Raw genomic sequence first — 56,050 nt, forward strand, 5'->3', positions numbered from 1 at the left:
CGAAGCCATGCCCGACGATGAATCACGGCCAACCGCGTCGGCTCAACCCCAAGAGCCAGCCCTTTGCGCACCGAGTATGATCGCCGTTCCCCACGCACCGCCGCCCAAGCGTGCCGCGGTGCTTTTCCGCGATTGGGCGGAATGGATCGCCCGCAGCCACGGCTGCGCCGCCGACCGGTCGCTTCACCTGCCGGGGCGGGAGGGCGATCGACGCAACCTTCATGGCCACATCCAGCTGACGCCCCGGCGCAGCGACGGCCAATGCCTTCCTGCGAAGGCGGGCGCAATGGACGACCGGAAGACCAGGGGCCGACACTTCTCGGTGTGGCGCGCGGAATGGCGCGACGGTCGCGCGAGGCAGGCGTGCATCGGGATCGCCGCCGACCTCGACCCGCGCCCCTACGCCCAGCTGGCGCGGGAGACCCCTGTCTCGCCCATGCTCGGCGGCGAGCATCTCGGCCCCGCACATACCGCCCTCGTGCCGCGGGGCGTGCCGGAGGCAGCGGTGCTCTGCAACGCCACTCGCCGAGCGCTCGAGGCGAAGGGCCGGGCGTGGCGCCGCGCCTTCGACGAGACGCTGACCGCCATAATCGACGAGGCCGCATCCGCAGCGCCGCCGCAGCGGCACGGCCGGGCACCCCGAGGGCTGGACGCGATGACTTCAGGCGTATCACGCGGCCGTAGGCCGCGTTTCCAACGCTTCGAATGGCTCGGTGTAGCCTTGTGGTACCGCGCTCTCCCTTCGCCCTGATCGCCGTTTCGCTTCTCGGTTCGGCAAGACCTCTTCTCCATGGCTCGGGTCGGACCCCGAGCCCACCCCGCGCCGCCACCGTCGCTTGCGGCGACGATCGCCGGCCGGCCGGCGTCGCAGCGACTCGGAAGCCTACTCGGCTGCCTCCGGCGCCGTACGCGGCAACACCAAGCCACGGCCGCGCGGCTTCGGCTTGGCCCGGCGGCGCAGTTCCCGGATCTCCTCCATCTCGCGGGCAAGGCTCCGCACAAGCGCCTCACGCCCCGGGGCGTACTGAACCGGACCATCGAGAATCAGCCCATATTGGGCGGCACCGCGCAGCACGAAGGAGGGCTCGGCGAGATGCGGGCGACCGAAGGCGACGAGATCCGCCCGCCCCGCACCGAGGATGGTGTTGGCCTGATCGACGCTGGTGATGGAGCCGACGCACATTGTGGCAAGCCCCACCTCGTTGCGGATCATGTCCGCCCACGGCACCTGGAACATCCGCCCGTACTTCGGCCTTGCCTCCGGTACCGTCTGACCTGTCGAGACGTCGATCAGGTCGCAGCCCGCCTCGGCGAAGAGCCGCGCGATGGCGATCACGTCGTGATCGCTGATCCCTCCCTCGACCCAGTCGGTCGCCGAGATCCGTACGCTCATCGGCTTCTCCTCGGGCCAAACCGCGCGCATCGCCCGAAACACCTCGAGGGGAAAGCGGGCACGGTTCTCGATCGGTCCGCCATACTCGTCCCGCCGGCGATTGGTGAGCGGCGAGAGGAAGGAGGCGAGCAGGTAGCCGTGTGCGCAGTGCAGTTCGAGCAGGTCGAAGCCACACTCGATCGCCCGTCGTGTTGCGGCGACGAACTGATCGCGAACCCGCTCCATGTCGTCGCGCGTCATCTCGCGCGGCACTTGGCTGTCCGGATAGTACGGCAAGGGTGAGGGCGCGATGATCGGCCAACCGCCCTCGGGCAGAGGCCGGTCCATGCCCTCCCACATGAGGCGAGTCGCTCCCTTGCGGCCGGCATGCCCGAGTTGCAGCGCGACCTTCGCCGTCCCGTTCGCGTGCACGAACGCGACGATGCGCCGCCACGCCGCAACCTGCGCGTCATTCCACAATCCGGTACAGCCGGGTGTGATGCGGGCGTCCGGGGCGACGCAGGTCATCTCGGTGAACAGGAGGCCCGCCCCACCCATCCCGCGCGCGCCGTAGTGGACCAGATGCCAGTCCCCGGGCACGCCATCGACCGCCGAATATTGGCACATCGGCGACACGACCAGACGGTTGGCGAGGGTCAGCCCGCGCAGCCGGAAGGGCTGGAACGCCGGCGGAAGCGACGGGTCACCACCTGCCGCACGACCGAAATCCTCCCGCACCCGCCGTACGAAATCCGGCGCGCGCAACTCGAGATTGTCATAGGTGATCGCCTTCGACCGCGTCATCAATCCGAACGCGAACTGGATCGGGCGGAAGCCCCAGAACCGCCGCACGTGCTCGAACCAAACGAGCGACACGTCGGCTGCGTGCTGCGTCTTCTCGACCTCCTCGCGTCGCGTCTCCTCGAAACGGGCGAGGGCGGCGGCCACACCACCACCTGCCGCGAAGGCGCGATGCAGTGCGATCGCATCCTCCATGGCGAGCTTGGTCCCGCTGCCGATCGAGAAGTGCGCCGACGCCTTCGCGTCGCCGAGCAGGACCACATTGTCCTTCACCCAGCGCGCGCAGCGGATCATCGGAAAGCGGCGCCAGATCGAACGGTTCGTGCGCAGACGGTGACCAGCGAGTTCGAACGCGAAGACGCCCTCAAGGAATCTCGCGCTCTCGGCCTCGTCGCTCTCCGCCAGGCCGGCACGCGCGAAGGTCTCGGGGTCGGTCTCCAGCACCCAGGTGCTTGCGTTCGCCTCATACTGGTAGCAGTGGGCGATGAAGATCCCGTACTCGGTTTCGCGGAAGAAGAAGTGGAACGCATCCAAGCTGCGGGTCGACCCCATCCAGGCGAAACGATTCGGCCGCAGATCGACTTCCGGTTCGAAATGGTCCGCAAACCGGGTTCGGACGGCGCTGTTGATCCCGTCCGAGGCGACGATCAGATCGGCATCCGGGAAATCCTCGGGGCTTGCCTCCCGCCTGAACTCGAGCCGAACGCCGAGGCGCCTCGCACGCTGCTGCAGGATTTGCAGGAGGCGAACACGGGACAGGCCGCAGAAGCCGTTCCCCCCGATCCTGAACACCTCACCCTTGAAATGGATCGCGATGTCGTCCCACCAGGCGAATTCCTGGGCGATCGCGGCGAAAGTCTCAGGGTCGGCGTCCTCGATCGTCTCGAGCGTCTGATCCGAGAAGACGACACCGAATCCGAAGGTGTCGTCGGGCGCGTTGCGCTCGACGACCAGCACGTCAGCGTTCGGCCAATCGCGCTTGAACAGGATGGCGAAGTAGAGCCCCGCCGGGCCACCTCCGATGATCCTGACCCGCATCCTTCCCTCTCCAGCGCCGACCGACTGTTGCACGGCCGGCGAGCGCTTGGCTACAGTTTCCGTGAGTATGGGGAGATTTTCCGGGACACGCGCGTTGGTGACCGGTGGGGGAAGCGGCATCGGTCTGGCGTGTGCGCGGGCGCTCGCCGCCGACGGGGCGGAGGTGACGGTGCTCGGGCGTCGCGCTGAACCGTTGCAGCGTGCGGTGGCAGAGGGCGCGGCGCATGCGTGCCTCGTCGCCGATGCGCAGGACGAGGAGACGATCGTCGCGGCAGGGCCCTTCGGCATCGTCGTGCACGCCGCCGGTGCGGCGGAGAGCGCACCCTTCGCCGCGACGGACCGCGCTCTCGTCGAGCGGATGCTGGCGGCAAACCTCCTCACCGCGTTTGCCGTGGCACGTGCGGTCCTGCCGCCGATGCTCGCCGCGCGACAGGGCCGCATCGTGTTCGTCGCCTCGACCGCTGCGCTGAAGGGCTATCCCTACGTCTCGGCTTACGTCGCAGCCAAACACGCCGTGCTCGGGCTTGCCCGCGCCTTGGCCGTCGAAGTCGCCGGAAGCGGCGTCACCGCGAACGCGATCTGCCCGGGCTTCACCGACACGCCGCTGTTGGCGGCATCGATCGAACGGATCGTCGTCGCGACGGGGAAAACGGCGGACGAGGTGCGACGAAGCTTCGTGTCGTACAATCCGCAGAAGCGTCTCGTCCGCCCCGAGGAGGTGGCGGCGGCGGTGCTCTGGCTCTGCTCCGAGGAGGCATCGGCGGTGAACGGCAAGGCCATCGCGATCGACGGGGGAGAGACGTGATCGAAGGCGCACTCGCCGAGTATCGGGCGAGCCACTTCCGTTTCGAGGTCTCGGACGGGGTCGGCATCGTCACCCTCGATCGCGCGGAACGCAAGAATCCCCTCACCTTCGCGAGCTATCGCGAGCTCGCCCGGCTGTTCCGCCTTGCCGCGACCGACGACAGCGTCCACGCCTTCGTCATCACCGGGGCGGGGGGAAACTTCTGCTCCGGCGGCGACGTCCACGAGATCATCGGCCCTCTCCTTCGTCGCAACAGCCGCGGCCTTCTCGATTTCACGTCGATGACGGGGGAGCTCGTGAAGGCGATGCGGGGCTGCGGCCAGCCCATCGTCGCCGCGATCGACGGTGTGGCCGCCGGCGCGGGCGCGATCATCGCCATGGCCTCCGACCTCAGGCTCGCCACGCCGCGGGCGTCCGTCGCCTTCCTGTTCACGCGGGTCGGCCTCGCCGGCTGCGACATGGGCGCCTGCGCCATGCTGCCCAGGCTGATCGGACACGGCAGGGCAACGGAACTCCTGCTCACGGGTCGCGCCATGACCGCCGAAGAGGGACTCGCCTGGGGCTTCCACAATCGGCTCGTCGCGGCGGAGGAGCTTCTCGCGGAAGCGACGGCGCTGGCGCGCAGCCTCGCCCGCGGGCCGCGCTTCGCGCATGCGCTGACGAAGCGCATGCTCGGCATGGAGTGGGCCATGGGGGTGGAGGAGGCGGTCGAGGCGGAGGCGGTCGCGCAGGCCCTTTGCATGACGACGGGCGACTTTCGGCGCGCGTACGAGGCGTTCGTCGAGAAGCGCAAGCCCGTCTTCGAGGGCGAGTGATGGCCGATCGCGACGTCCTCGCCTGGCCCTTTTTCGCCCCCGAGCATCGTGTCTGGGCGGCCGAGGTGGACGCCTTCGTGCGGCAGCTTCCCGCGCACGACGAGGACGTCGATCGGGCGACCATCGAGCTCACGCGCGCCCTTGGCGAGGCGGGCCTGCTGCGGGCGGCAGTACCGGAGGACGGGCGATTGTCGGTGCGCCATCTCTGTCTCGCACGCGACATTCTCGCCCGCCACGACGGACTTGCCGACTTCGCCTTCGCCATGGCCGGTCTAGGTACGGGCGCGATCACCCTGTTCGGCACGCCGGCGCTCAAGTCGCGCTACCTGCCCGCCGTGCGCCGGGGAGAGGCGCTCGCCGCCTTCGCCCTGTCGGAACCGGAGGCGGGCTCCGATGTCGCCGCGATCACGACGGCGGCGAGCCGGGACCGCGATGGCAGCTGGCGGATCAACGGCGAGAAGACCTGGATCAGCAATGGCGGGCTCGCCGCCGTGTACGTCGTGGTCGCGCGGACCGGCGAAGGACCCGGCACTCGCGGCCTGTCGGCCTTCGTCGTTCCCGGCTCCGCTCCCGGGATGACCGTTGCCGAGCGCATCGCCGTCGCCGCCCCCCATCCGCTGGCGCGACTGCGGTTCGAGGATGTTCGCGTGCCGGGCGATCACTGCCTCGGCGCGCCCGGCGAAGGGTTCCGGATCGCGATGACGGTGCTCGACCACTTTCGGCCCACCGTCGGTGCCGCCGCCGTCGGATTCGCGCGCCGCGCGCTTGCGCTGTCGCTGGCGCGGGCGACGTCGCGCCGACTGTTCGGCAGCACGCTCTTCGACCAGCAGATGACGCAGGACGCGGTGGCCTCGATGGCGACCGAGATCGACGCCGCAGCCCTGCTTGTCTACCGCGCCGCCTGGCTCAAGGATGGCGGCGCCGAGCGCATCTCCCGCGAGGCGAGCATGGCGAAACTCTTCGCCACAGAAGCGGCGCAGCGCGCCGCCGACCGCTGCGTGCAACTCCACGGCGGTTTGGGCGTGGTGTCAGGGAGCCCGCCCGAGGTGCTGTGGCGCGAGGTGCGCGCATTGAGGGTGTACGAAGGCGCGAGCGAAATCCAGAAGCTGGTCATCGCGCGGGCGGAGCGCGATCGCGCGGCTGCTCCATCCGCCCGGGTTGCCGCCGCATGACCGGGCTCGCCGGCCAGACGGACGAGCCGTCCGCCCATCGCGACCGCTTCGCGCGCGACAATCTGCCGCCGCGCGCCGCGTGGCCGGAGCTCCTGTTCGAACTGCCCGAGCTGGCCTACCCGGCGCGACTGAACGTCGCGCGGGCGCTTCTCGATTCGGCTCTCGTCGCCGGAAAGCGCGAGCACACGGCCATCATCACCGACCGGGCTACGTTGAGCTACGGCGCGCTTGCCGAGCGGGTGAACCGCCTGGCATCCGTTCTCGTCCACCGTCTCGGCCTCGTTCCCGGCAACCGGGTCCTGTTGCGTGGCTACAACGACCCATGGATGGTCGCCGCATACCTCGCGGTCTGGCGTGCCGGCGGCATCGCCGTGGGGACCATGCCGCTCTTGCGGGCGACGGAGCTGGGCCAGATCCTACGCAAGGCCGAGATCAGCCACGCCCTGTGCGATTCCCGGCTGGCGGCGGAGCTTTTGGCCGCCGATGCCGCCTGTCTGCGGGAAGTGGCGATGTGGGGCGAGGGCCAACTCGAGACGCTCTGCGCCGAGGCCGACCCCGACATGCCCGCCTGCGACACGGCGGCTGAGGACGTCGCCCTCATCGCCTTCACCTCGGGCACGACCGGCGAACCGAAAGGCTGCGTGCACTTCCATCGCGACCTCGTCGCGATCTGCGACACTTATGCGCGTCACGTGCTGCGTGCGGATGCGGCGGACCGTTTCATCGGCACGCCTCCCCTCGCCTTCACCTTCGGGCTCGGCGGGCTGCTGTTGTTTCCCTTCCGCATCGGTGCCGCGGTCGTGCTGCAGGAGAGGCCCGGACCGGAAGAGCTGTTCGCCGCCATCGTCCGGCACGGCGCGAGTGTCTGCTTCACCGCCCCCACGGCCTATCGCGTGATGGCCCGCCTCGCTGCCGAGTGTCGACCGCACACGCTCCGACGCTGCGTCTCGGCCGGCGAACCGCTGCCGGTGCCCGTGCTCGAGGCTTGGCGTGACGCCACGGGACTGTGGCTGATGGACGGGATCGGGGCGACGGAGATGCTGCACATCTTCATCGCCACGGGCGTGGACGAGGCCCGGCCGGGCCTTCTCGGCAAGGTGGTGCCGGGATATCGCGCGGCCGTGCTGGACGACGCTGGTCGTCCCCTTCCCGACGGCACGGCGGGACTGCTCGCGGTCAAGGGGCCGACGGGGTGCCGCTACCTCGCGGATGAGCGTCAGCATCGCTACGTGCGCTGGGGCTGGAACATCACCGGCGACACCTTCGAACGGACCGAGGACGGTTGGTTCCGCTTCCGCGCCCGCAGCGACGACATGATCATTTCCGCCGGGTACAACATCGCGGGGCCGGAGGTCGAAGCGGCCCTGCTCACCCACGAGGCGGTTCGCGAGTGCGGGGTGGTCGGGGCCCCCGACCCGGAGCGCGGGCAGATCGTGACGGCTTTCGTCGTGCTGCGCGAGGGCGTCGCACCCTCCGACGCGCTCGCTGAAGCCCTGCAGGACCATGTCAAGCGCACGATCGCTCCCTACAAGTATCCGAGGCGCATCGTCTTTCTCGGCGCGCTGCCGAAGACGGCTTCCGGCAAGCTGCAACGTCATGCGCTGCGTGCGCTGGCGTCCCGGCAGGAAGCGTCCGACGCAGCCCGATGAGCCGGCCGCAGCCGATCCCGCCCGATGCCTTGCCGGCGGGCGCGTTCCGTCGCCCCTATCGCATCCGCTTTCACGACTGCGACCCGGCGGGGATCGTGTTCTTCGCCGCCTGGTTCGCCATCGCGCACGGCATCGTCGAGGAGTTCCTCGACCACATCGGCGTGCCGTTCGCCGCCCTCAACGGTCCGCGGCGCATCGGCACCGGCCTTGCCCACGCCGCCGCCGACTACTTCGCACCCGGCCGGTTCGGCGAGACCGTGGCGGTGACACCGCTGGTCGCGCGCGTGGGCGGCGGATCCTACCGTCTCGTCGTGCATGTGCATCGCGAGGCGAAGGAGCTCGTGCGGCTCGCCCTGGTCAGCGCAACCACGGATCTCGAGACCGGTCGTGCGATCCCCCTGCCCGACGACTTGCGTTCCGCCCTGTCCCGCTACCAGGAGGCGTGCGGCCAATGACCCTCGAGACCATCCTGCCCGCGGGCTGGCCGCGCCCGAAGGGCTACGCGAACGGCATGGTCGGCGCCGGGCGCGTGCTGTTCGTCGGTGGCCAGGTCGGATGGGACGAGAATGGCCGTTTCGCCGACGGGTTCATCGCCCAGACGGAGCGGGCCCTGCTGAACGTCGTCACCGTCGTGCGCAGCGCGGGCGGCTCGGTCGAGGACATCGCCCGTCTCGTCTGGTACGTGGTGGACATCGATCTCTATCGGCGATCGCTGCCGGAGCTCGGCCCTGCCTACCGTCGGGTGATGGGCAAGCACTTCCCGACCATGGCCGTGGTCGGCGTGACAGCCCTCGTCGAGCCGGCGGCGCTGGTCGAGATCGAGGCGACGGCCGTGCTCGCGTCCTGACGGGTCGGTTCGGCCGAGGCCGGGGGTTCGTGCGCGGCGAGGCGCCGGTTCGGCTCGTCCCCGTGGCACGAATGGTGGCCCCTGCGTGCGCCCCTGATCCTGCCCCTCCCCAGTTCGCCCGCCCCCTTCGCCGAGCGGCGAAATGCTTCGGCGCCCGGGAACGCATCGTGGTGCCCGCCGGCGTGACGCCGCCGCAGCGGGGGGTTCGGCGGAACATGCGGACAATCGCTGCGCATACCTGCAAGGGCACCGCCACGCGGGCTTGGACCGCCGCCGAGCCTGCGGGCCGTCTGACCGGAGCAGCCCGCCTTCATCACCGCGAAGACCATCGCCTGGTGGCAGGTGGCAAGGTCCAGGGCCAACGCCCAGCGGGGGATCGAGACGTCGCCGATTGTGCGATGGAGCGATCGGCGCTGGAATGGCGCGAGGGAGCAGGGGGATGCCGGAAGGCACCAGCAGCGCGATCCTCTTGGAAGCACGATTCGTCGGCCGCCCGCTGCGGCGGCGTGAGGACGCCGTTCTGCTCACCGGCCGCGGACGCTTCGCCGCCGATGTTCCGCCGCCGCCCGGAACCCTCTTCGCCCGCTTCCTGCGCGCCCCCGCAGGGCCGGCACGCATCCGCAGACTGGAGGTGTCGGCGGCGCGGGCCATGCCGCGGGTGGCGGCGGTGTTCACTGCCGGGGATTGTCCGCCCGCAGCGCAGCCGGCCGTGAACGCCGTCCTCGCCGGACTGCCGTCGGCGCGCTTCGCGCCGCTCGCCGGGCCGGAGGTGCCTTTTTGCGGTGCCGCGGTGGCGCTGATCGTGGCAGAGACGGAGGCGATCGCCGACGACGCCGCGGAGGCCATCGAGCTCGATCTCGAACCGCTGCAGGAGACGGCCGCCGACCCCGCCTTCGCCTGGACCTTCGGTGCCGAGGACGTGGCGGAAGCGACGCCGGTCGTCGTCACCGCAACGATCCGCCACGCGAGGCTCGCCCCGGCGGCGCTCGAACCGCGTGCCGTGCTCGCGGTCCCGGACGGCGGGCGGCTGCGCGTGCACCTCTCGTCGCAGACGCCGCATCGCGCCCGGACGGATCTCGCCGCGGTCCTCGGCCTCGATCCCGGCGCGATCCACGTGGCGGGCGGCGATGTCGGAGGCTCCTTCGGGGCCAAAGCCTCGATCACGCCGGAAGAGGCCGCGGTGGCGATGGCGGCGTGGCGTCTCGCGCGACCCGTCCGCTGGGTAGCGTCGCGCAGCGAGGAGTTCCTCTCCGCCCCGCGCGGGCGCGGGCTTTCCGTCTTCGGCCGCCTGGGCTTCGCCGCCGACGGCCGGGCCCGCTTCCTCTCGGCGACGATCTCCGCCCCGCTGGGGGCACGCCTCACCTCCTCGGCGGCCGTGCCGGCACGCAACGCGGCGCGCTGTCTGCCCGGCCCGTACGTCGTGCCACGCGTTGCGGCGCGCCTCGAGGGGCGTTTCACGCCGGAACCGGCGATCGGCATCTATCGCGGGGCCGGGCGGCCGGAGGCGGCGATCCTGCTCGAGCGGCTGATGGATCGCGCCGCCCGCCGCCTCGGTCTGTCCCCGGTCGAGATCCGACGCCGCAACCTGTTTCCCCCCGATGCCCTTCCGCACTCCACTCCGACCGGAGAGGTGCTGGACAGCGGCGACTATCCCGCCCTGCTCGACAGTGCCCTCAGCGTGGCGGGCGGCGCGTGGGAGGACCTCGCCGCCGAACGCGAAGCGCGGCGGGCCCGCGGCGAGTGCGTCGGTCTCGGCGTCGGCTGCTACGTCGAACCCTGCGGCCGAGGCTGGGAATCCGCCCGCGTCGCGATCACCGCAGACGGCCGGATCCGCGTCGCGACCGGCTCGACGAGTCAGGGACAGGGCCGGGCCACGGCCGTGGCGCAGATCGTGGCCGACGCCATGCGGCTCGCGGACCCTGCCGAGGTCGAGGTCCTGCTGCACGACACCGATACGACGCCGGAAGGGATCGGCGCCCTCGCCTCCCGCTCCACCGGGCTCGGCGGCGCCGCCCTGCTGCAGGCGGTGGCGTTCCTCGAGGACGAGGCCCGTTCGGTGGCGGCCCGGCTGCTGAACGCCGCCCGCGAGGAGGTCCTGCCTGCTCCCGGCGGCTTCCGGCACGCCGTCGATGCGGAGCGCCGGATCGGTTGGGAGAGGCTGGGTCCGCTCGAGGCGGAGGCGCGCCACACGGCGACGGCGGAGTCCTGGTCGGCCGGCTGCGTCATCGCCCGCGTCGCGATCGACCGGGAGACCGGCGTCGTGACCATCGAGGAGCTCGCCTGGGCGGAGGATGCGGGTACCATCGTCAATCCGCTGCTGGCGGAAGGCCAGATGTGGGGCGGGCTCGCGCAGGGCATCGGCGAGGTTCTCGGCGAGCGCATCGTCACCGACGGGGCGGGCACGCTGCTGACGGGCAGTCTCCTCGACTACTTTCTGCCGAGGGCGCTCGATATGCCCGAGAGGGCGGGTTTCGCGCGCCCGAGCCAACCCTGCCGCGCGGCGAACACACCGCTCGGCGCCAAGGGTATCGGCGAAGCCGGCACCATCGGCGTGCCGGCCGCGCTGCTGAACGCCATCGCCGATGCCCTGGGCGACTTGCCGGAGGAGATCGTCCTCCCCCTGACGCCGGAGACGATCTGGCGCCTCGCACGGGAGGGACCGCGCGCATGACGCTTCCCTACACGCCCGCCACGGCCAAGGACTACGCGCGCGAACACCTGCGCGGCATCTGGGCGGCGGCAATGACCCCCTTCCGTGCCGACCTGTCGATCGACGAGGAGGGGTTCCGGCGCAATCTCCGCCACTGGTTCCGCGATCTCGGCATCGACGGCGTGTTCGTCGCCGGCAAGCAGGGCGAGTACTACGCCCTTTCGCTCGCGGAACGGAAGCGCCTGTGCGACATCGCGGTCGCGGAGGCCCGGCGGGCGGGCACGCGGGTGATCTTTTCCGCCTCCGACCAGAACATGGACACGGTGATCGAGCTTGCGCGCCATGCCGAGGCGGCGGGAGCGGACTGGGTGGTGGTTCACGCTCCCGTCCTGCACTTCGTGCAGGACCAGGACGAGACGCTGCGCGCCTATTATCGCCGCATCGCGGATGCCACGGGTATCGGCATCGCCCTGTGGTCCCACCCGGACTCGGGCTACCTCATGAAACCGGAGCTCTGCGCCCGCCTCGCGCGCGAGATCCCGTCGGTGGTGGCGATCAAGTACTCCGTGCCGCGGGCGATGTACGTCGAACTCACTCGGCTGGCCGGCGATGCGTTGATCGTCTCGACCGCGAGCGAGGAGGAGTGGCTCGACAACATCATCGAGCTCGGCTGGCGGCTCTACCTCTGCTCGGCTCCGCCCTTCCTGCTGCAGACGGCCGAGGATCGGCGCATGCGCGACTACACCGATGCCGCCTTCGCCGGCCGGATCGACGAGGCGCAGCGGATCTCGGCGAGCCTCGAGCCCGTGCGGCGGGCGCTGAAGTCCTCTCGCCCTCCCGGCAAGCCCCATGCCCACCAGAAATGCTGGATGGAGCTGCTGGGCCAGGTGGGCGGTCCGGTTCGCCCGCCCATGCTTGATCTCACGGCAGCGGAACGGGACTCGGTGCGTCGCGCCTTCGACGCCTCCGGCCTGAAACCGGCCGTCCACGTCGCCGCATCATGAGGAGGACCGCCATGATCCCGCCGTTCAACTTCGCCCGCTGGATCGAGGAGAACCGCGAGTTGCTGAAGCCGCCCGTCGGCAACAGGCAGCTCTTTCCGGGATCGGGCATGGTGATCCAGGTCGTTGGCGGTCCGAACCGACGCGTCGATTTCCATGACGATCCGGCGGAGGAGTTCTTCTACCAGCTCAAGGGCGACATGGTGCTGAAGGTGCACGATCGCGGAAGGATCGAGGACATCCGCATCCGCGAAGGCGACGTCTTCCTGCTGCCGCCGCATGTGCGCCACTCGCCGCAACGGCCGGTTCCCGGTTCCGTCGGACTGGTGGTGGAAGGCGCGCGTCGCCCGGGCGACAAGGACGGTTTCGAATGGTTCTGCTTCAACTGCGGCGCCCTCGTGCATCGCGTCGAGGTCGAACTGAAGGACATCGTCGCCGACCTGCCACCGCTCTACGAAGCGTTCTACGCCAGCGTCGAGGCGCGGACCTGTCGCCGTTGCGGCACCGTGCACCCGGGCAAGGAACCACCTCAGGGCTGGGTCACGCTGTGAGGCCGACGCGCTGGGTTCGCGAGAAGCGAGCGGGTCCAAGCCGACCTGGTCGGCGGCACCGGCGCGATGGTCTCGCCGCGCGATCGCCCGGCGCCGCCGTGGCGGCGCTCCGTTCGGCCAACCAAGGCGCGGCCGGGCTTTTCACCAAGCGCCGAGGTGCGCTACGCACTATGGACGGGCCGGTGGCGAGCCCGACGGGGAGAAGGGAGACGGACCGATGAGAATATCTGCCAGTCGTCGTGCGGTTCTGGCCGCAGGGCTCGCCCTGGCGGCCTCGCCCTTGCCGAAGCCGGCCATCGCGCAGGGTGCGCCGCTGCGGATTGGCGTGATCACCACCCTGTCGGGGCCGGGCGGCTATCTCGGCGCCGATGCGCGCGACGCGCTGCAACTGGCGGCGGAAATGAACGGCGGACGGCTCGGTGACGTGCCGGTGCAGTTCGTGGTCGAGGACGATGCGCTGCGACCGGCCCAGGGCAAGCAGATCGCCGAGCGCTTCCTCCGCAACGAGCGGATCCGCCTCTTCACCGGCGTGATCTTCTCGAACGTTCTGGGGGCGGTGGTGCCTGACATCCTCGATGCCGACGGCATCTATGTCTCCTGCAACGCCGGCCCCTCCAACTTCGCCGGGCGCGAGTGCCGACGCAACTACTTCGTCGTCTCCTGGCAGAACGACAACCTCCACGAGTCGGCCGGCGCGCTGGCCAACATCATGGGCTATCAGCGGGTGTTCATCCTGGCGCCGAACTACCAGGCCGGGCGCGACGCCCTCACCGGATTCAAGCGCCTGTTCCGAGGCACGATCACCAACGAGGTGTACACGCGCCTGGATCAGACCGACTACGCCGCAGAGATGGCGCAGATTCGCGCCGCGCGACCCGATGCGGTGTACCATTTCCACCCGGGGGGCCTCGGCATCGCCTTCATCCGGCAATACGCTCAGGCCGGGCTTCTCGGCACGATCCCGCAGGTTCTGCCCGCCCCGTCGATGGACGTCGTGACCTTGGCGGCGGTCGGTGATGCGGCGGAAGGTGTCGACGTTTCGAGCCATTGGAACAGCGACTTCGACAATGCCGAGAGCCGCCGCTTCGTCGATGCGTTCCGGCGTCGATACAATCGCATGCCGACCTACTATGCCCAGCAGGCCTACGACACGGCGCTCGCCATCGGTGCCGCCTTGCGCGGTACCGGCGGCTCCGTGAGCGACCCCGAGGCCTTTCGCACGGCCATGCTGCGAGCCGATTTCCCCTCCACGCGCGGCAATTTCCGCTTCGGCCCGAACCAGCACCCGATCCAGGACTGGTACGCGCTGAAGGTGGAGCGCGTCGGGGGCCAGCTCGCCCTCGTCACCAAGCGCAAGATCCTCGAGAACCACAGCGACGCGTACGCGGCCCAGTGCCGCATCTGAGCCGGTTGCCGGAGGGGACGGCGTGGCGCTGCTGGTCGAGCAGCTGCTGAACGGCATCCAACTCGGCGTCACCCTCTTCCTTCTGGCGGCCGGGCTGACGCTCGTCTTCGGCATCATGGGCGTGATCAATCTCGCCCATGGCTCGCTGTACATGATCGGTGCCTTCGCGGCCGCGTTCGTCGCGGCCGAGACCGGCAGCGTGCTGCTCGCCCTGCTCGGCGGCCTGGTCGCAGCCGGGCTCACCGGCATGGCGATCGAGTTCGTGGTCCTGCGGCGGCTCTACGCCCGCGACCATCTCGACCAGGTGCTGGCGACCTTCGGCCTTATCCTTTTCTTCAACCAGGGCATGGTGATCCTGTTCGGCCGTCAGCCGATCTTCGTCGCCCTGCCGCCGTTCCTCGCCGGCGCCGTCGAGATCCTCCCTGGCGTTCCCTATCCGGTGTATCGCCTGCTGATCATCGTGCTCGGGCTCCTGGTTGCGCTCGGCCTGTGGTTCCTGATCCAGAAGACGCGCATCGGCGCGCTGGTGCGGGCGGGAGCGACGCATCGTGAGATGGTGCGCGCGCTCGGGGTCGACATTCGCCTGCTGTACACGCTCGTCTTCGGCCTCGGTGCACTGCTTGCCGGCTTCGCCGGCGTCATGGCGGGGCCGGTCTACTCCGTGAACGTCGGCATGGGCGAGCAGATCCTCATCCTCACCTTCGTCGTGGTGGTGATCGGCGGGGTGGGCTCGATCCGGGGAGCGATGTTCGGAGCGCTGCTGGTCGGCATCGTGGACACCATGCTCCGCGCTTACGTGCCGGGCCTTTTGCGGACGATGATGGACGCCTCGCAGGCGGACATGCTCGGCGCGGGCCTCGCGTCGATGGGCGTCTATCTGCTGATGGCGCTGGTGCTGCTTCTGAAGCCGCGCGGCCTCTTCCCCGCACATGCGTGACCGCCTGCTCCTGCCGCTCCTGCTCGCGGTGGCAGTGGCGGTGCCCTGGGTCGCCGAGGCGTTCGGCACGCCGGCTACCGTCGGCCTTGCCACGCGCATCGCGATCTATGCGATCGCCGCCGCCTCGCTGAACCTCGTTCTCGGGTTCGGCGGTCTCGTCTCCTTCGGGCATGCCGCATATTTCGGGCTTGGCGGCTACACCGTCGGCATCCTGTGGGAGCATTTTCGCCTCGGCGAGCCCTTCCTCGGGATCATTCCGGGCAGTGCGGATCTCCTCGTCACCTTTCCCTCCGCACTCCTCGTCGGAGGGCTTGCCGCAGCCGCCATCGGCGCGCTCTCCCTGCGAACCTCCGGCGTGCAGTTCATCATGATCACGCTGGCCTTCGCACAGATGGTGTACTTCCTGTTCGTCTCGCTCGCGGTCTACGGCGGCGACGACGGGTTGATGATCCGTCGCACCAACGCCTTCCTCGGGCTCAACCTGCGCGACCCGGCGACGATGTACTGGCTGTCGCTCGGCGTCCTGGTGGTCTGGCTCTGGCTGCTCGGGCGCATCGTCCGCTCCCGCTTCGGCAGGGTGGTCGAAGGGGTGCGACAGAGTGAACGGCGCATGGCGGCGATCGGCATCTCGACCTATCCCTACAAGCTCGCCGCCTTCACCATCTCGGGCATGGGCTGCGCCGCGGCCGGAGCGTTGTGGGCCAACTACGCGCGCTTCGTCAGCCCCGACATGATGCATTGGACGAAATCGGGCGAACTGATGATCATGGTGATCCTCGGCGGCATGGGCACGCTCCTCGGGCCCGTGCTCGGCTCGGCCGCCCTGGTCGGGCTCGAGTACCTGCTCTCGGGCCTGACCGAACACTGGCAGTTCGTGCTCGGGCCGATCCTGGTGCTGATCGTGCTCTTCGCACGCAAGGGGCTGATCAGCCTGCTGCCCGCCCGGGGTCGGCTCCGTCATGGCTGAGCCGGTGCTGGCACTGCAGGGGCTGCACAAGCGATTCGGCGGCGTTGTTGCCACGGACGATCTCAACCTCGAGGTGCGGCCGGGCGAAATCCACGCCCTGATCGGCCCGAACGGTGCCGGCAAGACCACGGTGATCGGCCAGATCTGCGGCGAGATCACCCCGGATTCCGGACGGATCCTCTTCGCCGGCGCCGACATCACGGCGCTGAGCTTCGCCGAGCGCGTCCGCCGCGGCCTGGCGCGCACCTTCCAGATCGTCCAGCTCCTCGACGACGACACGACCCTGGAGAACGTCGCGCTCGCCGTGCAGGCGGCGCAGGGGCATTCGTTCCGGTTCTGGACCGATGCGCGGCTCGACCGGCGGCGCACCGACCGGGCGCGGGCCCTGCTGGGCGAGGTCGGCTTGCCGCAGGAGCGTTGGCGCGTGCGCGCTTCCGACCTCAGCCATGGCGAGCGGAAGCAGCTGGAACTCGCGATCGCGCTCGCGCGCAACCCCAAGCTGCTGCTGCTCGACGAGCCGATGGCCGGTCTCGGCGCGGCGGAGTCCCTGCGCATGACGGAGGTGCTCCGCGGGCTGAAGGGCCGCATTCCCATGCTGCTCGTCGAACACGACATGGACGCGGTGTTCGCGCTGGCTGATCGGGTATCGGTGCTGGTGTCCGGCCGCTGCATCGCTTCGGGGCTGCCGGAGGCGATCCGCGCCGATCCCGTCGTGCGTGAGGCCTATCTGGCCGAGGAGGAGGCCTGATGCTCGAGGTATCCTCGCTGCACGCGGGTTACGGGCGAAGCGAGGTGCTGTTCGACGTGAACCTCGCCGTCGCCGAGGGTGAGGTGGTCACGTTGCTTGGTCGCAACGGTATGGGCAAGACCACCACCGTCAGGGCGATCATGGGCCTCAACCCACCGCGCGGTGGCAGGGTGCGGTTCCTCGGTCGCGATGTCGCAGGCCTCCCACCGGAAGCCATCGCACGCCTTGGCGTCGGTCTCGTTCCCGAGGGACGGCAGGTGTTTCCCACCCTGACCGTGCGGGAGAACCTCGAGGCGACCGCAGCCAATCGCTCGGGCAGCGCCCGACCGTGGCGCCTGGCCGATGTCTTCGCGCTGTTTCCGCGCCTGCGCGAGCGCGCCGATCAGCTCGCCCGCACCCTCTCGGGAGGCGAACAGCAGATGCTCGCGATCGGTCGGGCGCTGATGACCAATCCGCGTCTCCTCATCCTCGACGAGGCGACGGAAGGTCTCGCCCCGGTCGTCCGCGCCGAGATCTGGGCGACGCTCAGGACTCTGAAGGAGCGCGGGCAGGCCATCCTGGTGATCGACAAGAATCTTCCGGCGCTGATGAAATTGGCCGACCGCCACTTCGTGCTCGAGAAGGGGCGCACGGTGTGGTCAGGCACTGCCGCAGAGCTGAAGGCGGAGTCCGAACGCGTGAAGGGCTGGATCGGCGTTTGAGCCGCCGCACGCTGGCGCACCAGCCGTCTCCCCCGCGCATGCGCGGAAGCACCCCATGACCCACGTCTCCATGGCTTGCGTCGCAAGTCGAGCAAAGGAATGGTGAACCCGACGCGCAGTCCGATCAGGGCGAGCCTTGCGCGGCGCAGAGAGCTTTCGCTTCCGACCGTTTCAACCGGCGTCTCCGGCAGTGGCATCGGGTGAAGTGAGGCGAAGGGGTCTCTCGGTCGGACGGGTCTTCGGCTCTGCGCGGTCGTCCCGCTGATCCGCTGCAGGGGATGGGGTGTCGAACGATCCCGCGTCCTGACCTGCGACCGCACGCGGTGATCGAAGGGAAAATTGTCGTTCGCGAACGTTTCGGAAGCAGGAGGCCGGCCCCGCATCGGCTCGGTCGAGCCGCGCAGTCCGAAGCGGTCGAAGGGCACGTCCTCCGCTGCCGGCCCGGAGCAGCGGCGGATCATCGAATATGCGCTCCTCGCGGTGGTCTTGGAGGCCGAAATCCGTTCGGACCGTCCTGCATGTCGTTTCCGATCGGGCATGTTGTCGCAAGGCCAGGGCCCCTGTGAAGCGTTCGACGATGAGGTTGGCGAACCGGTCTCCGCGCGTGGCCCCCTCCTGTGGCCCCGTGGTCGCCGCCCTGGCCAGGAACAGGCGCCTGGTTGCGGTCCTGCCGTTGCGTACCGGGCCGCGGGCCGCGACGCCGCAGCGCAGCTTGGCGCTCCGGTTCTCAGTGGCATGGGTGGGGTGACAAGGCGCCGAGGGTCGCGCTCGGCAAGTCAGCGTCCGGGCGGATCATCATGCTCAAGGTCGATGAACAGGAGCGGTTCAAACCCAAGCCTCCTTGTCGACCTTCGACCGACGCGCGAGGTGCGGACCGCGAACCTGGCGACGCGCCCGCTCATGCCCGACGGGACGACGGCCCCGCCTGACCCCAAAGCACGGTGAGGGGTGGCCAGCCCCATCATGCAGGCGAAGAGCTTTCCTTCCGCTCATCTTCAGGAGAGGTGATTTTGCGCTGACCACTCCGGGTCGGACAGGATCGGCGAAGCGGAGACCAGCGGTTGCAAGCACACGTGTCTCGTCCCGTGCCGACAGCACTGGCAGACCGCCTCGCCGACCACCCCGTCGGTCGGGGCCGGACTCGTTTCACGCTGCCTTCGCCCGCACGCCCATCGCCGCGAGCGCCCCCAGCACCTCGCGGGCAAGCCGGACCCGGGCAGAAACGTCCGTCAGGTCGCGCGCGACGAACAGCCGATGATCGGGGCGTAGCTTGGCGAGGCCGGCTTGCTTCTGGATCCAGCCGACGAGGCCCACGGGGTCGCGGAACGTGTTGCCGCGGAACTGGATCACCAGGCCCTTCGGCCCGGCATCCAGCTTCTCAACGCCCGCCTCGCGGCAGAGGCGCTTGATGCCCATCACGGCCAGAAGGTTCTCCACTTCGACCGGCAGCGGGCCGAAACGATCGACGAGTTCGGCCGCGAGCGCCTCGCTCTCCGCATCGGAGGCGAGCGCGCCGATGCGGCGGTAGAGCCCAAGGCGGACGGGCAGGTCGCGCACATAGCTCTCGGGGATCAGCACCGGCAGGCCGAGGTTGATCTGCGGCGTCCAGTCGCGGTCGCTCTCGGCCGCCCTGCCCTCGCCCGACTTCAGCTCGGCCACCGCCTCCTCCAGCATCTGCTGGTAGAGCTCGATGCCGACCTCGCGGATGTGGCCCGACTGCTCCTCACCGAGCAGATTGCCCGCCCCGCGCAGGTCGAGATCATGCGAGGCGAGCGTGAAACCAGCCCCCAGCGTGTCGAGCGCCTGCATCACCTCGAGCCGCTTCTGCGCGGTGGGGGTGAGCTTGCGGTCGGCCGGGATGGTGAGATAGGCATAGCCGCGCAACTTTCCGCGCCCGACACGACCGCGCAGCTGATAGAGTTGGGCGAGGCCGAACATGTCGGCACGATGAATGACGATCGTGTTCACCGCCGGCAGATCAAGCCCCGATTCGATGATGTTGGTGGAGAGGAGCACGTCATACTGCCCGTCCTGGAACGCGGTCATGACGCGTTCGAGCTCGGAGGCCGCAAGCCGGCCGTGTGCCTCCACCACCTTCAGTTCGGGTGCCAATTCGGCGATGCGCTCGCGCACCTTCGGCAGGTCCTCGATGCGCGGCACCACCCAGAACACCTGCCCACCACGGAACCGCTCGCGCATCAAAGCCTCGCGCAGCACCACCGGGTCGAAGGGGAGGATGAAGGTGCGTACGGCAAGGCGATCGACGGGCGGGGTGGCGATCAGGCTCATCTCGCGCACGCCCGTCAGCGCGAGTTGGAGCGTGCGCGGGATCGGGGTCGCGGTGAGGGTGAGCACGTGCACCTCGGCGCGCAGCTGCTTCAGCCGCTCCTTGTGCGCCACACCGAAGTGCTGCTCCTCGTCGATGATCAACAGGCCGAGGTCGGCGAATTCGATCCCCTTGGCGAGCAGGGCGTGCGTGCCGACGACGATGTTCACCGACCCGTCCGCCAGGCCGCGCTTCACCTCCGACGCCTCCTTGGCGGAGACGAGACGCGAGAGTTGCGCGACCCGCACGGGGAAGCCGCGGAAGCGGTCGGCGAAGGTGCGGTAGTGCTGGCGCGCGAGCAGCGTGGTGGGAACGACGACGGCGACCTGCACGCCCGACATCGCGGCGACGAAGGCGGCGCGCAGCGCGACCTCCGTCTTGCCGAAGCCGACATCGCCGCAAATCAGGCGATCCATCGGCCGGCCGGAGGCGAAGTCCTCCAGCACGTCGGCGATGGCGCGCGCCTGGTCTTCGGTCTCGGCATACGGGAAGCGGGCGCAGAACTCGTCCCACAGCCCCTCGGGCGGAAGCAGCGTGGGTGCATCCTTCAGGCGGCGCGCGGCGGCCACTTTCAGCAGCTCCGCCGCCATGTCGCGGATGCGCGCCTTCATCCGCGCCTTGCGGTTCTGCCACGACGTGCTGCCGAGCTTGTCGAGCGCGACCCCCTCGCCCTCGCCGTAGCGCGACAGCACTTCGATGTTCTCGACGGGAACGAACAGTTTGTCGCCGCCGTCGTAGACGATCTTCAGGCAGTCGTGCGCCGCGCCCTGCACCTCGAGCGTCACGAGGCCCTCGTAGCGACCGATGCCGTGATCGGCGTGCACGACGAGATCGCCCTCCGCGAGCTCGGTCGCTTCGGCGATGAACTGATCCGCCCGCTTGCGTCGCTTCGGCGGGCGCGAGATCCGCTCGCCGAGGATGTCCTGTTCGGCGATGACGGCGAGCCCCGGCGCGAGGAAGCCGCGTTCGAGGCCGAGCACCGCGAGCGCGATCACGCCCCGCGGCAGGGCCTGCGCCTGCGCGAACGTCTCCACCGGCTCCGCCGTCGCCGCGCCGTGTTCGGCGAGCAGGGCGCGCAGCCGCTCGCGCGACCCGGGGGTCCAGGCGGCGACGATCACCCGGTGCCCCTGCCCGATCAGCGCATCGGCATGTTCGGCCAGCGCATCGAACACGTTCTCGCCCCGCGCCCGAACCTCCGCAAATTGGCGCCCCGGCCGGCCTCCGCCCTCCACCACCTCGGGCCCGGATCCTTCCGGCTTGGCGAAGGGCGCGAACTGCACCACCTGCGCCCTCTCCAGCATCGCCTCCCACCCGGCGCGATCGAGATAAAGACGCTCGGGCGGCAGCGGGTTGTAGGGAAGCTCCCCTTCGCTGAGGCGGCGCAGGTCGGGGTTTCGGCGCGCGGCGTAATGATCCGCGATCATCTCGAGCCGCGTCTCGAGCACCGCCTCCGCCTCGTGGTCGAGCCCGACCCGGCAATCGGGCAAATAATCGAGCAAGGTGGCAAGGTGCTCATGAAAGATGGGCAACCAATGCTCCATGCCCTGGAAGCGCCGCCGGGCCGAGACCGCCTCGTAGAGCGGGTCGTCCGCCGCCGCACCGAACAGCTCGCGATAGGCGGTGCGGAAGCGGGCGACCGAGGCGTCGTCGAGGAAGACTTCGGAGACGGGCTTGAGATCGACCCGGGGAAGTACGCCCGTGGAGCGTTGCGAGAGCGGGTCGAAACTGCGGATCTCCTCCACCTCGTCGCCGAAGAGGTCGATGCGAACCGGCTCCTCGCGCCCGGCGGGGAAAAGGTCGATCAGGCCGCCGCGCACGGCGTATTCGCCGGGCTCGATCACGGTGTTGGCGCGGCCATAGCCGTTCGCCTCGAGGAAGGCGACGATGCGGTCGAGCGGAAGGCGCGCGCCCTTCGTCACCGTCAGCACCGCGTCGCGGAACACTTCGGGTGCCGGCACGCGCTGCACGAGCGCGTTCACCGTGGTCAGCACGATGCGCGGCGCGGCGGGTGGAACGAGCAGCCGGGTCAGCGTATCGATCCGCCGCGCGGTGATTTCCGGGTTCGGCCCTACCCGGTCATAGGGCAGACAGTCCCAGGCCGGGAACTGCAGCACCTCCGCCTCGGGCGCGAAGAAGGCCAAGGCCTCGGCGAGCCGGCTCATCCGCGCATCGTCGCGGCACACGTGCAGCAGGCTCCCGGCGTGCTCCGCCCGTGCCCGCGCGATCAGTGCGGCGTCGAAACCATCCGGTGCGCCTGCGAGAACGATGCGTCGCTCAGCCATGCGCGCCCATCCGTCGTGCCTCCGCCCAGGCGAGCATGGCCCGCAGCACCGGGCCGTCGTGCTCGGCGGGCGGCGGGCGGCGGCCCGTCAGCCAGTCGAACAGGTCGGGGTCGGGAAGGTCGAGCACGGTCTCCAGCTCCTCGAGCGCCGCCTCGTCCATCGTCGCGATCGTCTCGGCGACGAAACCGCCGATCAGCGCATCCGTCTCGCGCGTGCCGCGGTGGCGGGCGCGAAAGAGCAGGCGTTTGCGTCTTGGATCCATCGGGCAAGCGCGCGGTCCGAGGCAACGACGAGCGGGGGAGCGGGCTTTCGGCCCCTCCCCTCGCGCTGTCATATACACCGGCCGTCGGTCCTGTCAGCCCGTGAGCCGCCCCGACACGCTCCTGCCCCTGTTCGCCGCCCTCTCGTCCCTGCCGGGGGTCGGGGCGCGGCGCGAGACCCTGCTCGCCCGGGCGGCGGGCGGGGCGCGGGTGCTCGACCTCCTCTTCCACCTCCCCGATCGGCTGATCGACCGCCGGCTGCGCCCTCCCATCGCCGCCTGCACGCCCAGCCAAGTGGCGACCCTCGAGGTGACGGTGGAGCGGCGGCGGGAGCCGCGCAGCCCGGCCGCACCTTGGGTGATCACGGTGAGCGACGGGACGGGGGAGCTCGACGTGCTCCTGTTCGGCAAAGGGGCCGCCAGGGCGGGGCTGCTGCCGCTCGGCGCGCGCCGGCTCCTTTCGGGCGAAATCCGGCTCGATCGCGGGCGACTCGTCATGCCGCACCCGGACTTCATCCTGCCGCCCGAGCGGGAAGCGGAGCTCCCCGAGGTCGAGCCGGTCTATCGCCTGACGGCGGGGCTGGCGCCGTGGGAGGTGCGACGCGCCGTCGCCGCCGCGCTGGCACGGGTGCCGGAGCTGCCGGAATGGGTCGACCCCGCACTTCTTTCCCGCCGCGGCTGGCCCTCCTGGCGGGAGGCGATCGCGGCGGCGCACGCCCCGGCAAACGAGGCCGACCTTGCCCCCCTCGCCGCCGCACGCCAGCGCCTCGCCTACGACGAACTCCTCGCCCAACAGGTGGCGCTCGCCCTGTCGCGCCGGCGGTTCCGCACCCTGCGCGGCCGCCCCCTCGGCGGAGACGATGCCTTGCGCGCCAAGGCCCTGGCCGCCTTCGGCCACCCCCTCACCCCCTCCCAGGAAAAGGCGCTGGCCGAGATCGACGCCGACCTCGCCGCGCCGAACCGGATGCTCCGCCTGCTGCAGGGCGACGTCGGCGCCGGCAAGACCATCGTCGCCACGCTCGCCATGCTGCGCGCGGTGGAGGCGGGGGCGCAGGCCTGCCTGATGGCGCCGACCGACCTGCTCGCCCGCCAACACGCGGCCACCATCGGGCGGCTCGCCGCCGCCGCCGGGGTGACGACCGTCCTGCTGACAGGCCGCGAGACCGGCAAGGCGCGACAGGCCGCCCTCGCCGCCCTCGCCTCCGGCACGGCGGGGATCGCCATCGGTACCCATGCGCTGTTCCAGGAGGACGTGCGCTTCCGCGACCTCGCGCTCGCGGTGATCGACGAGCAGCATCGCTTCGGCGTCCATCAGCGCCTCCTGCTGCAGGCCAAAGGGGGCGAGGTCGACGTGCTGGTGATGACCGCGACCCCGATCCCGCGCACCCTGCTGCTCACCGCCTGGGGCGACATGGACGTGAGCCGCCTCGCCGGTCGCCCGCCCGGCCGCCGCCCCGTCACCACGCTGGCCAAGCCCGCCTCCAAGCTGGACGAGGTGGTGGCGGCGGTCGGCCGCAAGCTCGCCGCCGGGGCGCGCGTCTATTGGGTCTGCCCCCTCGTGTCGGAGAGCGAGTCGGCCGACCTCGCCGCCGCCGAAGCCCGCGCCGCGGCGCTGGCGAAGCGGTTTCCCGGGCGGGTCGGCCTCGTCCACGGCAAGCTGGGCGCCAAGGCGCGCGACGCCGCGATGGCCGACTTCGCCGCTGGCCGCATCGGCCTCCTCGTCGCCACCACGGTGATCGAGGTCGGCGTCGACGTGCCGGAGGCGAGCGTGATCGTCATCGAGCAGGCCGAGCGCTTCGGCCTCGCCCAGCTCCATCAGTTGCGTGGCCGGGTCGGGCGCGGGCGCGAAGCCTCCTACGCCATCCTGGTCTATGACGATGGCGCGAGCGAGATGGCGCGCCGGCGCATCGCCACACTGTGCGAGACGGACGACGGTTTCGCCATCGCCGAGGCCGACCTCGAGTTGCGCGGCGGTGGCGACCCGCTCGGTGTGCGCCAGTCGGGGCTTCCGCAATTCCGCCTGGCCGAACTCCCCGCCCATGCCGACCTGATCCCCCTCGCCCGCGACGACGCCGCGCTGCTGCTCGCGCGCGACCCCGAACTCGCCTCGCCGCGCGGGCGGGCGGTGCGGCTCCTTTTGCATCTGTTCGAACGCGAGGCGGCGATTCCCACCTTCCGCGCCGGCTGAGCCCTGGCGCAGGCGTGAGCAGCGCGGGGCAGACCTCGCGGAAGCGATGCCTTGATCGGCGAAGCATTTCCGCTACATCCCGCGCCGCACGCGCGAGGATGGCGGGACGATGGCGGCGATGATCGAGGCTCTGGGGCTCGTCAAACGCTTCGGCCCCGTCACGGCGGTGGATCAGGTGTCGCTTGCCGTCGCGCGCGGCGAGGTGCTCGGCTTCCTCGGCCCGAACGGCGCGGGCAAATCGACCACGATGAAGATGCTCGCGGGTTATCTGCTCCCCACCCGCGGCACCGCCCGGCTCTGCGGCCACGACGTGCTGGAGGAGCCGCTCGCCGTGAAGCGCGTGCTCGGCTACCTGCCGGAGGGGGCGCCGACCTACCCCGACATGACGGTCGCCGCCTTCCTCGACTGGATCGCCGCCGTGCGCGGCTTCGACGGGCGGGAACGGCGGGCCCGCGTCGAGCGCGCGGTGCGGCTCGCCACCCTGGGCGACGTGCTGTTCTATCCGATCGAGGCGCTCTCCAAGGGTTTCAAGCGCCGCGTCGGGCTCGCCCAGGCGCTGCTGCACGACCCCGAGGTGCTGATCCTGGATGAGCCGACCGACGGGCTCGACCCGAACCAGAAGGCCGAGGTTCGGCGGCTCATCACCACCATGGCGCCCGAGAAGGCGATCATCATCTCCACCCACATCCTCGAGGAGGTGGAGGCGATCTGCACGCGGGCGGTGGTGATCGCGCGCGGGCGCATCGTCGCCGACGCCACACCGGCCGAACTCGCCGCCCGCAACCGCTGGCACAACGCGACCACCGTAGTGGTGCACGAGACGGAGGCCGACGCCGCCGAGGCCGCGTTGCGCGCCGTGCCGTCCGTCGCTGCGGTGGAACGCTCGGCGCGCGTCGGCACGGGGTTCGTCGCCCTCTCCGCCCTGCCGCGCGACGGGCACCCCATCGAGGGTGCCGTGCGCGACGCGCTGGCCGCGGCCGGTGTTGCACCGCGCGAGCTGTTCGTCGAGCGGGGGCGTCTCGATGAGGTGTTCCGCGATCTCACCCTGAAGGAGGCCGCCTGAGCGATGCGTACGCTCCTCGTCATCGCCCGGCGCGAACTCGCCGCCTACTTCGCGACCCCCGTCGCCTACGTCTTCATCGTCATCTTCCTCGTCCTGCTCGGTGCCCTCACCTTCTCGGTCGGCAACTTCTTCGACCGCGGCCAGGCCGATCTCGCCCCTCTCTTCTCCTTCCTGCCCTGGTTGTTCCTGCTGCTCATTCCCGCCATCACCATGCGGCTCTGGGCGGAGGAGAGACGGTCGGGCACGATCGAACTCCTGCTCACCCTGCCCGTGGCGCTCTGGCAGGCCGTACTGGGCAAGTTCCTCGCCGCTTGGGCCTTCGCCGCCATCGCGCTCGTGCTGACCTTCCCGATGGTGATCACGGTCAACGTGCTCGGCACGCCGGACAACGGCGTCATTCTCGCGGGATACGCGGGCGCGCTCTTGCTCGCCGGGTGCTATCTCGCGATCGGGGCGGCGATGTCGGCGCTGACGCGCAACCAGGTGATCGCCTTCGTGCTCGCGGTCGCCGCGTGCTTCGTCTTCACCGTGTTCGGCAGCCCGGTGGTGGCCGGTTTCCTCGCCGAGGCGCTGCCCTCGGGCGTGCTCGAGGCGGCGCGTCGGGTGAGCCTGATCGGTCGCTACGACGGCATCACGCGTGGCGTGGTGGCGCTGAGGGATCTCGTGTTCTTCGTCACCTTCATCGGCTTCTGGCTCTACGCCAACGCCGTCATCGTCGAGTGGAAGAAGGCCGCCTGAGCGATGGAAGGATCGGCCGCCATCCTGACGCGTTCCAGCCCGCCCGCCGAACCGGCTCCCGGGCGGCGGCCGCGGCGGCGTCTTCTCTCCGCCGCCGGGCTCGCGGCCGCCCTGGTGCTCGTCGTCGGCATCAACATCCTCTCCGAAACGTTCCTTGGCCGGTATCGTCTCGACCTGACCGAGAACCGCCTCTACACCCTCTCCGAGGGCACGAAGACCGTCCTGCGCCAGATCCCGGAGCCGATCACGCTCCGCCTGTTCTACTCGCCCAGGCTCGGGCGCGACATTCCGCTCTACGCCTCCTACCACACGCGGGTGCGCGAACTTTTGGCCGAGTACGCCGCACTCGCCGGCGGCAAGCTCCGGCTCGAGTTCTACGAACCCGAACCCTTCAGCGACCTCGAGGATCGTGCCATCGGCTACGGCCTGCAGGGTGTGCCCGTGGATCAGTCGGGCGAGCAGGTGTTCTTCGGGCTCGCCGCTTCCAACCTGCTCGATGAGGAGCGCGTCATCCCCTTCTTCCAGCCCGAGCGCGAGCGCTTCCTCGAGTTCGACCTCACGCGGCTGATCTACGAACTCTCCAACCCGAAGAAGCCGGTGGTCGGGCTCATGACGGGCCTGCCGGTGAACGGCGAGATGCGGGGGCCCTTCGGCCGGCCCACCCCGCCGTGGACGGTGGTGACCCAGATGCGCCAGTTCCTCAGCGTGCGCGAAGTGCCGCTCGATGCCGCAGAAATTCCTGCCGACATCGACGTGCTGATGCTGGCGCACCCGCAGAACCTCGCCGAACGCACGCAGTACGCACTGGATCAGTTCGTGCTGCGCGGCGGCCGGCTGCTGCTGCTGCTCGATCCCCATTCCGAGGCGCAGGCCTCCCGCCCCGGCCCCGGTGGCGTGCCGCCGCGCGACACCGCCTCCGACCTGCCGCGACTGCTCGCGGCCTGGGGCATCGCCTTCGACCGCGACAAGGTGGTGGGCGACTTGCGCGGGGCGATGCGGGTGCGCGCAGGCGAACGTGACCGGGTCCAGGCGGTGGATTACGTCGCCTGGTTCACCGCCTCCGGCCCCGGCCAGATCAACCGCGCCGACCCGGCCACGGGCGAGCTCAACCAGATCGCCTTCGCCTCTGCCGGCTTCCTCACCCCGCGCGAAGGGGCGCCCGGTTCGTTCGAGCCCCTGATTACGACCAGCCCGGAGGCCGGGGTGATCGATGCCGCGCGCGTCCGAGTCGAGCCCGATCCGACGCGGATCCTCGCCGAGTTCCGCCCCGAAGGAACCCCCCGCGTGCTCGCCGCCCGGGTCCGCGGCACCTTCGAGACCGCCTTTCCCGATGGTCCCCCGAAGGCGGAGGGCGAGGCCGAGCCCGCACGCAGCGCGCCGCATCTCGCCCGCTCGAACGGCACCTCGACCGTAGTGGTGATCGCGGATTCGGACGTGCTCGAGGACCGGTTCTGGGTGCGCGTGCAGGACTTCTTCGGCCAGCAGGTCGCCACACCTGTCGCCGACAACGGCGCGCTGATCGTCAACCTGCTCGACACGTTGTCGGGATCGGAGGCGCTGATCGGGCTGCGTTCGCGGGGCGAGAGCCGCCGGCCGTTCGAGCTCGTCGACCGCATGCGGCGGGAGGCGGAGCGCGAGTATCGCGCGCGGGAACAGGCCCTGCTCAAGCGGCTCGAGGAGCTGGAGAAGACCATCCGCGACATCCGCCGTGGTGCGGGTGAAGGGGCGCGCGCCGAGGCCATCCTGACGGCGGACCAGCGCGAGGCGATCGAGCGCGCGCGGGCCGACATTCTCGCCACGCGGCGGGAGCTGCGCGACGTGCAGCGCGACCTCCGCCGCGACATCGAGAACCTGCAGACGACGCTCCGGCTCGCCAATATCGTCGCTGTGCCGGCGGTGGTCAGTCTGGTCGCGATCGGCCTTGGGGTGTGGCGGATCAGGCGGCGCGCGCGACGCGCCGAGGAACCGCGCCAGGCGCACGCATGACGCAGATTGCGTTGCGTTCTGCAAGGCGGATTGGAGGGAAGTGATGAAGCGCGGCATCCTCGCACTGCTCGCGCTCGCGATCGTCTCCGGCGCAGGCGCCGCCCTCGTCGCGCTGCGGCAGGAGGCACCGAAGCGCGAGGCGAGCCTGCTCGACCAGCCGGTCTTCCCGGGTCTTGCCGAACGGCTGGCTGTGGCCGCCACGGTGGAACTCCGCCGGCACGACGGGGCGGTGACGCTGAGGCGCGAGGGCGACACCTGGGTGGTGGCCGAAAAGCACGGCTTTCCCGCCGTGCCGGGCCGGGTGCGCGAGCTGTTCGTCGGGCTGGCCGAGCTGCGCCTGGTCGAGGAGCGGACGGCGAACCCCGATCTCTTCTCCCGGCTCGGCGTCGAGGATCCGGATACGCCCGGGGCGACGAGCGTGCTCGTCACGGTGAAGGATCAGGCCGGGCGGGAGCTCGCGTCCCTCATCGTCGGGCGCCGGCGGGTGCGCACCGCTGCCAATCTGCCGGAGGCGGTGCACGTCCGCCGCCCGGGCGAAACGCGCGCTTGGCTTGCCGAGGGCACGCTGCGTCCGGACACCGACCCGCTGCTGTGGCTCGAGCGCGACCTCCTCGACATCCGCCGCGATCGGGTCGCGAGCGTGACGACACGGCGCGTGGGCGCGGATCCACTCACCCTCCGGCGCGCGGCTCCGGGAGAGGAGTTCACGCTGGTTGACGGCCCCGAGGGGTTCAACGCCGACCGGATCCGGCTGGACGACCTGCCGCGGGCGCTGGAGTTCCTCTCCTTCACCGACGTCATGCCCGCTGCTGCGTTGGCCGACGCGCCGGCCGCGGGCGAGGCGCACGTGGCGACGTTCGACGGGCTGACGGTCACCTTGCGCCTGGTCACGCATGAGGAGCAGCGCTGGGCGACGATCGCCGTCTCCTGGTCCGCTCCCAAATCGCCGATCGCCGAGGACGCGCCCGAGCCCTTGCTCCGCCCCGAGGCGGCGAAGGCCGAGGCCGAGGCGGTCACCGCCCGCGTGCGCGGTTGGGCCTTCCGCCTGCCGGACTGGAAGGCCGACGTGCTGACCTATCGCCTTGAGGACGTCGCCGCGCGGCAGGAGAACCCCTCCTGAGCGACGACGTGGCGTGGACGGCGCCGCGCGTCGGCGTCGGCGTGGTGCTGTTCCGCGGAGCAAGCGTGCTGCTCGTCCGTCGCGGCAAGCCGCCGCGCGCCGGCGCGTGGTCGATCCCCGGCGGCAAACAGGAACTGGGCGAGACGGTGGCGCAGGCGGCGCGGCGGGAACTGTTCGAGGAGACGGGCCTCGCACCCGCGGGGGAGCTCGTCCTCGTCGACGTCGTCGACAGCATCGAGCGCACGCCGGAAGGGCGGGTCGTGCGGCACTACACGCTGATCGACTTCGCCGCGCACGCCGCCGAGGGCGAGGCGCAAGCCGGTGGCGACACCGCCGAGGTGGCCTGGGTTCCGCTCGCCGACCTCCCGCAAGCGGGGATCTGGCCGCCGACCCGCGCGGTGATCGCCAAGGCTGCAGGCGCGCTCGGGATATTCTCGGAAAGGTGAGACCGCTCTCGCGCGCAACACAGGGATGCTAGCACGCGATTTGCAAACTCTTTCGTACGTCACCACAAAGGTTGCAATCGATCTCCCCATTCAAATGCCCCGCGACACATCGCCAAATGAGGCGGCCGAGACGCCTCGCCTGTCCGGCCTCACCGAGAGCATGGGCGAGGAGGGCACCGATGCCCTGCTCGTGATGTTCCGCAACGAGCTGCATCGTCGCCTCGCCGCCATCACCCGCGCCTCGGCGACCGGCGCCTATCAGGACCTCGCCAGCGAGGCGCATGCGCTCGCCGGTGATGCGCGCGCGATCGGTCTCGATTCGCTCGCCGAGCGTGCGCTGTCGGCCGAACAGGCGGTGAAGACGGAAGATGCGCGCATCGTCGCCGCCGCCACCGGCGCTCTGGCCGAGGCGGTGCACGAGGCGCTGTTGGCCCTGCGCCGGCGGATCTGAGGCCGGAGGGACGACTACTCGGCGACGTCCGGCAGCGATGGCGCCTCGCCCGTCCAGGCCGCGCGCTTGCGATAGATGGTGGAGGGGCTGACGCCGAGGTGGGCGGCTGCCTTGGCGATGTTGCCGCCGCAGAGCGCGATCGCTCGTTCGATCGCTTCCCGTTCGACTTCGGCGAGGGGCCTGATCAGGGTGGCGAGGTCTTCGCCGGCGGGGGCGCGGGGCGGCAGGGCCGTCGTTCGCGTCCGACCCGGCCGGATGACCTGCGCCGGCAGCATCGACGCCTCGAGCAGATCACCGTCATGCAACACCACGGCGGTGCGGATGGCGTTCTCGAGTTCGCGCACGTTGCCGGGCCACGGATAGGACAGCAGTGCCGCCTTCGCCTCGGCGCTGAAGCCGCGGAAGGCCTTCTTCTCCTCGGCGGCGAAGCGGGCGAGGAAGGCTTCCGCGATCAGCAGGATGTCCTCCGCACGCTCGCGCAACGGCGGCATGGTGATGGGGATCACGTGCAGCCGGTAGTAGAGGTCTTCGCGGAAACGCCCCGCCCGCACCTCCTCGAGCGGATCCTTGTTGGTGGCGCAGACGAAACGGACATCGACCTGCTCCGTCTTCGTCGAACCCACACGCTGGAAGGTCCCGGTCTGGATGAAGCGCAGCAGCTTGCCCTGCAGCGCGAGGTCGAGTTCGCACACCTCGTCGAGGAAGAGCGTGCCGCCGTCGGCCTGGCTCGCCGCCCCCGCCCGGTCGGCCACCGCCCCGGTGAAGGCGCCGCGCACGTGGCCGAACATCTCGGACTCCATCAGGTCGCGCGGGATCGCCGCGCAATTGATGGCGACGAAGGGCTTGTCGCGGCGTGGGCTGAGGCGGTGGATCGCCTCGGCGGCGAGCTCCTTGCCCGTGCCCGATTCGCCGGTGATGAAGACGGTGGCACGGCTCGCCGCCGCGTTCTCGATGATGCGGTAGACCGCCTGCATCGCCGGGGCGGCGCCGATGAAGCCGGCGAAGGTGGTGCGATCGGCCGCCCGCCGCAGTTCCGCGAGCTCGCGGGCGAGGCGGCGACGCTCGAGCGCATTGGCGATCGTCACCACCAGCCGTTCGCGCGGGAAGGGCTTGACCAGGAAATCGGACGCGCCGGCCTGCATGGCGGCGACGGCGGTGGCGACCGAGCCGTGCGCGGTGATGACGATCACCTCCGGCGCAGGGCGGCGGGCGCGGAGCTCGCGCAGGACGTCAAGCCCCTGCGCATCGGGGAGCTGCAGGTCGAGCAGAACCGCCTCGACGGGCTCCCTGGCCAGAAAGGCGCGCGCTTCGGCCGCCGTGCCGACATGGACGAAGCGCCACGGCGCATCCCGCAAATAGGCGCGGTAGAGCTCGGCGAGCGAGCGGGTATCCTCGATCAGCAGGACGGTGGCCTGATCGGCCGGCACGAGAGCCCTCCCCTCGGTCGACGCCGCGACCGGATCGCGGCCGGGGCGTCTTGCCCGGGTCGCCCTGCGAGATGTGGCCTCACGCCGGGCGCGCGGCAAGCAGCGGTGCGGGGGCGCGCCGAGACACGCGCCGGCGGGCGTGGTGGACGGGGCGTCCCCCCGGTTCAGGCGAAAAGCCGTTCGTGGCGCAGCCCTTCGTAAAGGCCCGCCACCCACTCGCCGTAGCCGTTCCAGATCAGGGTCGGCCGACGCTCGTCGGTGCCCAGCATCCGTTCCGTCGCCTGGCTCCAGCGCGGGTGCGGAACGGCCGGGTTCACGTTGGCCCAGAACCCGTACTCGTGCGGTTGCAACCGCTCCCAGAACCCGACCGGCCGGCGGTCGGTGAAGGTGATGCGCACCACGCTCTTCGGCTGCTTGAAGCCGTACTTCCAGGGCGTGATCACACGGATGGGCGCACCCAGCTGCGGCGGCAGCGGCCGGCCGTAGATGCCGACGACGATGAGGGAAAGCTCGTTCATCGCCTCGGCCAAGGTGAAACCCTCGAGATAGGGCCAGGGATACCAAGTCTGGCGGAAGCCGGGGGCGATGCGCGGGTTCTGGAAGCTTTCGAACACCACGTACCGGGCCGAGCCGAGCGGCTCGACCCAGCGGATGAGATCGGCGAGCGGGAAGCCCACCCAGGGCACGGCCATCGCCCAGCCCTCGACGCAGCGGAAGCGGTAGGTACGCTCCTCGAGCGGGAAGCGGCGGATGAGGTCGTCGATGTCGACCGTGCGCGGCGAGGGCACGAGCCCGTCGATGGTGACGGTCCAGGGGCGGGTTTCGAGGCGCTGCGCGGTGCGCCAGATGTCCTTCTGCGCGCCGAATTCGTAAAAGTTGTTGTAGGCGATGGCGTGGCGCGGTTCGGTCAGCGGCCGGTCCAGCGGGTAGGCGGACGAGCGCGGCGCGGGATAGAGGCCGCGCGTCGGGTCGGCGGCGAGCTGCGCTTCCCACCAAGCCATGGGGTCGCGCCCCTGGGCAAACGCGGACGGCGGTGCGGCGGCGAGGGCTCCGGCGAGGCCGGCGAGCAGGCGACGCCGGCCGAGCACCACCCGTTCCGGCGTCAACCGCTCGCCCGTGATCTCCCAGCCGCGACGCCTGATCGGCCGCATCCGAAGCCTCCTTCCGCGATCCGCCGAGAACTAGGGGTGCGATAGCGTCTGACGCTCGTGCTCGGGTTTCACAACGGGGTGACGGGCGCAGGCCGGGACGTTTCGTCGGTGTCTCGTGCGGGTGCGGGTGGCGGGTCCGGCACGGTTTCGGGCTCGGCAGGCGGCGCAGGAAGCAGACGATAGCCTTTCGAGCGGAGACAGAAGGCCGTCAGGTCCTGGATCAGTTCCAGACGGGAGAGATCGGAAAAGGCATAGGCACGCGGGCCGAAGCCCGGCCAGAAGGGATCCCGCCGCCAGGGGAAGGCCCAAGGCCCGGGCCCGTACCAGAACATCGGCCAACGCCGGTTCGCCTCCAGCACGGCGGCGTCGCGGCACTCGGCGATCTCGGCCGCCGAGGCCAAGGCACCCGTGTCCGGCCGCTGCCAGGCCAGCGGCGTGGGCGCGCACCCGGTCAACCCGGCAAGAACGACCATGGCCAAGCCGAGCCGTCGGCTCATTCTCCGGCTCTTTCTCCTGCGCAAGCGGGTACCTTTGGCGGCCAGGTCATCATCCGTCGGGCTCGCGAGACGACGGCCGAGTGCACCGTGGAATTTGGGCACGGTTGCGGCGGCAGGGGAGTTGCCGGGTCGCTTGGCCCAGCCGAGACACGTCGCACAAGCAGACACAAGATGCATCGCATTTTGCAACGCAAATCAAAAAAAGGGGCCGAGCCCTTCGGCACGACCCCAAGTTTTGGTTGAGGAAGGCTTAGCTGCTGCGACGGCCGAACCGTCGCGAGCAGTTCTTGAGAGGCATGAACCGTGCCAGCGCTGCGGCGCCCCTCACGCCACCCGCAAAGGCGTGGCGTGCCGGGGATCCAGCAGCGCTTCCAGCCGCGCAGCCGCCAAACGGGCGAACCGACCGATCAGGGCCTTTCGTCGGGCCGCCGGCAGCGGCTGCAGGATCGGCGCACGCAGCAGTGCCCCGCCCTCGCGATCGACCACCGCCACCCCGACCTGGTCGGGGATCAGCGCCAGCGGAAAGTCGGCCGGAATCGCGAACACCAAGCCGTCGCAAAAGCTCCGGTACTCCGGCCATTTGCGATCACGGCGGAAGTCGGCCACGCCCGACTTCACTTCGACGATGGTCAACCGGTCGTCCGACGACAAGGCAAGCAGGTCGGCGCGTCGCCCATTCGGCAACGGCACCTCGCGCAGCACGTGCTGGCCGAGGGCCGCGAACAGCCGCGCCGCCCCTCGCGTCAGCGCCGCCGTGCTTTCATCAAACCGGATGTGGGCTTCGCTCGCCATCTCCCTCGCGCCGCGACCGTAGCGCGACAGGAGGCGAGGCGCGACCCGAGCTCAGTTGCTGGTTTCGATGTCGAGCGCGTAGCCCGCCGCGCGCACCGTGCGGACGACATCCGCCTCGTCCGGCCCGTTCAGGCTCTTGCGCAGGCGGCGGATGTGCACGTCCACGGTCCGCGGCTCGACATGAATGTCCGGGCCCCACACCGCGTCCAGCAGCTCCTCGCGCGAGAACACGCGCCCGGGATGCTGCATGAAGAACTCAAGCAGACGGAACTCGGTGGGGCCGAGATGGACGTTGCGCCCGTTGCGCGTGACGCGGTGCGCCGCGAGGTCGAGCACGATGTCGTGGAACTTCAGCGTGCCCTTCGAGGGCGTGGCACCGGAACGGCGCAGCAGCGCCCGGATGCGCGCCACCAAGTTGTCGATGCTGAAGGGCTTGGTGATGTAGTCATCCGCACCGGTGTTGAGGGCGCGGACCGAATCCGTCTCCTCCGCCCGCGCGGTGACCATGATCACCGGCAGGTCGCGTGTGCCGGGACGGCGGCGGATCTGACGGCACACCTCGATCCCCGACATCGCCGGCAGCATCCAATCCAACAGCACCAGATCGGGCCGGGTCTCGGCGATCTTGGTGATCGCCTCCTGCCCGTCCGACGCCTCATCGACGCGGAACCCCTGCCGCTCCAGGTTGTAGCGCAGCATGGTGACGAGCGGCGCCTCGTCCTCGACGATCAGGATCAGCGGCTTCAGCATCCTCAGATGCCTCCCGGATCGCGCTCAAACTCCGGCGGGCGGCTCGACGATCGCGAACGGACTGTCGTCGCGCTTCGGCCGATCCTTCAGCATCTCCTCGCCGAGCTCAATGAAGCGGATCGTCTCCGCCAGGTTCGTGGCGTGATCGCCGATACGCTCCACGTTCTTGGCGATGAACAACAGATGCGCGCAGGGCGTGATGTTGCGCGGATCCTCCATCATGTAGGTGAGAAGGCTGCGGAAGACGGCGTTGTAGGCCTCGTCCACCTGCTCATCGCGTTCCCAGACCGACTGCGCCTTCTCCACATCGTGCGCCGCGAAGGCGTCCAGCGTGTCCTTCAGCATCTCCTGCACGATCCGGCTCATGCGCTGGATGGGGCCCACGCTGATCGCCGGCGGCAGCTGGGCAAGAACGATGGTGCGCTTGGCGATGTTGGCGGCGTAATCGCCGACTCGCTCGAGATCGAGCGCCATGCGGATCGCGCCGACCACCAGCCTGAGATCGGACGCCATCGGCTGGCGCAAGGCGAGCAGCTTGACCGCCTGGTCCTCGGCCAAACGGCACAGCCCGTCGAGCTCGGCATCGCGCTGCACGATGTGCGCTGCCATGTCGGCGTCCCGCTTGGCCAGGGCCGCGATCGCCTCGGTCAACGCTTTTTCCGCGATGCCGCCCAGCCTCAGCAGCGTGTCGCGAAGCCGCTCGAGCGCCTCGTCGAACGACCTCACCGTGTGGTCGGCCATCGTTGTTCTCCCCTCGGTCAGCCGAAGCGCCCGGTGATGTAGTCCTGGGTCCGCCTGTCCTGCGGACGCGTGAAGATCTGTTCCGTGGAGCCGACCTCGACGAGATCGCCGAGGTGAAAGAACGCCGTGCGCTGCGAGACGCGCGCAGCCTGCTGCATCGAGTGGGTGACGATGATGATGGTGTAGTCCTGGCGGAGCTCGTCCATCAGCTCCTCGATCTTGGCGGTGGCGATCGGATCGAGGGCGGAACAGGGCTCATCCATCAGGATGACGTCGGGGCTGACCGCGATCGCGCGCGCGATGCAAAGGCGCTGCTGCTGCCCGCCCGACAACGCCGTGCCCGGCTCGTCGAGCCGGTCCTTCACCTCGTCCCAAAGGGCAGCCCGGCGAAGGCTCTTCTCGACGATCTCGTCGAGCTCCTTCTTCGAGCGCGTCAGCCCGTGGATGCGCGGACCGTAGGCGACGTTATCGTAGATCGACTTCGGGAACGGATTGGGCTTCTGGAAGACCATGCCCACCCGTGCACGAAGCTGAACCACGTCCAGACGCGGGTCGTAGATGTCGTCGCCATCGAGGGTGATCTTGCCGGTCACACGGCAGCCCTCGATGATGTCGTTCATCCGATTCAGCACGCGCAGGAAGGTCGACTTGCCGCAGCCGGAGGGCCCGATGAAGGCCGTGACCTGGCGGCGATAGATGTCGATCGAGACGTTCTTGATCGCGTGCTTGTCACCGTACCAGACGTTGACGTTGCGCGCCACGATCGAAGGCGGCTCGTTGGGCAGGGGAACCGCCGGCGGCGGCGCCGTTCCGGGCTGAGCGGAAGAAAAGGGCGTTTCCATGGTCACCACCGGCGTTCGAACTTCTTGCGCAGGAAGATGGCGATCGCGTTCATCGTCAGCAGGAAGGCGAGCAGCACCAGGATGGCGGCCGAGGTCTTCTCGACGAAGCCGCGTTCCGGGTTGTCCGCCCACATGAAGATCTGCACCGGCAGCACCGTCGCGGAATCGGTCAGCCCCTTCGGAATGCCGACGATGAAGGCAACCATGCCGATCATCAGCAGCGGCGCGGTCTCGCCAAGGGCCTGCGCCATGGCGATGATCGAGCCGGTCATCATCCCCGGCAGGCCGAGCGGCAGCACGTGGTGCAGCACCACCTGCATCTTCGATGCCCCGAGCCCATAGGCGGCCTCGCGGATCGAGGGCGGCACGGCACGCAATGCGGCACGCGAAGCGATGATGATGGTGGGCAGGCTCATCAGCGCGAGCACGATGCCTCCCACCAGCGGGGCCGAGCGCGGCATGCCGAAGAAGTTGAGGAACACCGCGAGGCCCAAGAGGCCGAAGATGATCGACGGCACCGCAGCGAGATTGTTGATGTTCACCTCGATCAGGTCGGTGAACCAGTTCTTCGGCGCGAACTCCTCGAGATAGATCGCCGCCGCCACGCCGAAGGGGAAGCAGAGCACGAGGCAGACGGAGAGCGTCAGAAAGGAGCCGACCACACCACCGAGGATGCCGACCATTTCGGGTTCGCGCGAATCCGCGTTGGTGAAGAACCGCTTGTTGAAGCGAAGATCGAGATCTCCCGCCGCCTTTAACTGGTCGAACCAGGCGACCTGCTCCGCGTTGAGCCGTCCGCCTGCACCGCCATCGGGCTGGCGCTCGAAGAAACCCTTGCGGAGCATGTCGACATCGGTGGACGCGAGGACCCAGAAGGTCTGTTTGGTGCCGATCAGCGAGGGGTCGGCGAGCACCTTGTCGCGCACGTCGAACTCGGCCCCCGACGACAGCAGGCCGAAGAGGTTGCGCAGTCGCTCCCGACCCACGACATCCGGGAAGCGTTCCCGCAACGCTTGGCGGATCGCGCCGCCGAAGTCTCCGGTGCGGATGGATTCCTCGGAACGATCCCCGCGCGGGTCGACCAACGCGGGGTCGAGCGTGACCTCAAGCCGGATGTAGGTCTGCTGGAAGGCGGAGAGCCCGTTCGCGAGCAGCGTGATCAGTAGCCACAGCAGCGCGCCGACCGCAATCGCGATGGCGGTGATCCCGTAGGCCTTGAACCGACGCTGAGCGGCGTAGCGGCGACGGAGCCGCTTCTCGGCCTCGGCCGTCGTGTGGCGCGAGGCCGAACGGTTCGCCACCACCGCCTCGTCCACCGCCTCCCGCGGCAGCGCGACCGCCGCAGCCGCCGCCCCTGCGGCGTCCTGCGGTGAGCGGAGCGGAATTCCATCCTTGGCTGGCTGGTTACTCATACTGCTCCCGATACTTCTTCACCACGCGCTGCGCGATGATGTTGAGCCCCAAGGTGACGACGAACAGCAGAAGGCCCAGCGCGAAGGCGGAGAGGGTCTTTGCGCTGTCGAACTCCTGGTCGCCGACCAGCAGCATCGCAATATGCACGGTGACGGTGGTGACGGATTCCAAGGGGTTGATGGTCAGGTTGGCCGCCAGCCCGGCCGCCATGACCACGATCATCGTCTCGCCCAACGCCCGGCTGAAGGCGAGGATCACCGAGGCGACGATGCCGGGCAGGGCGGCGGGCAACAGAACGAGGCGGATCGTCTCAGCCTGCGTCGCCCCAAGGCCGTAACTTCCCTCGCGGAGGGACTGGGGCACGGCGTTGATCACGTCGTCGGAGAGCGAGGAGACGAAGGGGATGATCATGATCCCCATCACGACGCCGGCGGCGAGCGCCGATTGCGAGGCGACGTTGAGCCCAAGCGACATGCCGATCGATTGCACCAACGGCGCCACAGTGAGTGCGGCGAAGAAGCCGTAGACGACGGTCGGAATACCGGCGAGGATCTCGAGGATCGGCTTCACTACGGCACGGATGCGCCCCGGCATGAACTCGCTCATGTACACCGCCGCCATCAGTCCGACCGGCACCGCGACCAGCATGGCGATGACGCTGATCACGAGCGTGCCGACGATCAGCGGCACCGCACCGAACGCACCCGAAGCGCCCACCTGTTCGGCGCGGATCGCCGTCTGCGGGCTCCAGGTCAGGCCGAACAGGAACTCGGTGACGGGGACGCGGGCGAAGAAACGCAACGCCTCGAACACGAGTGAGAGCACGATGCCGATCGTGGTCAGCACGGCAAGAGACGAGCTGATGATCAGCACCACGTTCAGGATGCGCTCGACGGCGTTGCGGGCGCGGAACTCGGGCGCGATCATCCGACGCGCGAGCACAAAGCCTGCGATCGCCACCGCCAGGATCACCAGCCAGGACAGCACCTTCGAGAGGCCGCGCAGGCGGTTATAGTGTTCGACCGCGGAGACGATGTGCGGGCGCGACGTGTCCAGAGGCACCGCGCCGTAGGCCATGTTGCGCACATCCGTCATCAGAAGAGCGAGCTCGCCGTCCGGCAACTGCTTGAACTCGTCCGGCAGGCCGGCGATGACGAACTGCCGAATCATCCACCCTTCCGCCGAGATCCAGGCCAGAAGCAGCAAGGCGGCGGGGAGCCCGCAGACAAGCGCGACATAGGTGCCGTGGTAGCTCGGCAGGCTGTGCAGCCTCGCCCCACCGTTGCGCAAGGAGACGGCATGCTGGCGCCCGACCCAGAAACTGGCGACGGTCAGTCCCAGCAGGACGAAGAAGAGGGTGAGGCTCATTCTCGCAAGCGCTCCGCGCCGGACGCGCCTCGGCTGGCAGGGCTACCGGCGATCATGACAGCCTTCTCGGCCTGAGAGGGTATGCGGCGGGCGCTGCCGCAAGGCCACGCCCGCCGCCGCGTTTCAGGACGGGCGCTGCATCAGAGTCAGGTTCATCGTCCGCTCGCGGATCTCCTGACGGCGCTGCGGCGGATGCGTGATGAGACCCTTCGCCGGCAGATACCCGGTGTCACCCATGGCACGCTCGCTCGTGTACTCAGCCATGAATTCGCGCAGGCCCGGGATGACGTCGACATGGGCCCGCTTGACGTAGATGTACATCGACCGCGCCACCGGATACTTGCCGGTGGCGATGTTCTCGTAGGTGGGCGGCACGCCCTCGATCACCTTGCCCTCGATCTTGTCCAGGTTCTGGTCGAGGAAGCTGTAGCCGAAGACGCCGATCAGGGCGCCCGTGCGGTCGGCAGCGACGCGCTGCACGATCAGGTTGTCGTTCTCGCCGCCCTCGACGAACTTGCCGTCCTCACGGATGGCCTGGCAGGCCTGCTGGCGGGCCCGCGCATCCTGCATCGCGCGGATTTCGGGCACGTTGCGGCAACCAGCCTCCATCACCAGCTCGACGAAGCTGTCACGCGTGCCGGAGGTGGGCGGCGGGCCGATCACCTCGATCGCCAAGTTGGGCAGGCGCGGGTCGATTTCGTTCCAGCGCTGGTAGGGGTTGTTCACCAGCTGGCCGTTCACCGGCACCTGGCGGGCGAGCGCCTTCCAGATCTGCTCGCGCGTCACCTCGAAATTCGGCGCACCCTTGCGCACCGCGAGCACGATGCCGTCGAAGCCGATCGGGATCTCGATAATGTCGGTCACCCCGTTGCGCTGGCAGGTGTCGAACTCCGCCGCCGTCATCCGGCGAGAGGCGTTCGTCACGTCCGGATGGGCGGGCCCGATGCCGGCGCAAAAGATGCGCATCCCACCTCCGGTGCCGGTCGACTCGACGACGGGCGTCTTGAAGCGGCCGGCACGCCCGAACTGCTCGGCCACCGCGGTGGTGAAGGGGAAGACGGTGGACGAGCCGACGATGCGGATCTGGTCGCGGGCCTGCGCGTTGGCCTGCGTCGGCGTCAACGCGACAGTGATGGCGACCGCGGCCGCGGTCGCGAAAAGCACGTGCTTCACAGCAACTCCCTCCTGACACATTGAGCCCGGCAAGAGCGCCCGATGCAGACCATCGCGCGCCAATGCGCACCGCACCCTAGGCGGACACGAAGAAACCCAGATTTCAGAAAAATGAAGGTTCTATGACAACAATCGCTGTCGGCGAGCCGATGACGCCCACGAGAGTTTCGGACACCGACGCCGGGCAGGACGACCCATGTCGGGCCTCCACTGCCGGCATGAAGCGGGAACGGCGATGGAGCGACTGGTCGGAGCGGCGGGATTTGAACCCACGACCCCCAGTCCCCCAGACTGATGCGCTACCAGGCTGCGCTACGCTCCGACCTCCCCCCTCTTGGCGCGGCAGCCTCGCCAAGTCAATCGCGTGCCCGGACGCGCCCTCGCTCGGCCGCCTCGCCCAACAGGGCTCGGATCGCCCGCAATTCGCTGACCGCCTCGCTCAGCGCGGCGCGGAGCGCAGCCAGCCGATCCCCGCTGCCGCCGGCGGTGACAGAAGACGCCGGCGGGCCGGCGGGTGACGGGCGCGCCGCCTCGGCGCGCACCCGCACCACCGGTTTGACGGCCGGCACGGCCGTTTCGACCGGCGGCTGCGGCAACCCGGGCAACGGCAATTGCGGGCGCGGCCCCTCATTCTCCGCCCGTTCGGTCGCCGCCGGTTCCCCCTCGCCGGCCGTGCCGTCGCGCAACAGTCGCTGCACGCCTTTGATCGTATAGCCTTGAATGTAAAGCAGATCGCTGATCCGGCGCAGAAGCTCGACGTCTTCGGGACGGTAGTAGCGTCGACCACCGCCGCGCTTGAGGGGGGCGAGCTGCGGGAACTTGGTCTCCCAGAACCGCAGCACGTGCTGGGGAATGTGCAGCTCGTCGGCCACCTCGCTGATGGTGCGAAACGCGGTGGGGGCCTTGCGCGCGCGGCGGCGCTCCGGCGTCTCGTCCTCGTTCGGCCCGCTCATGCCTCATCACCGACGGCGGCGGCAGGTTCACCGTTGATCCGCGCCTTCAGCACCTGGCTCGGCCGGAACACCAGCACCTTGCGCGGCAGGATGGGCACTTCCACCCCGGTCTTCGGGTTGCGCCCCACGCGACGCCCCTTCTGGCGCACGGCAAAGGTACCGAAAGCACCGATTTTCACCGATTCGCCACGCTCCAGCGCCTCCACCATCAAATCGAGCACGCTCTCCACCAGAGCGGCGGATTCGTTGCGAGACAGTCCGACCTGGCGATACACCGCTTCGGCAAGGTCAGCCCGCGTTAGCGTTCGTCCCAAGCTCCGCCCCCCTCACGACCTGTTCCCGACCGTAACAGCCGCCTGCTTGGCGCGTCAACGAATGGCTCAAAGTCAACCGGTTACGAGGCGTATCCCGAATCGCGATCAAGCGAGGCCCGCAGGGAAGGCCTCAAAGACGAAGCAGCGCCGCCCCCCAGGTCAAGCCGCCGCCGATCGCCTCCATCAGCACGAGCTGGCCGGGCTTGAGCCGGCCATCGGCCTTGGCCTCGGCGAGCGCGAGCGGGATCGAGGCCCCGGAGGTGTTGGCATGGCGATCGACCGTGACCACCACGCGCTCCATCGGCAGCCGAAGCTTCTTCGCCACCGCCTCGATGATGCGGAGATTGGCCTGGTGCGGCACCAGCCAGTCGACCGCCGCGTGATCGAGCCCGTTGGCGGCGAGCGCCTCGTCCACCACGGCGGAGAGCTTGGCCACCGCGTGGCGGAACACCTCGCGGCCGTTCATGCGCACATGGCCCGACGTGCCTGATACGCCCGGTCCACCGTCGACATAGAGAAGGTCGGCGTAACTGCCGTCGGCATGGAGATGGGTGGAGAGCAGTCCAGGCCCGCTCCCCCCGGGGCCCGCCTCCCCCGCCCGCAGCACCACCGCACCGGCACCGTCGCCGAACAGCACGCAGGTGGCGCGATCGGTCCAGTCGAGGATACGGCTGTTGACCTCCGCCCCCACCACCAGCACGGTCGAGCCGTGGCCGGTGCGGATCATCGCGTCCGCCACCGCCAGCGCGTAGATGAAGCCCGTGCACACGGCGGCGACGTCGAAGGCGAAGCCCCGCCGAATGCCGAGCTTCGCTTGGATGCGGACGGCGGTCGCCGGGTAGGTCTGATCCGGGGTGGAGGTCGCGAGCACGATCCCGTCCACCGCCTCCGGCCCAAGCCCGGCATCGGCCAGCGCGGCGCGGGCGGCCTCCGCGCCGAGGTCGGAGGCGAGCACGCCCTCGGCGGCGATCCGCCGCTCGCGGATCCCCGTCCGCTCCACGATCCATGCGTCGGAAGTGTCGAGCCGGGCGGCGAGGTCGTCGTTGGTCACCACGGCAGGCGGCAAATAGCCACCGACGCCGGCGAGCACGGAGCGCACCGCACCCTCCCCCCTCATGCGCGGCAACGGGACAGCGGCCGGTTCAACCGGCGACAGCGGCAGGTGCAAGGACGGCTCCTTCGCCGGGGCGGATGCGCAACAACTCGTCGCGGATCCGGTCGTTGAAGCGGTGGCTCACCATGTCCACCGCGAGATCCATGGCGTGCGCGAAACCGAGCCCGTCCGTGCCGCCGTGGCTCTTCACCACCACGCCGTTGAGGCCGACGAGGACGGCGCCGTTGTAGCGGCGCGGGTCCAGCCATTCGCGCAGCCGCTCGAGCGCGGGGCGGGCCAGGATGTAGCCGATCTTCGCCGCGATCGAGGAGGTGAACACCTCCCGCAGAAGGTCGCGCACGAGCTTCAGCGTGCCCTCGCCCGTCTTGAGCGCGACGTTGCCGGTGAAGCCGTCCGTCACCACCACGTCGGTGGTGCCGGCGGCAATGTCGTGCCCCTCGACGAAGCCATGAAAGAGCGGCGCGAGATGGCTCGCCCGCAACACCTCGGCCGCCTCGCGCACCCGATCGTCGCCCTTGAGTTCCTCGGACCCCACGTTGAGGAGTCCGATCGAGGGCTGGTTGAGACCAAGCACGGTGCGGGCGAACACCTCGCCCATCACCGCGAAGTCGACGAGGTTGCGGGCGTCGCACTGCACGTTGGCGCCGAGATCGAGCATGACGAAATCGCCACGGGCCGAGGGTCCGATGCCGGCCATCGCCGGGCGATCGATCCCGGGGAGGGTCTTCAGCACGATCTTGGCGAGCGCCATCAGCGCACCGGTGTTGCCGGCGGAAACGACGCCCGCCGCCTCGCCCGCCGCCACGCAATCGATCGCGAGCCGCATCGAGGAGTTGCGCAGCCTCAACGCCGCCGTCGGCTTCATCTCGTTCGGCACCGCTTCCGGCGCGTGCCGCAGGCTCGCCACCTGGGCGAGACGCTTCGCCCGCTTCAGCAGAGGCGCCACCCGCCCCTCGTCGCCGAACAGGATGAACCGCGCCTGCGGATGGCGTTCGGCGGAGATTTCGAGCCCGCGCACCACGATGTCGGGGGCGCGATCCCCGCCCATCGCATCGATGGCGAGCACGGCTTCGGCGTTCACGGCTCCTCGCGCGAACTCTCGGCGGACGGCGGGTTGCCGGGAACGACAGCCCTCAGGTGCGGACGACCACCTTCAGGCGCTTGCCGGCCGGCGCAACCTCGCGTCCGTCATAGTAGCCGCAGGAGGGGCAGACGTGGTGCGGGCGCTTGAGTTCCCCGCAGTTGGGGCACTCGGCGTGAGCTTCCGCGCGCAAGGCCTCGTGCGAGCGGCGCATGTTGCGCCGGGACGGAGACACTTTCTTCTTCGGGACCGCCATGGTACGGGCCTCGCCTTGTCACAGTTTCGAAACACGCTGGGCCGGCGGTGACTAGCAAAGGGGCGCGAGGCCGTAAAGTTACAAGTCTGACGCGATCGGGCAGTGCAGCCGCGCGAGCGGCTCAACGCATTACGGTTCGCCCGCAGGGTCGCGCCGCCGCTTCAGCACGGCGAACGGGTTCTGCCGCTCATCCTGTTCCCCGTCCTGCTCCGACCACGTGAAGGTCGCCCCCGGTCGCCGCGGCCAGGGGTCGAGGGCAAGCGCGAGCGTCTCCACCACCGCCTCGCCGAGATCGATGTCCGGCCCGGCGTAGAGCACCTCGTCCTCCGCCTCGGGATCGAGCTCCACCTCCGCGGCCTCCTCGCCGGGTTGGACGGGACGGAAGACGAGGCGGACGGGAGCGGTCAGCGTGGCGGCGAACGGTTCGAGCGTGATGACGCAGACCTGCCGCACCTCGGCCCGCAGCGATCCCCGCGCCGCGACGAGCCCCGCACCGAGCGGCTGCAGGGTGAGCTCGGCGGAGAGGCGATCGAGCCCCTCAAGCCCGAGCCGGGCCCGCACCGCCTCCCGCTCTGCCGGCCCGGCCTCGATCGCGATCGCATCCCCCTCCGGCTTCAGGCGGGCGACGCTGATGGGGCGGGGGAACTCCGGCCCGCTCATGCCAGCGCCTCCTCGGCCGCAAGGAGCGTGACCTCACCACGGCGGAGCGCGTCGAACCCTTGCGCGCCGAGGTGGGCACGCGCGCGACGCACGGCGACGGCGAGCGGCTTCGCCCCCTCGACCATGCTCTCGCTCCGCCACACATTGCGCGACAGCGCCTCAGCCAGCGGCTCGTCATCGGCCGAAGCGAGGGCCCGCGCATAGGCGGCCGACCGGCCATGGAAGGCCTCGTAGAGGCGGCGCACGCGACGCGCGAGCCCGGTGTCCGCCGCCCCCATCTGACGCAGGGTCTGGTCGAGATCGGCGAACATCGCGTCCGTCACGGCTTGGGCGAGACGCCGCGGCTCCTCCCCAGGCTCCTCCGTCATCCGATCGAGCACGAGGAAGGTGAACAGGCAGACCATGTCGAACCGCCCCTCGAGCGTGTCGGGCACGGCGAGGCGCGTGTACCAGAGGGGATCGCGTGCGGCAGCGACGGCGGCACCGTACAGCAGGTAGCCCTCGCGCTCGAAGGCGCGCGGAGCGAAGAGGCGGCGGAGCATGGCCGTGGCAGGTCCGTTGACAGGATCGTTCGCGATGTGACAGCGAGGAGATGGCATGTCGAACGCGCCATTCAAATCGCAAAACCCGGAGGCGGCTCCGCTCCGTCCTGCCGGTTCGGGCCGTATTGCGGCCGTGCTCGCCGTGCTGCCGGCGCTCGTCGGCTGCGGCATCGCGGAACCGACGCGGGACATCCGCGGCGCCCGGCTCGACCCGCAGCAGGTCGCCGAGATCGTGCCCGGGGTGCAAACCCGCTCGGACGTCGCCGCCCTGCTCGGCACGCCCTCCGCCACCGCGCCGTTCGGAGACGACGCTTGGTTCTACGTCTCCTCGGTGACGCGCAACCGGGTCGGTCGCGTGCCGTCGGTCGAGCAACAGACCGTGGTCGCGGTGCGCTTCGACGAGCGGGGCGTGGTGCGCGAGGTCAAGACTTTGGGGCTCGAAGATGCGGCCGAGATCGACCCCGTCGATCGCGTCACGCCGACCCCTGGGACGGAACGCAGCTTCCTCCAGCTCCTGCTCGGCAACATCGGCCGCTTCGGCGGCGGCGCGCCGACCCGCATGCCGGGCTCCGGCTTCTGACGCGGGCCCGCCGCCTTCATCCCCGCCGATCCCCTTGAGCCGGCCCCCGACCGACTGAGCGCGACGGCCGCATGCCGCCCGACGTGCTGAGCCCGAAGCTGCTGCTGTTCGTCGCGGTCGGCTTCCTCGCCCAACTGATCGACGGCGCGGCCGGCATGGCCTATGGCGTTTCCGCCACCACCGTGCTGCTGAGTTTCGGGGTTGCCCCGGCCACGGCTTCGGCGGCCGTGCATGCGGCGGAGGTGTTCACCACCGGCGCCTCCGGCCTCTCCCACCTCTTGGTCGGCAATGTGCGGCGCCACCTCGTGGTCCGCCTCGCCATCCCCGGCATGATCGGCGGCGCCGCCGGCGCGCTCGTCCTGACGGCGTTTCCGGCGGAGACGATCCGTCCCTGGGTCAGTCTGTATCTCTGCGCGATGGGAGGCGTGATCCTGTGGAAGGCGTTCCGGCCGAGCCCGCCCGTCGTCGACAACCCGCCCTTCGTGCCGGTGCTCGGCCTCGTCGGCGGGTTCCTCGATGCGGCAGGGGGTGGGGGTTGGGGGCCGATCGTCGCCTCCACGCTGATCGGCGGCGGCACGGTGCCGCGCTATGCCATCGGCTCGGTCAATCTCGCCGAGTTCTTCGTCACCTCCGTCGTCACCGCGACCTTTCTTGCGACAATCGGCCTCGAACTCTGGCCCGTCATCGTCGGCCTCATTATCGGCGGCGTCATCGCCGCGCCGATCGCCGCGTTCGTCGCCAAGCGCGTCCCCGCGCGACCGCTGATGGGCATCGTCGGCACGCTGGTCATCCTGCTCAGCGTGAAGAGCGTTCTGGTCAGCCTGCAGTGATGCCCTTCATGCGCCATCCCGCCCAAGCGCTCGGTCGCCGTGGCCGCATGCCGAGGGTGGCCGCGCCGCCGCGCGGCGGGTTCAGGCCTCGAGCAGCTTGGCGAGGATGGCGAGCAGCAACAGGGCGACGATGTTGATGATCTTGATCATCGGGTTCACCGCCGGCCCCGCCGTGTCCTTGTAGGGGTCGCCCACCGTATCGCCCGTCACCGCAGCCTTGTGCGCGTCCGACCCCTTGCCGCCGTACAGCCCCGTTTCGATCAGCTTCTTCGCGTTGTCCCAGGCCCCGCCACCGGCGGTCATCGAGATCGCGACGAAGATGCCGGTGACGATGGTGCCGAGCAGCATCGCCCCGAGGCTGGTGAAGGCCGCCGCCGTGCCGGCGACGAAATAGATCACCACCCACAGCACGATGGGGGCGAGCACGGGCAGCAGAGAGGGCACGATCATCTCGCGGATGGCAGCCCGGGTGAGCATGTCCACCGCCTTGCCGTAGTCGGGCTTCGCCGTGCCCTCCATGATTCCCGGGATCTCCTTGAACTGGCGGCGCACCTCGATCACCACCGACCCCGCGGCGCGGCCGACCGCCGTCATCGACAGCCCGCCGAACAGGTAGGGCAGCAGCCCACCGGCGAAGAGACCGACGACCACGAACGGGTCGGCGAGCGAGAAATCCACCGTCACGTTCGGGAAGTAGTGCGAAAGATCCTGGATGTAGGCGGCGAACAGCACCACCGCCGCGAGACCTGCCGAGCCGATGGCATAGCCCTTGGTGACCGCCTTGGTGGTGTTGCCCACGGCATCGAGCGCATCCGTGATGGTGCGCACGTCCTTCGGCAGATCGGCCATCTCGGCAATGCCGCCGGCGTTGTCCGTCACCGGGCCGTAAGCGTCGAGCGCGACCACGATGCCGGCGAGCGCGAGCATGGTGGTGACCGAGATCGAAATGCCGTACACGCCGGCGACCAGGTAGCTCGCCAGGATGCCGAGGCAGATGACGAGCACCGGGGCGGCCGTCGCCTCCATGCTGACGGCGAGCCCCTGGATCACGTTCGTGCCGTGGCCTGTGGTGGAGGCGGCGGCGATCGACTTCACGGGGCGGAACTGCGTGCCGGTGTAATATTCCGTCAGCCACACGATGGCCGCGGTGACGAGAAGCCCGACGAGGGCGCAGACGAAGAGCCCCACACCGGTGAAGGAGGGGCCGGAGGTCGGCGTGTAGGTGGTGGTCAGGCCGACGGTGGGCAAAAGGACGAGGAAGATCAGGCCCGCCGCGATCACGCCCGTGGCGATGAAGCCCTTGTAGAGGGCGCGCATGATGTCGTTCGAGCCGTCGAGCTTGACGAAGTAGGTCCCCCCCACCGAGGCGGCGATGCAGGCCGCACCGATGACGAGGGGCAGCAGCATCAGCGTGGTCGCCGCTTCGCCCTCGAAGAAGATCGCGCCCAAGAGCATGGTGGCGACCATCGCCACCACGTAGGTCTCGAACAGGTCGGCGGCCATGCCCGCGCAGTCACCGACGTTGTCGCCCACATTGTCGGCGATCACCGCCGGGTTGCGCGGATCGTCCTCGGGGATCCCGGCCTCGACCTTGCCGACGAGATCCGCCCCCACATCCGCACCCTTGGTGAAGATTCCGCCGCCGAGACGAGCGAAGATGGAGATCAGCGACCCGCCGAAGGAGAGCGCGATCAGCGCCTCGAGCACGGTGCGCTGATCCACCCCGGCGGATTGCAGCGCGAGCCAGTAGACCGCGATGCCGAGGAGCCCCAGGCCAACCACGAGAAGCCCGGTGATGGCGCCGGCGCGGAACGAGAGATCGAGTGCCGGCTGCAGCCCCTGCCGGGCGGCTTCCGCCGTGCGCACGTTGGCCCGCACCGAGACGTTCATGCCGATGAAGCCGGCCGCACCGGAGAGTGTCGCGCCGATCACGAAGCCGATCGCCGCCCAGGGCGAGAGCAGGAACCATAGCGCGGCGGCGACGATCACGCCGACGAGCGCGATGGTGGTGTACTGGCGGAACAGGTAGGCGCTCGCACCCTTCTGCACGGCGGCGGCGATCTCCTGCATGCGCGCCGTGCCCGCCGGAGCCGCAAGCACCACGCGCGTCGCGTAGGCGCCGAAGCCGACGGCGAGGGCGCCGCAGAGCAGGACGAGCACGTATTGCAGCGTGATCATGGTCGCTTCCGGTCCGTTTCGACGTCGACTGGCGCGGGCGGCGCGTCCGCCACGGCCCGCGGGAGCTCACGCGTCCGCGAGGCCCCTCGGGTATGCCAAACCCCCCGCCGAGGCGCAATCGGGCGAGGGCGCATCGCGCGCGAGGTTCAGGCCGCGCGCGGCACCGGTGCCGCCTCGATGCGGGCGAGGCGAACGAGACCGACCACGGCCACCACCAGGGCGGGAAAGACCAGCAGGTTCAGCGCCTGCCAGCCGAGCCAGTGGTGCAGCGCCCCCGACAGCACCGAGGTGACGGCCACCGAGCCAAAGACGATCACGTCGTTCGCGGCCTGGGCCTTCGAGCGCTCCTCCGGCCGGTAGGAGGAAGTGAGCAGCGCCGTGCCGCCGACGAACATGAAGTTCCAGCCCACCCCGAGGGCGACGAGGGCGACCCAGAAATGCGCGAAGCTCTGGCCCGACAGCGCCACCGCCGCGCAGGCCGCCGTCAGTGCCGCCCCGGCGGCGATGACGCGCAGCACGCCGAAGCGCGCGATCAGATGGCCGGTGACGAAGGAGGGCGCGAACATCGCCGCCGCGTGCCACTGAATCACGGTCGAGGAGTCGCTCACCGAGAAGCCGCACAGCATCATCTCGAGCGGGGTGGCCGCCATCAGGATGTTCATCGTGTCCCACCCCACCACGGCGGACAGCACGGCGACGATGAAGCGCGGCCGGCGCAGGATCGGGCCCAAGGGCACCTTGGCCGTGCCGCGCGGGTCGGGTGGCGGCGGCAGACGCATGGCGGACACGAGGGCGGCGGTGGCGAACGGCAGGGCGGCAAAGGCGAGGTAGGAGCCCGCGAACAGGACCGGGGTGAACCAGTCCTTCGTCACCTTCACCACCGCCGGGCCGAGGAAGGCGCCGATGACACCGCCCGCCATCACGGTGCTGATCGCCTTCGGCCGATAAGCAGCATCCGCCACCTCGGCGGCGGCGAAGCGATAGTACTGCGCGATGCCGAAGGCCGCACCCGAGAACACGCAGCCTACCAGGAACAGGCGGAACGAGCCGATCCAGAGGGCGGCGAAGAAGATCGCCGTCGCCACCAGGTACGACGCCGCCCCCATCAGGAAGCCGGCATGGCGGCCAAGCCGGGCGAAGATCACCGCGCCAGGGATCGACACCGCCATGGTGGCCAGCATCTGCACCGCGAGCGGCAGGGTGGCGAGCACCTTGGCCTCGGCGAGCGCATAGCCGATCAGCGCCGCCATCGCGACCTGCCCGCTCTGCGCCGCCTGGGCGAGCGCCTGGGCGCAGAAGAGCAAGGCGACGGTGCGTTTCGGCTCGCGCGCGAGCGACGTCATGCGAAATGGCTCCACCCTGCACGCTCGAGCGGGATCACGCCCCCGTCCGGCGCGAGAACGCGCACCCCCTCACCCGCGACCAGTCGCCCGATCCGCGTCACCGGCACGCCCGCGATCAAGCCGGCCTTCTCCACCCGCTCGGCCGCGTCCGCCGGGGCGGAGAAGACGAGCTCGTAGTCGTCCCCGCCGGCGAGGCAGGTGGCGAGCAGGGCCGGGTCGCGCGCGAGTACGGCCGCGGCGGAGGAGGAGAGCGGCAGGGCGGCGGCCTCGATCTCGGCCGCACAGCCGGAGGCGCGCGCGAGATGGCCGAGGTCCTGCACCAGCCCGTCCGAGACGTCGAGGCAAGCGGTGGCGATCCCGGCGAGCCTCTGGCCGAGGATCACCCGCGGCCGCGGCAGTCGGTAGCGTTCGGCGAGGAATTCGCGGTCGGCCTCGGCGAGGTCGGGCAGGCGACCGCTGAGGGCGAGCAGGCCGAGCGCGCCGTCGCCGATGGTGCCGCTGACCCAAACCTCGTCGCCGACGCGCCCGCCCGCCCGCGTCAGCGCCCGGCTTGGGCCGACCGAGCCGAGGATGGTGAGGGAGAGGGTGAGTGGGCCCGGTGTCGCGACCGTATCGCCGCCGAACAGCCCGCACTCGAACACCTTCTGGTCGGCGGCGAGGCCGCGCGCGAAGGCCGCAAGCCAGGCCTCGTCGACCGACTGCGGCAGGGCGGTGGTGAGCAGGTAGCCGAGCGGGGCCGCGCCCATCGCGGCGAGGTCGGAAAGGTTCACGCGCAGGAGCTTGCGCCCGATCGTCTCCGGCGGGTCGTCGGGCAGGAAGTGCACGCCCTCCACCATGGCGTCGGCGGCAAGCACGAGGGTGCGGCCCTCCGGCGGATCGAGCAGGGCGGCGTCGTCGGTGAGCGAGAGCGCCCCCGGCACGGCGGCGGCGAGCGGGCGGAAGTGCCGGGCGATCAGCGCAAACTCGCGGGCGAGGCTCATTGCGAGGCGGGGGCGGCGGCGAATTCGGCCGCCCGCAAGGTGCGGGCGAGGCGATCGAGCACGCCGTTGGCGAAGCGCGGCTCATCGCCGGAGAAGAAACCGTGCGCGATGTCGAGATACTCGTTGATGATCACCTTGGCGGGCGCGCCGGTGGCGTCGAACAACTCGCCGGCCGCCGCGCGCAGCACGGCGCGCAACACGGGGTCGAGCCGCTCCATCGGCCAGTCCTCCGCGAGCGTGGCGGCGATGGCGCGATCGAGCACCTCGGCGTTGCGCGCCCACCCACGCACGATGGCGGCGAGCAATGGCACGTCGGCGCCCGGGATCCGCCCTTCCTCCAGTGCGGCTTCGGCGAAATCGGCCGGGCCGTCGGCGACGACGCGGTGGCGGACGAATTCGTCGAGCACCGTCTCCGGGCTCACTCCGGCCTGCTCGGCCTGGTAGAGGGCCTGCACGGCGGCGAGACGGGCGGCGGTGCGCGGCCGGCCGCGCCCGCCCTGGCTGCGCGGCCTCGCCATCAGAGCCCCCAACGCCGCGCGAGCGCAATCTGCGCGAGCAAAGCCCGCGCCGCTTCCGCTCCCTTGTTCGTCTCATCGTCGCGCGCGCGGGCGAGCGCCTGCGCCTCGTCGTGCACGGTGAGCACGCCGAAGGCGACCGGAACGCCGAACTGCACGGAGAGGTCCATCAGTCCGCGCGCCGCCTCGCGGGCGATGTGGTCGTAATGGTCGGTCTCGCCGCGCACCACGCAGCCGAGCGCCAGAAACCCGTCCCAATGCGGCCCGCCCGCCCTCGCCATGGCGCGGATCGCCATCCGGATCGCCCCGGGGAGTTCGAAGGCACCGGCGACCTGCACGAGCTCGTGCGTCGCCCCCGCATCGTCGAGAATGCGCCGGGCGCCGGCGAGCAGCCCCGCCGCCACCTCGGCGTAGTAGGGCGCCTCGACGATCAGCACATGCGGCGGTTTCGCCGCCGGTGCATCCCCCTCTCCTGCCGTCATCGCGCTCCGTCCTCCGCGCGGGGAATGGGCCGATGCGCGACCACGGTCAAGCCATGCCCCTCGAGACCGATGATGGGACGCGGATTGTTGGTGAGCAGGATCATTTCGCGCACGCCGAGATCGCGCAGGATCTGCGCACCGACGCCGTAGTCGCGCAGCTGCGGCTTGCGCCCCGAGGCGGCACCGAGGATGCGTTCGGAGAGGGCAGTGGCGCGCGGTTCGCGGATCAGCACCACCACGCCGCGGCCCTCGCGCGCGATCAGCCGCATGGCGGGCGCGAGATCGGACCCGCCGCGATCGCCCAGCACGTCGGTCAACACATTGAGCGCGTGCATGCGCACGAGCACGGGCCCCGCAGCGGAGAGGTCGCCCTTCACCAGCGCGACATGCTCGGCGTATTCGACCGTGTTGACGTAGACGATGGCGCGGAACGCACCGCCATGGATGCTGTCGATCATCGTCTCGGCGCGGCGTTCGACGAGCTTCTCCGTGCGGCGGCGATAGGCGATCAGGTCGGCGATGGTGCCGATCTTCAGCCCATGCCGTTGCGCGAAGGCGACGAGGTCGGGCAGGCGCGCCATCGTGCCGTCGTCGTTCATGATCTCGCAGATCACGCCGGCCGGGGTGAGCCCGGCGAGGCGGGCGATGTCCACCGCCGCCTCGGTGTGGCCCGCGCGCACGAGCACACCACCCTCGCGCGCCATCAGCGGAAAGACGTGGCCAGGCGTGCAGATGTCGGCCGGGCCCTTGGTCGGATCGATCGCGACCGCGATCGTGCGCGCGCGGTCCGCCGCCGAGATGCCGGTGGTGATGCCCTCGCGCGCCTCGATCGAGACGGTGAAGGCCGTCTGGTGTCGCGAGGCGTTCGACTGCGCCATCAAGGGCAGGCCCAGACGTTCGACGCGCTCGCGGGTGAGTGCGAGGCAGATCAGGCCGCGGCCGTACTTCGCCATGAAATTGATCGCGGATGCGTCGGCGAACTGGGCGGGAATGACGAGATCGCCCTCGTTCTCGCGATCCTCGTCGTCGACAAGCACGACCATCCGCCCGGCCTTCGCCTCGGCGATGATCTCCTCCGCGCTGGCAAGCGCCGAGGTAAGGCCGACATCGCGCGCCGGCGCGCTCATCGCCCCCTCGCTTCAAGGAGGCGCGCGAGGTAACGCGCGACGAGATCGACCTCGATGTTCACGGGATCTCCGGGCTTGAGCCGGCCGAGGGTGGTGACCTCGGCGGTGTGCGGGATGATGTTGACCCCGAAGGCATCGGCGTCAACGTCGTTCACCGTGAGGCTGACCCCATCCACGGCGACCGATCCCTTCGGCGCGAGATAAGGCATCAGGTGCGGGGGTGGGCGAATGGTGAGGCGAAGGCTTCCGCCCTCGGGGCTGGCGGCGGCGACGCGCCCCACCCCGTCGATGTGGCCGGTGACGAGATGGCCGCCCAACTCGTCGCCCACCCTGAGCGCACGCTCCAGGTTCACGGGAGTGCCCGGCCGCCAGCGCCCGATGGTGGTCTTGTCCAGCGTCTCGGCCGAGGCGGTGAAGGCGAGCGTGCCCGGCCCCTTCTCCACCACCGTCAGGCAGCAGCCGTTGCAGGCGACGGAGGCACCGAGGGGGATTTTGTCCGTGTTCCAGCCGGTGGCGATGACGAGCTTGAGGTCCCGCGCTTCGCCCGCCGGTTCGATCGCCCGCACCTCGCCGAGATCGGTCACGATGCCGGTGAACATCTAAGCCTCCGTACCGAGGACGAGCAGCCGATCCGGGCCCACCCGCTCCTCCTCCACCACCCGCCATGTCGGCATGGCGGACAGATGCGGAAGGGAGAGCGCGCCGATGGCAGGGGTCGCATCGCCCCCCAGCACGGAGGGGGCATGGAACCAGGCGAGGCGATCGACGAGGCCTGCACGCAGGAGCGAGGCGGCGAGCCGGGACCCACCCTCGACCAGCACGCGGGTGATGCCGCGCTGGGCGAGAGCGCGCAAGGCGGCGAGCGGCTCCGGCTGCCCGTTCGGATCGGGCGGAACGGCGATCACCGTCACCCCGCAATCGGCCAGGGCGGCGACCCGGTGCCGATCCGCCCCCGGCGTGGTCAGCACCCAGGTGGGGACGGCGCGGGCGGTGGCGACCAGGCGGGCGGTGAGCGGCAGCCTCGCCCGTCCGTCGGCGACGATGCGCACGGGCCCAGGGTGGCCGCGCGGCACCAGGCCCGGGACGCGGACGGTGAGCTCGGGGTCGTCGGCGAGCGCGGTGCCGGAGCCGATCAGGATCGCGTCATGCCGCGCCCGCAGGCCGTGCGCGAGCCGCCGCGCCGCCTCGCCGGTGATCCAGCGGCTTTCTCCGCCGGCGGTGGCGATTCGCCCATCGAGGGTGGTGGCGAGCTTCAGGGTGACGAGCGGGCGGCCGGCGCGGACGCGCAGGATGAACCCGGCGTTGAGCGCGGCCGCCTCGGCCTCGAGCACGCCCTCCGTCACCGCGATCCCGGCGTCGCGCAGCCGAGCGATGCCCTCCCCGTTCACCCGCGGGTCCGGGTCGCGGGCGGCGATCACGGCACGGGCCAATCCGGCGGCGATCATCGCGTCCGTGCAGGGCGGCGTCCTGCCCCAATGGCAGCAGGGCTCGAGGGTGACGTAAGCGGTCGCCCCGCGCGCGGCTTCCCCGGCGCGCCGCAGCGCCTCCGTCTCCGCATGCGGACGCCCTCCAGGCTGGGTCCAGCCGCGGCCGACGATGCGACGATCGCGCACGATGAGGCAGCCCACCGCCGGGTTGGGCGCGACGTTGCCCAACCCCCGCCGGGCGAGGGCAAGGGCCGCGCGCATGAAGGCGAGGTCGTCCGCCCCCGCCGCCGGTGCGGCGTCAGCTTCCACGCCCGTTGCCGAGCGTGCCGACGAAGCGCTCGAAGTCCTTCGCCTCGCGGAAGTCGCGGTAGACGGAGGCGAAGCGCACGTAGCCCACCGGGTCGAGGTCCTTCAGCACCTCCATCACCATCTCGCCGATCATCTTGGAGGGAATCTCGCTCTCGCCGGAGGTCTCGAGCTGGCGCTGGATGCCGTTGACGATGCGCTCGATCTGCTCGTCGGTGACGGGGCGCTTGCGCAGCGCGATGCGGATGGAACGGGCGAGCTTTTCGCGATCGAACGGCACCCGCCGCCCGTCCGACTTGATCACGGTGAGTTCGCGCAGGACGGTGCGCTCGACCGTGGTGAAGCGCTGGCCGCAGGAGGGGCAGAAGCGGCGACGGCGGATCGCTGCCCCGTCCTCGGTGGGGCGGCTGTCCTTCACCTGGGTGTCCTCGTGTCCGCAGAACGGACAGCGCATCAGGCCTCCCTCAGGCGCGATAGACGGGGAAGCGGGCGCAGAGCGCCTTCACCCGCTCGGCCACGCGGCGCTCGGCTGCTTCGTTCGTGCCGTCGTTGGAGCGCGCGAGCCCCTCCAGCACCTCGCCGATCATGCGCGCGACCTCGCGGAACTCCTCCACTCCGAAACCGCGCGTGGTGGCGGCCGGAGAGCCGAGGCGGATGCCCGAGGTGACCATCGGCTTCTGCGGGTCGAACGGGATCGCGTTCTTGTTGCAGGTGATGTGGGCGCGCTCGAGCGAGGCCTCGGCCGCCTTGCCGGTCAGGTTCTTGGGCCGGAGATCGACCAGCACGAGGTGGCAGTCGGTGCCGCCCGCGACGAGCCCGAAGCCCTGGGCGAGGAGTTCCTCCGCCATCGCGCGCGCGTTGTCGATCACCCGCTTCTGGTAGGCGCGGAA

53 protein-coding genes, 1 tRNA gene and 1 pseudogene (1 of these 55 cut by a window edge) are annotated in these 56,050 nt (G+C 70.1%); 24 read left to right on the plus strand and 31 right to left on the minus strand.

Going from position 1 to position 56,050, the window contains the following annotated elements:
* A pseudogene (locus tag DWB05_RS13605) lies at positions 1-751 on the plus strand (hypothetical protein); the annotation flags it as partial.
* Between the two features lie 132 nt (positions 752-883).
* Here DWB05_RS13605 and DWB05_RS13610 read toward each other — a convergent pair.
* Positions 884-3,211, minus strand: a complete 2,328-nt coding sequence (locus tag DWB05_RS13610) for a bifunctional salicylyl-CoA 5-hydroxylase/oxidoreductase (RefSeq protein WP_114377764.1) — start codon at positions 3,209-3,211, stop codon at positions 884-886.
* 97 nt (positions 3,212-3,308) lie between these two features.
* Here DWB05_RS13610 and DWB05_RS13615 point away from each other — a divergent pair, with 97 nt between their 5' ends.
* From DWB05_RS13615 to DWB05_RS13680, 14 genes are all read left to right on the plus strand, one after another.
* Positions 3,309-4,016, plus strand: a complete 708-nt coding sequence (locus tag DWB05_RS13615) for an SDR family NAD(P)-dependent oxidoreductase (protein WP_232818554.1) — start codon at positions 3,309-3,311, stop codon at positions 4,014-4,016.
* Complete coding sequence (locus DWB05_RS13620) at positions 4,013-4,831, plus strand: enoyl-CoA hydratase family protein (protein WP_114377766.1); 819 nt, start codon at positions 4,013-4,015, stop codon at positions 4,829-4,831. The genes DWB05_RS13615 and DWB05_RS13620 overlap by 4 nt, the downstream gene beginning before the upstream one ends.
* Positions 4,831-6,003 carry an acyl-CoA dehydrogenase family protein gene (locus tag DWB05_RS13625; protein ID WP_114377767.1) on the plus strand — a complete coding sequence of 391 codons (1,173 nt, stop codon included), beginning with the start codon at positions 4,831-4,833 and terminating at the stop codon, positions 6,001-6,003. The genes DWB05_RS13620 and DWB05_RS13625 overlap by 1 nt, the downstream gene beginning before the upstream one ends.
* Entirely contained in the window at positions 6,000-7,652 is a 1,653-nt protein-coding gene (locus DWB05_RS13630) for an AMP-binding protein (RefSeq protein WP_114377768.1), read from the plus strand. The genes DWB05_RS13625 and DWB05_RS13630 overlap by 4 nt, the downstream gene beginning before the upstream one ends.
* Positions 7,649-8,107 (plus strand): acyl-CoA thioesterase, encoded by a 459-nt coding sequence (locus tag DWB05_RS13635; protein ID WP_114377769.1) that lies wholly within the window; start codon positions 7,649-7,651, stop codon positions 8,105-8,107. The genes DWB05_RS13630 and DWB05_RS13635 overlap by 4 nt, the downstream gene beginning before the upstream one ends.
* Positions 8,104-8,499, plus strand: a complete 396-nt coding sequence (locus DWB05_RS13640; RefSeq protein WP_114377770.1) for a RidA family protein — start codon at positions 8,104-8,106, stop codon at positions 8,497-8,499. Before DWB05_RS13635 ends, DWB05_RS13640 begins: the two co-directional genes overlap by 4 nt.
* Positions 8,500-8,938: 439 nt before the next feature.
* Positions 8,939-11,170 carry a xanthine dehydrogenase family protein molybdopterin-binding subunit gene (locus DWB05_RS13645; protein WP_157967213.1) on the plus strand — a complete coding sequence of 744 codons (2,232 nt, stop codon included), beginning with the start codon at positions 8,939-8,941 and terminating at the stop codon, positions 11,168-11,170.
* Positions 11,167-12,153, plus strand: a complete 987-nt coding sequence (locus DWB05_RS13650) for a dihydrodipicolinate synthase family protein (RefSeq protein WP_114377772.1) — start codon at positions 11,167-11,169, stop codon at positions 12,151-12,153. The genes DWB05_RS13645 and DWB05_RS13650 overlap by 4 nt, the downstream gene beginning before the upstream one ends.
* Positions 12,154-12,164: 11 nt before the next feature.
* A complete protein-coding gene (locus DWB05_RS13655) occupies positions 12,165-12,701 on the plus strand; it encodes a 3-hydroxyanthranilate 3,4-dioxygenase (RefSeq protein WP_114377773.1) in 537 nt (178 codons plus the stop codon).
* Between the two features lie 217 nt (positions 12,702-12,918).
* Positions 12,919-14,106 (plus strand): ABC transporter substrate-binding protein, encoded by a 1,188-nt coding sequence (locus tag DWB05_RS13660; protein ID WP_114377774.1) that lies wholly within the window; start codon positions 12,919-12,921, stop codon positions 14,104-14,106.
* A 22-nt stretch (positions 14,107-14,128) separates the two neighbouring features.
* Positions 14,129-15,043 carry a branched-chain amino acid ABC transporter permease gene (locus DWB05_RS13665; RefSeq protein WP_114377775.1) on the plus strand — a complete coding sequence of 305 codons (915 nt, stop codon included), beginning with the start codon at positions 14,129-14,131 and terminating at the stop codon, positions 15,041-15,043.
* Complete coding sequence (locus DWB05_RS13670) at positions 15,036-16,010, plus strand: branched-chain amino acid ABC transporter permease (protein ID WP_114377776.1); 975 nt, start codon at positions 15,036-15,038, stop codon at positions 16,008-16,010. Before DWB05_RS13665 ends, DWB05_RS13670 begins: the two co-directional genes overlap by 8 nt.
* Entirely contained in the window at positions 16,003-16,758 is a 756-nt protein-coding gene (locus tag DWB05_RS13675) for an ABC transporter ATP-binding protein (protein ID WP_114377777.1), read from the plus strand. The genes DWB05_RS13670 and DWB05_RS13675 overlap by 8 nt, the downstream gene beginning before the upstream one ends.
* Positions 16,758-17,459 (plus strand): ABC transporter ATP-binding protein, encoded by a 702-nt coding sequence (locus DWB05_RS13680; RefSeq protein WP_114377778.1) that lies wholly within the window; start codon positions 16,758-16,760, stop codon positions 17,457-17,459. The genes DWB05_RS13675 and DWB05_RS13680 overlap by 1 nt, the downstream gene beginning before the upstream one ends.
* A 1,146-nt stretch (positions 17,460-18,605) precedes the next feature.
* On the opposite strand, the gene mfd is transcribed toward DWB05_RS13680, so the two are convergent.
* Together mfd and DWB05_RS13690 are read right to left on the minus strand one after the other, a co-directional pair.
* Entirely contained in the window at positions 18,606-22,067 is a 3,462-nt protein-coding gene (gene mfd / locus DWB05_RS13685; protein WP_114377779.1) for a transcription-repair coupling factor, read from the minus strand.
* Positions 22,060-22,329, minus strand: a complete 270-nt coding sequence (locus DWB05_RS13690; protein ID WP_114377780.1) for an FAD assembly factor SdhE — start codon at positions 22,327-22,329, stop codon at positions 22,060-22,062. The genes mfd and DWB05_RS13690 overlap by 8 nt, the downstream gene beginning before the upstream one ends.
* 100 nt (positions 22,330-22,429) lie before the next feature.
* Between DWB05_RS13690 and recG the strand changes: the two genes are divergently transcribed.
* From recG to DWB05_RS13725, 7 genes are all read left to right on the plus strand, one after another.
* Positions 22,430-24,514 carry an ATP-dependent DNA helicase RecG gene (gene recG, locus DWB05_RS13695; RefSeq protein WP_114377781.1) on the plus strand — a complete coding sequence of 695 codons (2,085 nt, stop codon included), beginning with the start codon at positions 22,430-22,432 and terminating at the stop codon, positions 24,512-24,514.
* A gap of 109 nt (positions 24,515-24,623) precedes the next feature.
* Complete coding sequence (locus DWB05_RS13700) at positions 24,624-25,577, plus strand: ABC transporter ATP-binding protein (RefSeq protein ID WP_198669183.1); 954 nt, start codon at positions 24,624-24,626, stop codon at positions 25,575-25,577.
* 3 nt (positions 25,578-25,580) lie between these two features.
* Entirely contained in the window at positions 25,581-26,315 is a 735-nt protein-coding gene (locus tag DWB05_RS13705) for an ABC transporter permease subunit (protein WP_114377782.1), read from the plus strand.
* A gap of 3 nt (positions 26,316-26,318) precedes the next feature.
* Complete coding sequence (locus DWB05_RS13710) at positions 26,319-28,301, plus strand: GldG family protein (RefSeq protein ID WP_114377783.1); 1,983 nt, start codon at positions 26,319-26,321, stop codon at positions 28,299-28,301.
* Between the two features lie 43 nt (positions 28,302-28,344).
* Entirely contained in the window at positions 28,345-29,421 is a 1,077-nt protein-coding gene (locus tag DWB05_RS13715; RefSeq protein WP_114377784.1) for a DUF4340 domain-containing protein, read from the plus strand.
* Positions 29,422-29,429: 8 nt separating this feature from the next.
* A complete protein-coding gene (locus tag DWB05_RS13720; protein WP_114377785.1) occupies positions 29,430-29,867 on the plus strand; it encodes an NUDIX hydrolase in 438 nt (145 codons plus the stop codon).
* Positions 29,868-29,961: 94 nt separating this feature from the next.
* On the plus strand, positions 29,962-30,318 hold the full coding sequence (locus DWB05_RS13725) for an Hpt domain-containing protein (protein ID WP_157967214.1): 357 nt from the start codon (positions 29,962-29,964) through the stop codon (positions 30,316-30,318).
* A 14-nt stretch (positions 30,319-30,332) separates the two neighbouring features.
* On the opposite strand, the gene DWB05_RS13730 is transcribed toward DWB05_RS13725, so the two are convergent.
* The 18 genes from DWB05_RS13730 to DWB05_RS13815 all read right to left on the minus strand — a co-directional run bounded on the left by DWB05_RS13730 (position 30,333) and on the right by DWB05_RS13815 (position 45,392).
* Entirely contained in the window at positions 30,333-31,745 is a 1,413-nt protein-coding gene (locus DWB05_RS13730) for a sigma-54-dependent transcriptional regulator (protein WP_114377787.1), read from the minus strand.
* Between the two features lie 164 nt (positions 31,746-31,909).
* Positions 31,910-32,896, minus strand: coding sequence for a protein-methionine-sulfoxide reductase catalytic subunit MsrP (msrP, locus tag DWB05_RS13735; protein ID WP_114377788.1), 987 nt, complete (start codon positions 32,894-32,896; stop codon positions 31,910-31,912).
* Between the two features lie 68 nt (positions 32,897-32,964).
* Complete coding sequence (locus DWB05_RS13740) at positions 32,965-33,393, minus strand: hypothetical protein (RefSeq protein ID WP_114377789.1); 429 nt, start codon at positions 33,391-33,393, stop codon at positions 32,965-32,967.
* Positions 33,394-33,717: 324 nt separating this feature from the next.
* Positions 33,718-34,185, minus strand: a complete 468-nt coding sequence (locus DWB05_RS13745) for an MmcB family DNA repair protein (RefSeq protein ID WP_114377790.1) — start codon at positions 34,183-34,185, stop codon at positions 33,718-33,720.
* Positions 34,186-34,236: 51 nt separating this feature from the next.
* A complete protein-coding gene (gene phoB / locus DWB05_RS13750; RefSeq protein WP_114377791.1) occupies positions 34,237-34,935 on the minus strand; it encodes a phosphate regulon transcriptional regulator PhoB in 699 nt (232 codons plus the stop codon).
* Between the two features lie 24 nt (positions 34,936-34,959).
* Entirely contained in the window at positions 34,960-35,676 is a 717-nt protein-coding gene (gene phoU / locus DWB05_RS13755; protein WP_114377792.1) for a phosphate signaling complex protein PhoU, read from the minus strand.
* A 17-nt stretch (positions 35,677-35,693) separates the two neighbouring features.
* Positions 35,694-36,518, minus strand: coding sequence for a phosphate ABC transporter ATP-binding protein PstB (gene pstB, locus DWB05_RS13760; protein WP_232818555.1), 825 nt, complete (start codon positions 36,516-36,518; stop codon positions 35,694-35,696).
* Between the two features lie 2 nt (positions 36,519-36,520).
* Complete coding sequence (gene pstA / locus DWB05_RS13765) at positions 36,521-37,930, minus strand: phosphate ABC transporter permease PstA (protein WP_114377793.1); 1,410 nt, start codon at positions 37,928-37,930, stop codon at positions 36,521-36,523.
* Complete coding sequence (gene pstC, locus DWB05_RS13770; RefSeq protein ID WP_114377794.1) at positions 37,923-39,299, minus strand: phosphate ABC transporter permease subunit PstC; 1,377 nt, start codon at positions 39,297-39,299, stop codon at positions 37,923-37,925. Before pstC ends, pstA begins: the two co-directional genes overlap by 8 nt.
* Positions 39,300-39,422: 123 nt before the next feature.
* Positions 39,423-40,535 carry a substrate-binding domain-containing protein gene (locus tag DWB05_RS13775; RefSeq protein WP_232818556.1) on the minus strand — a complete coding sequence of 371 codons (1,113 nt, stop codon included), beginning with the start codon at positions 40,533-40,535 and terminating at the stop codon, positions 39,423-39,425.
* Between the two features lie 182 nt (positions 40,536-40,717).
* Positions 40,718-40,794 (minus strand) — tRNA-Pro (locus DWB05_RS13780).
* A gap of 34 nt (positions 40,795-40,828) precedes the next feature.
* A complete protein-coding gene (locus tag DWB05_RS13785; RefSeq protein WP_114377796.1) occupies positions 40,829-41,425 on the minus strand; it encodes a MerR family transcriptional regulator in 597 nt (198 codons plus the stop codon).
* Positions 41,422-41,739, minus strand: coding sequence for an integration host factor subunit alpha (locus DWB05_RS13790; RefSeq protein WP_114377797.1), 318 nt, complete (start codon positions 41,737-41,739; stop codon positions 41,422-41,424). The genes DWB05_RS13785 and DWB05_RS13790 overlap by 4 nt, the downstream gene beginning before the upstream one ends.
* A gap of 130 nt (positions 41,740-41,869) precedes the next feature.
* Positions 41,870-42,856: a beta-ketoacyl-ACP synthase III gene (locus DWB05_RS13795; RefSeq protein ID WP_114377920.1), complete on the minus strand. Its 987-nt coding sequence runs from the start codon at positions 42,854-42,856 to the stop codon at positions 41,870-41,872.
* Positions 42,857-42,881: 25 nt separating this feature from the next.
* Positions 42,882-43,934: a phosphate acyltransferase PlsX gene (gene plsX, locus DWB05_RS13800; protein WP_114377798.1), complete on the minus strand. Its 1,053-nt coding sequence runs from the start codon at positions 43,932-43,934 to the stop codon at positions 42,882-42,884.
* A 52-nt stretch (positions 43,935-43,986) separates the two neighbouring features.
* On the minus strand, positions 43,987-44,190 hold the full coding sequence (gene rpmF / locus DWB05_RS13805) for a 50S ribosomal protein L32 (protein WP_114377799.1): 204 nt from the start codon (positions 44,188-44,190) through the stop codon (positions 43,987-43,989).
* A gap of 129 nt (positions 44,191-44,319) precedes the next feature.
* On the minus strand, positions 44,320-44,850 hold the full coding sequence (locus DWB05_RS13810) for a YceD family protein (protein WP_114377800.1): 531 nt from the start codon (positions 44,848-44,850) through the stop codon (positions 44,320-44,322).
* Positions 44,847-45,392: a ubiquinol-cytochrome C chaperone family protein gene (locus DWB05_RS13815; RefSeq protein ID WP_114377801.1), complete on the minus strand. Its 546-nt coding sequence runs from the start codon at positions 45,390-45,392 to the stop codon at positions 44,847-44,849. The genes DWB05_RS13810 and DWB05_RS13815 overlap by 4 nt, the downstream gene beginning before the upstream one ends.
* Before the next feature lie 55 nt (positions 45,393-45,447).
* Between DWB05_RS13815 and DWB05_RS13820 the strand changes: the two genes are divergently transcribed.
* Positions 45,448-45,972, plus strand: coding sequence for an outer membrane protein assembly factor BamE (locus DWB05_RS13820; protein WP_114377802.1), 525 nt, complete (start codon positions 45,448-45,450; stop codon positions 45,970-45,972).
* A gap of 71 nt (positions 45,973-46,043) precedes the next feature.
* Positions 46,044-46,802 carry a sulfite exporter TauE/SafE family protein gene (locus DWB05_RS13825; protein WP_114377803.1) on the plus strand — a complete coding sequence of 253 codons (759 nt, stop codon included), beginning with the start codon at positions 46,044-46,046 and terminating at the stop codon, positions 46,800-46,802.
* Positions 46,803-46,883: 81 nt separating this feature from the next.
* Here DWB05_RS13825 and DWB05_RS13830 read toward each other — a convergent pair whose 3' ends face one another.
* The 10 genes from DWB05_RS13830 to glyA all read right to left on the minus strand — a co-directional run.
* Positions 46,884-48,980 carry a sodium-translocating pyrophosphatase gene (locus DWB05_RS13830; protein WP_114377804.1) on the minus strand — a complete coding sequence of 699 codons (2,097 nt, stop codon included), beginning with the start codon at positions 48,978-48,980 and terminating at the stop codon, positions 46,884-46,886.
* A gap of 146 nt (positions 48,981-49,126) precedes the next feature.
* Entirely contained in the window at positions 49,127-50,323 is a 1,197-nt protein-coding gene (locus DWB05_RS13835; protein WP_114377805.1) for an MFS transporter, read from the minus strand.
* Positions 50,320-51,303, minus strand: coding sequence for a thiamine-phosphate kinase (gene thiL, locus DWB05_RS13840; protein WP_114377806.1), 984 nt, complete (start codon positions 51,301-51,303; stop codon positions 50,320-50,322). Before thiL ends, DWB05_RS13835 begins: the two co-directional genes overlap by 4 nt.
* Positions 51,300-51,821 (minus strand): transcription antitermination factor NusB, encoded by a 522-nt coding sequence (nusB, locus tag DWB05_RS13845; RefSeq protein WP_114377807.1) that lies wholly within the window; start codon positions 51,819-51,821, stop codon positions 51,300-51,302. Before nusB ends, thiL begins: the two co-directional genes overlap by 4 nt.
* The gene (ribH, locus tag DWB05_RS13850; RefSeq protein ID WP_114377808.1) at positions 51,821-52,300 is read right to left on the minus strand and encodes a 6,7-dimethyl-8-ribityllumazine synthase; all 480 of its coding nucleotides are present in this window, start codon (positions 52,298-52,300) and stop codon (positions 51,821-51,823) included. Before ribH ends, nusB begins: the two co-directional genes overlap by 1 nt.
* Positions 52,297-53,427 (minus strand): 3,4-dihydroxy-2-butanone-4-phosphate synthase, encoded by a 1,131-nt coding sequence (ribB, locus tag DWB05_RS13855; protein WP_114377809.1) that lies wholly within the window; start codon positions 53,425-53,427, stop codon positions 52,297-52,299. The genes ribH and ribB overlap by 4 nt, the downstream gene beginning before the upstream one ends.
* Positions 53,424-54,026: a riboflavin synthase gene (locus tag DWB05_RS13860; RefSeq protein ID WP_114377810.1), complete on the minus strand. Its 603-nt coding sequence runs from the start codon at positions 54,024-54,026 to the stop codon at positions 53,424-53,426. The genes ribB and DWB05_RS13860 overlap by 4 nt, the downstream gene beginning before the upstream one ends.
* Positions 54,027-55,163 carry a bifunctional diaminohydroxyphosphoribosylaminopyrimidine deaminase/5-amino-6-(5-phosphoribosylamino)uracil reductase RibD gene (ribD, locus tag DWB05_RS13865; RefSeq protein ID WP_408608499.1) on the minus strand — a complete coding sequence of 379 codons (1,137 nt, stop codon included), beginning with the start codon at positions 55,161-55,163 and terminating at the stop codon, positions 54,027-54,029.
* Positions 55,153-55,614, minus strand: a complete 462-nt coding sequence (gene nrdR, locus DWB05_RS13870; RefSeq protein WP_114377811.1) for a transcriptional regulator NrdR — start codon at positions 55,612-55,614, stop codon at positions 55,153-55,155. Before nrdR ends, ribD begins: the two co-directional genes overlap by 11 nt.
* Positions 55,615-55,624: 10 nt before the next feature.
* Positions 55,625-56,050, minus strand: partial view of a serine hydroxymethyltransferase gene (gene glyA / locus DWB05_RS13875; RefSeq protein ID WP_114377812.1) — the 3' portion only. It continues 876 nt past the right edge of the window; 426 of the gene's 1,302 nt are visible here — the last part of the coding sequence; the start codon falls outside the window, past its right edge — the gene reads right to left on this strand; the stop codon is at positions 55,625-55,627.

This window comes from Elioraea thermophila (ex Habib et al. 2022) (genome assembly GCF_003336755.1).
GTDB lineage: Bacteria > Pseudomonadota > Alphaproteobacteria > Acetobacterales > Acetobacteraceae > Elioraea > Elioraea thermophila.

Excerpts from the sequence above, each read along its gene's own strand:
- DWB05_RS13825 (WP_114377803.1), top strand. The coding sequence starts at position 46,044 with ATGCCGCCCGACGTGCTGAGCCCGAAGCTGCTGCTGTTCGTCGCGGTC.
- ribB (WP_114377809.1), bottom strand. The coding sequence starts at position 53,427 with ATGAGCGCGCCGGCGCGCGATGTCGGCCTTACCTCGGCGCTTGCCAGC.
- DWB05_RS13640 (WP_114377770.1), top strand. The coding sequence starts at position 8,104 with ATGACCCTCGAGACCATCCTGCCCGCGGGCTGGCCGCGCCCGAAGGGC.
- DWB05_RS13675 (WP_114377777.1), top strand. The coding sequence starts at position 16,003 with ATGGCTGAGCCGGTGCTGGCACTGCAGGGGCTGCACAAGCGATTCGGC.
- phoB (WP_114377791.1), bottom strand. The coding sequence starts at position 34,935 with ATGCTGAAGCCGCTGATCCTGATCGTCGAGGACGAGGCGCCGCTCGTC.
- DWB05_RS13740 (WP_114377789.1), bottom strand. The coding sequence starts at position 33,393 with ATGAGCCGACGGCTCGGCTTGGCCATGGTCGTTCTTGCCGGGTTGACC.
- DWB05_RS13835 (WP_114377805.1), bottom strand. The coding sequence starts at position 50,323 with ATGACGTCGCTCGCGCGCGAGCCGAAACGCACCGTCGCCTTGCTCTTC.
- DWB05_RS13625 (WP_114377767.1), top strand. The coding sequence starts at position 4,831 with ATGGCCGATCGCGACGTCCTCGCCTGGCCCTTTTTCGCCCCCGAGCAT.
- DWB05_RS13655 (WP_114377773.1), top strand. The coding sequence starts at position 12,165 with ATGATCCCGCCGTTCAACTTCGCCCGCTGGATCGAGGAGAACCGCGAG.
- DWB05_RS13795 (WP_114377920.1), bottom strand. The coding sequence starts at position 42,856 with ATGAGGGGGGAGGGTGCGGTGCGCTCCGTGCTCGCCGGCGTCGGTGGC.
- DWB05_RS13820 (WP_114377802.1), top strand. The coding sequence starts at position 45,448 with ATGTCGAACGCGCCATTCAAATCGCAAAACCCGGAGGCGGCTCCGCTC.
- DWB05_RS13810 (WP_114377800.1), bottom strand. The coding sequence starts at position 44,850 with ATGAGCGGGCCGGAGTTCCCCCGCCCCATCAGCGTCGCCCGCCTGAAG.
- phoU (WP_114377792.1), bottom strand. The coding sequence starts at position 35,676 with ATGGCCGACCACACGGTGAGGTCGTTCGACGAGGCGCTCGAGCGGCTT.
- DWB05_RS13815 (WP_114377801.1), bottom strand. The coding sequence starts at position 45,392 with ATGCTCCGCCGCCTCTTCGCTCCGCGCGCCTTCGAGCGCGAGGGCTAC.
- DWB05_RS13715 (WP_114377784.1), top strand. The coding sequence starts at position 28,345 with ATGAAGCGCGGCATCCTCGCACTGCTCGCGCTCGCGATCGTCTCCGGC.
- DWB05_RS13725 (WP_157967214.1), top strand. The coding sequence starts at position 29,962 with ATGCCCCGCGACACATCGCCAAATGAGGCGGCCGAGACGCCTCGCCTG.
- DWB05_RS13860 (WP_114377810.1), bottom strand. The coding sequence starts at position 54,026 with ATGTTCACCGGCATCGTGACCGATCTCGGCGAGGTGCGGGCGATCGAA.
- rpmF (WP_114377799.1), bottom strand. The coding sequence starts at position 44,190 with ATGGCGGTCCCGAAGAAGAAAGTGTCTCCGTCCCGGCGCAACATGCGC.
- DWB05_RS13710 (WP_114377783.1), top strand. The coding sequence starts at position 26,319 with ATGGAAGGATCGGCCGCCATCCTGACGCGTTCCAGCCCGCCCGCCGAA.
- DWB05_RS13635 (WP_114377769.1), top strand. The coding sequence starts at position 7,649 with ATGAGCCGGCCGCAGCCGATCCCGCCCGATGCCTTGCCGGCGGGCGCG.
- DWB05_RS13705 (WP_114377782.1), top strand. The coding sequence starts at position 25,581 with ATGCGTACGCTCCTCGTCATCGCCCGGCGCGAACTCGCCGCCTACTTC.
- ribH (WP_114377808.1), bottom strand. The coding sequence starts at position 52,300 with ATGACGGCAGGAGAGGGGGATGCACCGGCGGCGAAACCGCCGCATGTG.
- DWB05_RS13680 (WP_114377778.1), top strand. The coding sequence starts at position 16,758 with ATGCTCGAGGTATCCTCGCTGCACGCGGGTTACGGGCGAAGCGAGGTG.
- pstC (WP_114377794.1), bottom strand. The coding sequence starts at position 39,299 with ATGAGCCTCACCCTCTTCTTCGTCCTGCTGGGACTGACCGTCGCCAGT.
- DWB05_RS13650 (WP_114377772.1), top strand. The coding sequence starts at position 11,167 with ATGACGCTTCCCTACACGCCCGCCACGGCCAAGGACTACGCGCGCGAA.
- pstB (WP_232818555.1), bottom strand. The coding sequence starts at position 36,518 with ATGGAAACGCCCTTTTCTTCCGCTCAGCCCGGAACGGCGCCGCCGCCG.
- pstA (WP_114377793.1), bottom strand. The coding sequence starts at position 37,930 with ATGAGTAACCAGCCAGCCAAGGATGGAATTCCGCTCCGCTCACCGCAG.
- DWB05_RS13610 (WP_114377764.1), bottom strand. The coding sequence starts at position 3,211 with ATGCGGGTCAGGATCATCGGAGGTGGCCCGGCGGGGCTCTACTTCGCC.
- DWB05_RS13745 (WP_114377790.1), bottom strand. The coding sequence starts at position 34,185 with ATGGCGAGCGAAGCCCACATCCGGTTTGATGAAAGCACGGCGGCGCTG.
- DWB05_RS13690 (WP_114377780.1), bottom strand. The coding sequence starts at position 22,329 with ATGGATCCAAGACGCAAACGCCTGCTCTTTCGCGCCCGCCACCGCGGC.
- DWB05_RS13700 (WP_198669183.1), top strand. The coding sequence starts at position 24,624 with ATGGCGGCGATGATCGAGGCTCTGGGGCTCGTCAAACGCTTCGGCCCC.
- DWB05_RS13830 (WP_114377804.1), bottom strand. The coding sequence starts at position 48,980 with ATGATCACGCTGCAATACGTGCTCGTCCTGCTCTGCGGCGCCCTCGCC.
- thiL (WP_114377806.1), bottom strand. The coding sequence starts at position 51,303 with ATGAGCCTCGCCCGCGAGTTTGCGCTGATCGCCCGGCACTTCCGCCCG.
- nusB (WP_114377807.1), bottom strand. The coding sequence starts at position 51,821 with ATGGCGAGGCCGCGCAGCCAGGGCGGGCGCGGCCGGCCGCGCACCGCC.
- DWB05_RS13645 (WP_157967213.1), top strand. The coding sequence starts at position 8,939 with ATGCCGGAAGGCACCAGCAGCGCGATCCTCTTGGAAGCACGATTCGTC.
- nrdR (WP_114377811.1), bottom strand. The coding sequence starts at position 55,614 with ATGCGCTGTCCGTTCTGCGGACACGAGGACACCCAGGTGAAGGACAGC.
- msrP (WP_114377788.1), bottom strand. The coding sequence starts at position 32,896 with ATGCGGCCGATCAGGCGTCGCGGCTGGGAGATCACGGGCGAGCGGTTG.
- DWB05_RS13785 (WP_114377796.1), bottom strand. The coding sequence starts at position 41,425 with ATGAGCGGGCCGAACGAGGACGAGACGCCGGAGCGCCGCCGCGCGCGC.
- DWB05_RS13670 (WP_114377776.1), top strand. The coding sequence starts at position 15,036 with ATGCGTGACCGCCTGCTCCTGCCGCTCCTGCTCGCGGTGGCAGTGGCG.
- DWB05_RS13660 (WP_114377774.1), top strand. The coding sequence starts at position 12,919 with ATGAGAATATCTGCCAGTCGTCGTGCGGTTCTGGCCGCAGGGCTCGCC.
- mfd (WP_114377779.1), bottom strand. The coding sequence starts at position 22,067 with ATGGCTGAGCGACGCATCGTTCTCGCAGGCGCACCGGATGGTTTCGAC.
- DWB05_RS13630 (WP_114377768.1), top strand. The coding sequence starts at position 6,000 with ATGACCGGGCTCGCCGGCCAGACGGACGAGCCGTCCGCCCATCGCGAC.